This window comes from Pseudomonas sp. 1 R 17, assembly GCF_900067035.1.
Classification (GTDB): domain Bacteria; phylum Pseudomonadota; class Gammaproteobacteria; order Pseudomonadales; family Pseudomonadaceae; genus Aquipseudomonas; species Aquipseudomonas marginalis.
This window is the reverse complement of record NZ_FKLB01000021.1, coordinates 226507-283108: the sequence shown is the minus strand read 5'-3', so window position 1 is coordinate 283108 and position 56602 is coordinate 226507. Positions and strand designations below refer to the sequence as shown.

52 protein-coding genes, 1 tRNA gene and 1 pseudogene (2 of these 54 running past the window's edge) are annotated in these 56602 nt (G+C 57.8%); 23 read left to right on the top strand and 31 right to left on the bottom strand.

Features of this window, described 5'->3' with window-relative positions; all coding sequences use genetic code 11:
- Together BFP99_RS06655 and BFP99_RS06650 are read left to right on the top strand one after the other, a co-directional pair.
- Positions 1–913: the 3' portion of an alpha-E domain-containing protein gene (locus tag BFP99_RS06655; RefSeq protein WP_027603640.1), read on the top strand. 38 nt of this gene lie to the left of the window's left edge; only the last 913 of its 951 coding nucleotides appear in the window; the start codon falls outside the window, past its left edge; it ends in the stop codon at positions 911–913.
- A complete protein-coding gene (locus BFP99_RS06650; RefSeq protein WP_027603641.1) occupies positions 910–1713 on the top strand; it encodes a transglutaminase family protein in 804 nt (267 codons plus the stop codon). The genes BFP99_RS06655 and BFP99_RS06650 overlap by 4 nt, the downstream gene beginning before the upstream one ends.
- A 28-nt stretch (positions 1714–1741) precedes the next feature.
- On the opposite strand, the gene BFP99_RS06645 is transcribed toward BFP99_RS06650, so the two are convergent.
- Positions 1742–2548 carry a c-type cytochrome gene (locus BFP99_RS06645; protein WP_065924812.1) on the bottom strand — a complete coding sequence of 269 codons (807 nt, stop codon included), beginning with the start codon at positions 2546–2548 and terminating at the stop codon, positions 1742–1744.
- 639 nt (positions 2549–3187) lie between these two features.
- Here BFP99_RS06645 and BFP99_RS06640 point away from each other — a divergent pair.
- From BFP99_RS06640 to BFP99_RS06630, 3 genes are all read left to right on the top strand, one after another.
- Complete coding sequence (locus BFP99_RS06640) at positions 3188–4393, top strand: acetyl-CoA C-acetyltransferase (RefSeq protein ID WP_065924811.1); 1206 nt, start codon at positions 3188–3190, stop codon at positions 4391–4393.
- A gap of 15 nt (positions 4394–4408) precedes the next feature.
- A complete protein-coding gene (locus BFP99_RS06635; RefSeq protein ID WP_065946912.1) occupies positions 4409–6553 on the top strand; it encodes a 3-hydroxyacyl-CoA dehydrogenase NAD-binding domain-containing protein in 2145 nt (714 codons plus the stop codon).
- A 94-nt stretch (positions 6554–6647) separates the two neighbouring features.
- Entirely contained in the window at positions 6648–7373 is a 726-nt protein-coding gene (locus BFP99_RS06630; RefSeq protein WP_027603645.1) for an amidotransferase, read from the top strand.
- Here BFP99_RS06630 and BFP99_RS06625 read toward each other — a convergent pair.
- From BFP99_RS06625 to BFP99_RS06615, 3 genes are all read right to left on the bottom strand, one after another.
- Positions 7370–8341: a magnesium and cobalt transport protein CorA gene (locus tag BFP99_RS06625; RefSeq protein ID WP_027603646.1), complete on the bottom strand. Its 972-nt coding sequence runs from the start codon at positions 8339–8341 to the stop codon at positions 7370–7372. The genes BFP99_RS06630 and BFP99_RS06625 overlap by 4 nt on opposite strands.
- Before the next feature lie 143 nt (positions 8342–8484).
- Positions 8485–9207: a lysophospholipid acyltransferase family protein gene (locus BFP99_RS06620; protein ID WP_065946911.1), complete on the bottom strand. Its 723-nt coding sequence runs from the start codon at positions 9205–9207 to the stop codon at positions 8485–8487.
- Positions 9208–9419: 212 nt separating this feature from the next.
- On the bottom strand, positions 9420–10112 hold the full coding sequence (locus tag BFP99_RS06615) for a crotonase/enoyl-CoA hydratase family protein (RefSeq protein WP_065924808.1): 693 nt from the start codon (positions 10110–10112) through the stop codon (positions 9420–9422).
- 336 nt (positions 10113–10448) lie between these two features.
- Here BFP99_RS06615 and BFP99_RS06610 point away from each other — a divergent pair.
- Both BFP99_RS06610 and BFP99_RS06605 read left to right on the top strand, forming a co-directional pair.
- A tRNA-Ser gene (locus tag BFP99_RS06610) sits at positions 10449–10538 on the top strand.
- A 526-nt stretch (positions 10539–11064) separates the two neighbouring features.
- On the top strand, positions 11065–11565 hold the full coding sequence (locus tag BFP99_RS06605; protein ID WP_065946910.1) for a type III toxin-antitoxin system ToxN/AbiQ family toxin: 501 nt from the start codon (positions 11065–11067) through the stop codon (positions 11563–11565).
- A 107-nt stretch (positions 11566–11672) separates the two neighbouring features.
- Here the strand turns inward: BFP99_RS06605 and BFP99_RS31775 are convergent, their stop codons facing one another.
- Positions 11673–12668, bottom strand: coding sequence for a replication initiation protein (locus tag BFP99_RS31775; RefSeq protein WP_083221145.1), 996 nt, complete (start codon positions 12666–12668; stop codon positions 11673–11675).
- A gap of 222 nt (positions 12669–12890) precedes the next feature.
- On the opposite strand from BFP99_RS31775, the gene BFP99_RS06600 reads away from it, so the two are divergent.
- Positions 12891–13418, top strand: a complete 528-nt coding sequence (locus BFP99_RS06600; protein ID WP_065946909.1) for a hypothetical protein — start codon at positions 12891–12893, stop codon at positions 13416–13418.
- Between the two features lie 541 nt (positions 13419–13959).
- Here BFP99_RS06600 and BFP99_RS06595 read toward each other — a convergent pair.
- Entirely contained in the window at positions 13960–14274 is a 315-nt protein-coding gene (locus BFP99_RS06595) for a helix-turn-helix domain-containing protein (RefSeq protein ID WP_065946908.1), read from the bottom strand.
- Between the two features lie 164 nt (positions 14275–14438).
- On the opposite strand from BFP99_RS06595, the gene BFP99_RS06590 reads away from it, so the two are divergent.
- The 3 genes from BFP99_RS06590 to BFP99_RS06580 are packed head-to-tail and all read left to right on the top strand — an operon-like array spanning position 14439 to position 15762.
- Entirely contained in the window at positions 14439–14741 is a 303-nt protein-coding gene (locus tag BFP99_RS06590; protein WP_065946907.1) for a hypothetical protein, read from the top strand.
- Positions 14742–14797: 56 nt separating this feature from the next.
- A complete protein-coding gene (locus BFP99_RS06585) occupies positions 14798–15340 on the top strand; it encodes a hypothetical protein (protein ID WP_065946906.1) in 543 nt (180 codons plus the stop codon).
- Positions 15337–15762, top strand: a complete 426-nt coding sequence (locus tag BFP99_RS06580; protein ID WP_065946905.1) for a hypothetical protein — start codon at positions 15337–15339, stop codon at positions 15760–15762. The genes BFP99_RS06585 and BFP99_RS06580 overlap by 4 nt, the downstream gene beginning before the upstream one ends.
- Before the next feature lie 160 nt (positions 15763–15922).
- Here the strand turns inward: BFP99_RS06580 and BFP99_RS06575 are convergent, their stop codons facing one another.
- The 9 genes and pseudogenes from BFP99_RS06575 to BFP99_RS31765 form a co-directional block, all read right to left on the bottom strand.
- A complete protein-coding gene (locus BFP99_RS06575) occupies positions 15923–17641 on the bottom strand; it encodes a hypothetical protein (RefSeq protein ID WP_141690756.1) in 1719 nt (572 codons plus the stop codon).
- Between the two features lie 717 nt (positions 17642–18358).
- On the bottom strand, positions 18359–19912 hold the full coding sequence (locus BFP99_RS06565) for a tyrosine-type recombinase/integrase (protein ID WP_065946902.1): 1554 nt from the start codon (positions 19910–19912) through the stop codon (positions 18359–18361).
- Between the two features lie 241 nt (positions 19913–20153).
- A complete protein-coding gene (locus BFP99_RS06560) occupies positions 20154–20423 on the bottom strand; it encodes a short-chain dehydrogenase (RefSeq protein ID WP_065924801.1) in 270 nt (89 codons plus the stop codon).
- A 338-nt stretch (positions 20424–20761) separates the two neighbouring features.
- Positions 20762–21802 (bottom strand): DMT family transporter, encoded by a 1041-nt coding sequence (locus BFP99_RS06555; RefSeq protein WP_065946901.1) that lies wholly within the window; start codon positions 21800–21802, stop codon positions 20762–20764.
- A gap of 62 nt (positions 21803–21864) precedes the next feature.
- Complete coding sequence (locus tag BFP99_RS06550; RefSeq protein WP_032887540.1) at positions 21865–22200, bottom strand: hypothetical protein; 336 nt, start codon at positions 22198–22200, stop codon at positions 21865–21867.
- Between the two features lie 91 nt (positions 22201–22291).
- A complete protein-coding gene (locus BFP99_RS06545) occupies positions 22292–22870 on the bottom strand; it encodes a DUF4337 domain-containing protein (protein WP_065924799.1) in 579 nt (192 codons plus the stop codon).
- A gap of 54 nt (positions 22871–22924) precedes the next feature.
- Complete coding sequence (locus tag BFP99_RS06540; protein WP_065924798.1) at positions 22925–23290, bottom strand: DUF2784 domain-containing protein; 366 nt, start codon at positions 23288–23290, stop codon at positions 22925–22927.
- A 50-nt stretch (positions 23291–23340) separates the two neighbouring features.
- Positions 23341–23667 (bottom strand): helix-turn-helix domain-containing protein, encoded by a 327-nt coding sequence (locus BFP99_RS06535; protein WP_065946900.1) that lies wholly within the window; start codon positions 23665–23667, stop codon positions 23341–23343.
- Positions 23651–23902 (bottom strand): annotated as a pseudogene (locus BFP99_RS31765) (type II toxin-antitoxin system RelE/ParE family toxin); the annotation flags it as partial. The gene BFP99_RS06535 and the pseudogene BFP99_RS31765, both read right to left, overlap by 17 nt.
- 259 nt (positions 23903–24161) lie before the next feature.
- On the opposite strand from BFP99_RS31765, the gene BFP99_RS06530 reads away from it, so the two are divergent.
- On the top strand, positions 24162–24851 hold the full coding sequence (locus BFP99_RS06530; protein WP_053132697.1) for an HAD-IA family hydrolase: 690 nt from the start codon (positions 24162–24164) through the stop codon (positions 24849–24851).
- 48 nt (positions 24852–24899) lie between these two features.
- Here the strand turns inward: BFP99_RS06530 and BFP99_RS06525 are convergent, their stop codons facing one another.
- Positions 24900–25646 carry a 3-oxoacyl-ACP reductase family protein gene (locus BFP99_RS06525; RefSeq protein WP_027603657.1) on the bottom strand — a complete coding sequence of 249 codons (747 nt, stop codon included), beginning with the start codon at positions 25644–25646 and terminating at the stop codon, positions 24900–24902.
- Between the two features lie 126 nt (positions 25647–25772).
- On the opposite strand from BFP99_RS06525, the gene BFP99_RS06520 reads away from it, so the two are divergent.
- Positions 25773–26696, top strand: a complete 924-nt coding sequence (locus BFP99_RS06520; protein ID WP_065924796.1) for a LysR family transcriptional regulator — start codon at positions 25773–25775, stop codon at positions 26694–26696.
- Between the two features lie 13 nt (positions 26697–26709).
- Here the strand turns inward: BFP99_RS06520 and BFP99_RS06515 are convergent, their stop codons facing one another.
- From BFP99_RS06515 to BFP99_RS06505, 3 genes are all read right to left on the bottom strand, one after another.
- Positions 26710–27438 carry an aspartate/glutamate racemase family protein gene (locus BFP99_RS06515; RefSeq protein WP_027603659.1) on the bottom strand — a complete coding sequence of 243 codons (729 nt, stop codon included), beginning with the start codon at positions 27436–27438 and terminating at the stop codon, positions 26710–26712.
- A gap of 13 nt (positions 27439–27451) precedes the next feature.
- Positions 27452–28981 (bottom strand): NCS1 family nucleobase:cation symporter-1, encoded by a 1530-nt coding sequence (locus BFP99_RS06510; RefSeq protein WP_065946899.1) that lies wholly within the window; start codon positions 28979–28981, stop codon positions 27452–27454.
- Positions 28982–29555: 574 nt separating this feature from the next.
- Positions 29556–30290, bottom strand: a complete 735-nt coding sequence (locus BFP99_RS06505; RefSeq protein WP_027603661.1) for a phosphoadenylyl-sulfate reductase — start codon at positions 30288–30290, stop codon at positions 29556–29558.
- Positions 30291–30441: 151 nt separating this feature from the next.
- On the opposite strand from BFP99_RS06505, the gene thrH reads away from it, so the two are divergent.
- Entirely contained in the window at positions 30442–31059 is a 618-nt protein-coding gene (thrH, locus tag BFP99_RS06500; protein WP_065924794.1) for a bifunctional phosphoserine phosphatase/homoserine phosphotransferase ThrH, read from the top strand.
- A 77-nt stretch (positions 31060–31136) separates the two neighbouring features.
- Here the strand turns inward: thrH and BFP99_RS06495 are convergent, their stop codons facing one another.
- From BFP99_RS06495 to BFP99_RS06470, 6 genes are all read right to left on the bottom strand, one after another.
- Positions 31137–31493: a helix-turn-helix domain-containing protein gene (locus BFP99_RS06495; RefSeq protein WP_065946898.1), complete on the bottom strand. Its 357-nt coding sequence runs from the start codon at positions 31491–31493 to the stop codon at positions 31137–31139.
- Positions 31493–31795, bottom strand: a complete 303-nt coding sequence (locus BFP99_RS06490) for a type II toxin-antitoxin system HigB family toxin (protein WP_065924792.1) — start codon at positions 31793–31795, stop codon at positions 31493–31495. Before BFP99_RS06490 ends, BFP99_RS06495 begins: the two co-directional genes overlap by 1 nt.
- A 229-nt stretch (positions 31796–32024) precedes the next feature.
- Entirely contained in the window at positions 32025–33368 is a 1344-nt protein-coding gene (gene pabB, locus BFP99_RS06485) for an aminodeoxychorismate synthase component I (RefSeq protein WP_065946897.1), read from the bottom strand.
- A gap of 102 nt (positions 33369–33470) precedes the next feature.
- On the bottom strand, positions 33471–34457 hold the full coding sequence (locus BFP99_RS06480) for an alpha-L-glutamate ligase-like protein (protein ID WP_053132723.1): 987 nt from the start codon (positions 34455–34457) through the stop codon (positions 33471–33473).
- Entirely contained in the window at positions 34457–35989 is a 1533-nt protein-coding gene (locus BFP99_RS06475; protein ID WP_027603667.1) for an osmotic stress tolerance membrane protein RloB, read from the bottom strand. The genes BFP99_RS06480 and BFP99_RS06475 overlap by 1 nt, the downstream gene beginning before the upstream one ends.
- A 5-nt stretch (positions 35990–35994) precedes the next feature.
- Entirely contained in the window at positions 35995–36531 is a 537-nt protein-coding gene (locus BFP99_RS06470; RefSeq protein WP_065924789.1) for a retropepsin-like aspartic peptidase RloA, read from the bottom strand.
- Positions 36532–36804: 273 nt separating this feature from the next.
- Here BFP99_RS06470 and BFP99_RS06465 point away from each other — a divergent pair, with 273 nt between their 5' ends.
- From BFP99_RS06465 to prpD, 6 genes are all read left to right on the top strand, one after another.
- Complete coding sequence (locus tag BFP99_RS06465; RefSeq protein ID WP_027603669.1) at positions 36805–37515, top strand: GntR family transcriptional regulator; 711 nt, start codon at positions 36805–36807, stop codon at positions 37513–37515.
- Complete coding sequence (gene prpB, locus BFP99_RS06460; RefSeq protein ID WP_027603670.1) at positions 37512–38405, top strand: methylisocitrate lyase; 894 nt, start codon at positions 37512–37514, stop codon at positions 38403–38405. The genes BFP99_RS06465 and prpB overlap by 4 nt, the downstream gene beginning before the upstream one ends.
- A 42-nt stretch (positions 38406–38447) precedes the next feature.
- On the top strand, positions 38448–39575 hold the full coding sequence (prpC, locus tag BFP99_RS06455; protein WP_065924788.1) for a bifunctional 2-methylcitrate synthase/citrate synthase: 1128 nt from the start codon (positions 38448–38450) through the stop codon (positions 39573–39575).
- Between the two features lie 215 nt (positions 39576–39790).
- Positions 39791–42385, top strand: coding sequence for a Fe/S-dependent 2-methylisocitrate dehydratase AcnD (gene acnD, locus BFP99_RS06450; RefSeq protein WP_065946896.1), 2595 nt, complete (start codon positions 39791–39793; stop codon positions 42383–42385).
- Positions 42386–42396: 11 nt separating this feature from the next.
- Complete coding sequence (prpF, locus tag BFP99_RS06445) at positions 42397–43587, top strand: 2-methylaconitate cis-trans isomerase PrpF (protein ID WP_065924824.1); 1191 nt, start codon at positions 42397–42399, stop codon at positions 43585–43587.
- 268 nt (positions 43588–43855) lie between these two features.
- Complete coding sequence (prpD, locus tag BFP99_RS06440) at positions 43856–45340, top strand: 2-methylcitrate dehydratase (protein ID WP_065924786.1); 1485 nt, start codon at positions 43856–43858, stop codon at positions 45338–45340.
- Positions 45341–45398: 58 nt separating this feature from the next.
- On the opposite strand, the gene BFP99_RS06435 is transcribed toward prpD, so the two are convergent.
- From BFP99_RS06435 to BFP99_RS06415, 5 genes are read right to left on the bottom strand one after another with little or no spacing between them, the layout of a single operon-like run.
- A complete protein-coding gene (locus BFP99_RS06435; protein WP_027603675.1) occupies positions 45399–46127 on the bottom strand; it encodes an alanyl-tRNA editing protein in 729 nt (242 codons plus the stop codon).
- Positions 46128–46129: 2 nt separating this feature from the next.
- Positions 46130–47122: a serine O-acetyltransferase gene (locus tag BFP99_RS06430; RefSeq protein ID WP_065924785.1), complete on the bottom strand. Its 993-nt coding sequence runs from the start codon at positions 47120–47122 to the stop codon at positions 46130–46132.
- A gap of 37 nt (positions 47123–47159) precedes the next feature.
- Positions 47160–48074, bottom strand: a complete 915-nt coding sequence (locus BFP99_RS06425) for a PLP-dependent cysteine synthase family protein (RefSeq protein WP_065946895.1) — start codon at positions 48072–48074, stop codon at positions 47160–47162.
- A 15-nt stretch (positions 48075–48089) separates the two neighbouring features.
- Positions 48090–49952 (bottom strand): molybdopterin-synthase adenylyltransferase MoeB, encoded by a 1863-nt coding sequence (moeB, locus tag BFP99_RS06420; protein WP_065924783.1) that lies wholly within the window; start codon positions 49950–49952, stop codon positions 48090–48092.
- Between the two features lie 23 nt (positions 49953–49975).
- The gene (locus tag BFP99_RS06415; RefSeq protein WP_161985727.1) at positions 49976–50869 is read right to left on the bottom strand and encodes a DMT family transporter; all 894 of its coding nucleotides are present in this window, start codon (positions 50867–50869) and stop codon (positions 49976–49978) included.
- Between the two features lie 160 nt (positions 50870–51029).
- On the opposite strand from BFP99_RS06415, the gene BFP99_RS06410 reads away from it, so the two are divergent.
- A complete protein-coding gene (locus tag BFP99_RS06410; protein ID WP_065946894.1) occupies positions 51030–52454 on the top strand; it encodes an aminotransferase-like domain-containing protein in 1425 nt (474 codons plus the stop codon).
- A 202-nt stretch (positions 52455–52656) separates the two neighbouring features.
- On the opposite strand, the gene BFP99_RS06405 is transcribed toward BFP99_RS06410, so the two are convergent.
- Positions 52657–53475, bottom strand: a complete 819-nt coding sequence (locus tag BFP99_RS06405) for a posphoenolpyruvate synthetase regulatory kinase/phosphorylase PpsR (protein ID WP_027603681.1) — start codon at positions 53473–53475, stop codon at positions 52657–52659.
- A gap of 177 nt (positions 53476–53652) precedes the next feature.
- Between BFP99_RS06405 and ppsA the strand changes: the two genes are divergently transcribed.
- Together ppsA and BFP99_RS06395 are read left to right on the top strand one after the other, a co-directional pair.
- The gene (ppsA, locus tag BFP99_RS06400; RefSeq protein WP_065924780.1) at positions 53653–56028 is read left to right on the top strand and encodes a phosphoenolpyruvate synthase; all 2376 of its coding nucleotides are present in this window, start codon (positions 53653–53655) and stop codon (positions 56026–56028) included.
- Between the two features lie 104 nt (positions 56029–56132).
- Positions 56133–56602, top strand: partial view of an alpha/beta fold hydrolase gene (locus BFP99_RS06395; RefSeq protein WP_065924779.1) — the 5' portion only. 520 nt of this gene lie beyond the right edge of the window; 470 of the gene's 990 nt are visible here — the first part of the coding sequence; it begins with the start codon at positions 56133–56135; the stop codon falls past the right edge of the window.

Here is a 56602-nt window from a genome sequence, read left to right as displayed (position 1 = left end):
GCGCTACCTGGAACGCGCGGAAAACCTCGCGCGCATGCTCGATGTCAGCTATTCGCTGTCGCTCATGCCCCAGGATGGGCGCGGTGATGGCCTGCATGAACTGGCCATGCCGCTGTTGATCACCGGCACGCTGGATGATTACCGCGAGCGCCACGGCGAATTGCACGCCGAACGCCTGTTGCATTTCTTCGCATTGGATGCGGCCAACCCGGCCAGCATCTACAGTTGTCTCGGTGCCGCGCGGGCCAGCGCCCATGCTGTGCGTGGGCGAATTACTGCCGACATGTGGGAAAACATCAACGCAACCTGGCTGGAGATTCGCGAAATCTCACAGCAGGGCCTCAGCCGCTACGGCATGAGCCGGTTCTGCGAGTGGGTCAAGGAGCGTTCCCATCTGTTCCGGGGGGCGACCTACGGCACCATTATGCGCAATGACGCCTTTCGTTTTATTCGGCTGGGTACGTTTATCGAGCGCGCCGACAACACCCTGCGGCTGCTGGATGCGCGCTATGAAATGGCCGGCGACCAGGCCGAAGCCGTTACCGATGGCACCGCCCACGCCTACTATCAATGGAGTGCCTTGCTGCGCGCGTTATCGTCGTTCGAGGCCTACACCGAGATCTACCGCGACGCCCCAGGTGCCCGGCAAGTCGCGGAGCTGTTGCTGTTGCGCGCCGATGTACCGCGCTCCCTGCGGGCCTGCAGCGAAGAGATCGACCAGATCCTCGCCAGCCTGCCCGGCATCAACGGCCGTCCGGCCCAGCGCCTGGCTGCCGAGATGGACGCGCGCCTGCGGTTTACCGCGATCGATGAAATCCTCGAGGAAGGCCTGCACGCCTGGCTGACCGACTTTATCCCCTTGGTCCGCCAGTTGGGCGACGCCATCTACAGTTCCTACCTGGAGGCCGCATGAGACTCTCCATCAGCCACGAAACCACCTACCACTACGAAGACCAGGTACGCGCCAGCATCCAGTACCTGCGCCTCACGCCCCACGACAGCGAGCGCCAGCATGTGCTCAGTTGGCAACTGGACCTGCCCCGCCCGGTGCGCGCGCAGATCGACCCGTTCGGCAACATCCTGCACGTGCTGACCCTGGACGAACCCCACGACGCCATCATCATTGGCGCCCGTGGCCAGGTGGATATCGATGAGCTGCGTGAGGCTGAACACGAGAGCCAGTCAGCCTTTCCGTTCCTGCGCTGCACCCGCCTGACCGAGCCCGACGACGCCCTGCGCGCCTTTGCGCAACAGCATTGCCACCAGCGTCGTGATCGCACGGCCCTGATCGACCTGATGCACGCCCTCAACCAGTCGATGGTCTACACGCCCGGCGCCACCGAAGTCGACACCTGCGCCGCCCAGGCCTTCGCAGGGCGGGCGGGGGTATGCCAGGACCATACCCATGCGTTCCTGGCCTGCGCGCGCAGCCTGGGCATTCCTGCGCGGTATGTGTCTGGGTATTTGTACACGGAAGACAGCACTCACCTGGCCAGCCACGCCTGGGCCGAAGCCTGGCTGGATGACGCCTGGTACAGCTTTGACGTGACCAACCAACTGGCCCGGCCGGAGCGGCATTTGAAACTGGCCGTGGGCCTGGACTACCTCGACGCTTGCCCGGTACGCGGCATGCGCCGTGGCGGAGGGCATGAGCAGATGCATGCCAAGGTGTTCGTGGCGCCGACGCCGGTGGTCCTGGTCCAGCAGCAATAACCCGCTCGCCACCGAGATCAGGCTGGGTTCAGGGGTGTTGTTTACGCCCCGCCATATGCTTCAAGTACCCCACCAGCAATTCCAGCTCGCTGTCAGGCAACACGCTGGCGGCGAACGCTGGCATCTTTGCCTGCGGCCAGTGCCTCAGGCTCTGCGGGTCGCGGATATAGCGCTTGAGGAAGTCGCCGCTGAAATATTCCGTAGGGTTGTAGGGAACATTCAGGTCCGGCCCCACCTGTGCGTCGCCGGCGCCATTGAGGCGGTGGCAGGCCAGGCAGTTCTTCTGGAACAGCGCAAAGCCCTGGTTGACCGGATCATTCGCAGCCAGCGTCGGGTCGGGCAGCAGCGCCGGAAAACGTTCGGCCACCGTCTTCAACTGCTTGATCGCGCAGATCTGGAACGGCCACTGCTCCGGGCTGATATGCCCGGCCTGCGGATCGGTCCACACCAGGTAGAACGGCCCGGCACTCGGCTTGCCGTCTGCCAATGGGGGCCATGGGTGGGCCGGGTCTTCCACGGCCAGCCAGGCGCGGGCACCGTTTTTTTGCAGCAACGGTGCAGCCGTCAGTTCGGCGGCGAAGCCATCCAGGGCAACGGCTTGCAGATGATTATCGGGCTGTAGGCCCGGCAGGAGCACTGCCAGCGGTACTGCGCGATAGGTCATGTTGCGCTTGTAGGAAACGTCATCGACGACCTGCACTGTCTGCGCGTCCGGATGCTTGAGCAGGTCGGCGGTCTGCCAGGTCTTGCGGCTGTGATCCAGCTCGACGGTCAATTGCGCCGCCGAAGCGGGCAGGGCGAGCAACAAGGCAAGGAATGCGAAGATCGGTTTCAAGACGGCGGCCCCGTATTAAGTGGCGATAGGGCCCACGATAGCGGAAAAGTGCAGATAAAAAGGCAGCCCCTGCAACAGGATCGCTATGCACGAAGTCCCGGCAGGTGCTGCCAAAAGCGGTAATCCTGAGGTAAGAACAGGCTCAAGAAGAGGTCACCCAATGACCTTGGTCAAGTTGGGCAAGATCAGAATCAATGTGGTGGCGAACAGAATAAGTCCTGCCTGACGTACTTTCGAATGTTTAAACATGGCTGACTGCCTTTTGTTGTTATTCCTGAGCGTCAAATGCGTGCCGTTGAATATGAGTATCGCAATGTGACGTGTCGCTTTTCTTACAGCTGCTCCAGCAAAACCCGGCAGCAACTTCTTACTGATTGAACCTTAGAGCCCTCGTTCTGCGCGGCTTAGACCCATTTCATATCACCTAATCAGCATTTCAGCTTAAAAAGGCATGAGGCATAACGCCATCTTGGCGCCAATGCCTTGGCTAGACAGCTAAAACGATTAATCCAGCAATTACCTTAGGTGCCTACCGTTCGTCCGAGCGTGGCGGTCAAAAGCAATGAGCGCATCCGTCATTGAAACCGTGTCAATCGGGCCTAAGGTAAGGGCATTACTGCGCAATGGTTCGAGGACGTCATGACCCAAGCTTTGATCTTTGATGCGATACGCACGCCCCGCGGCAAAGGCAAGGCCGACGGCGCCCTGCACAGCGTCAAGCCGGTAAACCTGGTGGCCGGCCTGCTCACCGCGCTGGGGCAACGCAACGACCTCGACACCCAACAGGTGGATGACATCGTGCTCGGCTGTGTCACCCCGGTGGGCGACCAGGGCGCCGACATCGCCAAGACCGCCGCCCTGGTGGCGGACTGGGCCGTCAGCGTCGCCGGTGTACAGATCAACCGCTTCTGCGCCTCGGGCCTGGAGGCGGTTAACCTCGGCGCGATGAAAGTGCGTTCCGGCTTTGAGGACCTGGTGGTGGTCGGCGGTGTGGAGTCCATGTCCCGCGTGCCCATGGGCAGCGATGGCGGGGCCTGGGTGCTCGACCCGCAGACCAACATGCACAGTCACTTCACGCCCCAGGGCATTGGCGCCGACCTGATTGCCACCCTGGAAGGTTTCACCCGCGAGGATGTCGATACCTTTGCCCTACAGTCCCAGCAGAAAGCCGCCAGGGCGCGTGCAGACGGTTCCTTCAACAAGTCGTTGATCGCGGTGCAGGACCAGAACGGCATCGTGCTGCTGGACCATGATGAATTCATTCGCGCCGATTCCACCCTCGAAGGCCTGGGCAAGCTCAAGCCCAGCTTCGAAATGATGGGGCAGATGGGCTTCGACGCCACCGCGTTGCGGGTCTACAGCCATGTGGAACGCATCCACCATGTCCACACACCAGGCAACAGCTCCGGCATTGTCGACGGTGCCGCATTGATGTTGATCGGCTCCGAAGCGAAGGGCCGCGAGCTGGGCCTGCAACCGCGGGCACGCATCGTTGCCACGGCGGTCACCGGTACCGACCCGACCATCATGCTGACCGGGCCGGCGCCGGCCACGCGCAAGGCCCTGGCAAAGGCAGGTTTGCACGTGGAGGACATCGACCTGTTCGAGGTCAACGAGGCCTTTGCCTCGGTGGTGCTCAAGTTCATCAAGGACATGGGCATCGACGCCGCGCGCGTCAACGTCAACGGCGGCTCCATCGCCATGGGCCACCCGCTGGGCGCCACGGGCTGCGCGATCCTCGGCACCCTGCTCGACGAACTGGAGGTGCGCCAGCAGCGCTACGGCCTGGCCACCCTGTGTGTTGGCGGCGGTATGGGCATCGCCACCGTTATCGAACGCCTCTGAGCCAAGGAAGTTGTCATGACCGATGCCATTCGTTACGAAAAAGGCCAGGACCAGATCGTGGTGCTGACCCTCGACATGCCCGGCCAGAGCGCCAACACCATGAACGCCGCGTACCGTGAGGCAATGGCGGCCACCGTCGCACGCCTGCAGGCGGAAAAGGACGACATTGCCGGCGTGGTTATCACCTCGGCGAAGAAGACCTTTTTCGCCGGCGGCGACCTCAATGAACTGATCAAGGTCGACAAGGCCCACGCCCAGGATTTCTACGACAGCGTCCTGGTGTTGAAGGCGCAACTGCGCAGCCTGGAAACCCTCGGCAGGCCGGTGGTGGCCGCCGTCAATGGCGCAGCCCTCGGCGGCGGTTTGGAGATCTGCCTGGCGTGTCACTACCGCGTCGTGCTGGATGACAAGTCGGTGCAACTCGGTTTGCCGGAGGTCACCCTTGGCCTGCTGCCAGGCGGCGGTGGCGTGGTGAGGATGGTGCGCATGCTTGGGCTGGAAAAGGCCTTGCCGTATTTGCTCGAAGGCAAGAAAGTCCGGCCCCAGCAAGCGCTGCAAGCCGGGTTGATCGATGAGCTGGCGGCGGATCGCACTGAGCTGCTGGCCAAATCCCGCGCATGGATTCTTGCCAATCCGCAGGCCAGGCAGCCGTGGGACAACAAGGCCTATCAGATTCCCGGTGGTACGCCGTCTCACCCGAAAGTGGCGCAAATGCTCGCCATCGCACCGTCGATTTTGCGCAGCAAAACCCATGGCTGCTTCCCGGCCCCGGAGAAAATTCTCTGCGCCGCCGTGGAAGGCGCGCAGGTGGATTTCGATACCGCACATGTGATTGAAACCCGCTACTTCACCGAATTGGTCACCGGGCAGGTGGCGAAAAACATGATGGGCACCTTCTGGTTCCAACTCAATGAAATCAACGCCGGCAGCTCGCGGCCTCAGGGCTTTGCACCTTACGTGACGCGTAAGGTCGGGGTGCTCGGCGCCGGGATGATGGGCGCAGGCATCGCCTATGTCAGTGCCTGCGCCGGTATCGATGTGGTGCTCAAGGACATCAATCAGGCGGCCGCCGAGAAGGGCAAGGCGCATTCGACGGCGCTGTTGGACAAGAAGGTCAGCCGTGGGCAATTGACCTCTGAGCAGCGCGAAACCACCCTCGCGCGGATTCATCCTACGGCTTCGGATGCTGATCTGGCCGGCTGTGACCTGATCATCGAGGCCGTGTTCGAAGACCGTGAACTCAAGGCCAAGGTCTCGGCTGCCGCACACAATGTGGTCGGCGCCGACGCGGTGATCGCCTCCAACACGTCTACCTTGCCCATCAGCGGCCTGGCCACGGCGGTGCCGGATCAAGGCAAGTTCATCGGCCTGCATTTCTTCAGCCCGGTGGACAAGATGCCCCTGGTGGAAATCATCAAGGGCGCCCGCACTTCGGACGAAACCCTGGCCCGGGGGTTCGATTTCGTCCTGCAAATCAAGAAAACTCCGATCGTGGTCAACGACAGTCGCGGGTTCTTCACCTCGCGGGTGTTCGGCACCTTCACCCATGAAGGCATCGCCATGCTCGGCGAAGGCGTGGCTGCGCCGATGATCGAGACCGAGGCGCGCAAGGCGGGTATGCCGGTGGGGCCGCTGGCGGTGTCCGATGAAGTGTCCCTCAGCCTGATGAGCCATATCCGACAACAGGCTGCCAAGGATCTGCAGGTTGAAGGTAAAACAGTCCCAAGCCATCCGGCCACGGTGGTAATTGATCTGTTGGTGAACGAGTACAAACGCGCGGGCAAGGCGGCGGGGGGAGGTTTCTACGAGTACCCGGCGGGCGGGCAGAAGCATTTGTGGCCTGAATTGAAAGCGCGCTTTGAGCGAGCCGACCAGCGCATTTCAGCGCAGGATGTGCGCGACCGTTTGCTGTTTATCCAGGCCATCGAGACCGTGCGCTGCGTGGAGGAGGGCGTGTTGATGTCCACCGCGGATGCCAACGTGGGGTCGATCTTCGGGATCGGTTTTGCCGCCTGGAGTGGTGGCGCGTTGCAGTTTATCAACCAGTACGGCCTCAATGACTTCATCGCCCGCGCCCGCTACCTGGCCGAACAGTATGGGGAGCGGTTCTCACCGCCGGCGTTGTTGCTCGACAAAGCTGCGCAGAACACGACCTTCTGACGGTTTTGGGCATGTACGGGGCTTGCCTTGTCAGGGTATTTCAAGGCAGGCTCTGGGGTGTGCATTATTCCCATCACCGTGTCAGGTATTTTTTATGTCGCTACGCGTCTGTATCCTGGAAACCGATATCCTGCGTCCAGGCTTGATCGATCAATACCAAGGCTACGGGCAGATGTTCAAGCGCCTGTTCTCCAAGCAGCCGATTGCCGCCGAATTCGTTGTGTACAACGTGGTGCAGGGCGAATACCCGTCGGACGACGAAGTGTTCGACGCCTACCTGGTGACCGGCAGCAAGGCCGATTCCTTCGGCACCGACCCCTGGATCCAGACCCTCAAGACCTACCTGCTCGAACGCTATGAGCGCGGCGACAAGTTGCTGGGCATCTGCTTCGGCCATCAATTGCTCGCGCTGCTGCTGGGCGGCAAGGCCGAGCGCGCCGGCCAGGGCTGGGGCATGGGCATTCACGATTACAAACTGGATACCAAGGCGCCGTGGATGAGCCCTGAAGTGCCAGAGCTGACGCTATTGATCAGCCACCAGGACCAGGTCACCACCTTGCCGGACAATGCCACGGTCATCGCCTCCAGCGAGTTTTGCCCGTTCGCCGCCTATCACATCGGCGACCAGGTGCTGTGCTTCCAGGGGCACCCGGAATTTATCCATGATTATTCCCGCGAGTTGCTGGAGATTCTTCAGACGACCCTGGGTGAAAAAGTCTACACAAACGGCGTCGCCAGCCTGGCGCGCGACCACCACGGCGTGACCGTGGCGGAATGGATGATGCGCTTCGTGGCGCACAAGCCTGAGGCCCGGGTTTAAAGCCAGCCCGAGCGCTTGAAACTGGCCCACAAGCCCGTGCAACCGAACGCAATAAACCCGAGCACTGCAAAATAGCCGTAGTGCCATTGCAGCTCGGGCATGTTCTGGAAGTTCATCCCATAAATCCCCGCCACCGCGGTGGGGAACGCCAGGATTGCCGCCCACGCGGCAAACTTGCGCTGCACCACGCTCTGGCGCGACGCTTCGAGCAATACACCGATCTCGATGGTCTGGCTGGCGATATCGCGCAGGGTGGTGAGGTCTTCCATCTGCCGCGTGACGTGGATCTGCACGTCACGGAAATACGGGCGCATGTTCTTGTCGATAAACGGGAAGCTCAGCTTCTGCAGTTCCTGGCTGATCTCCACCATCGGCGCCACATAGCGCTTGAGCCGCAGTACATCGCGGCGCAGGCCATGGATCTTCTGGATATCGCGCTCGCTCAGCGAGCTGCACAGCACGTTGTGCTCCAGTTCATCGATCTCGGCGTGGATCGCCTCGCTGACCGGCTGGTAGTTCTCGGTGACAAAATCCAGCAGGGCATAGAGTACGAAATCTTCCCCATGCTCCAGCAATAGCGGCCGCGCCTCACAGCGTTGCCGAACAAAGCCGTAGGACGCCGAATGGCCGTTACGCGCAGTGATGATGTAGCCGTTGCCGGCGAAGATATGGGTCTCGATAAACTCCAGCTTGCCGTTCTCGCGCACCGGTGAATAGGTGACGATAAACAGTGCGTCGCCGAAGGTTTCCAGCTTGGGGCGGCTGTGTTTTTCCAGGGCATCTTCGATGGCCAGTTCATGCAGGTTGAACTGGCGTTGCAGGTTGGCCAGCTCCTGCGCGTTGGGCTCTTCCAGGCCGATCCACACAAAATGCCCGGGTTTGGCGGCCCAGGCCGCGCCTTCGTCGAGGGTGATATCAGTGACTTTCTTTCCGGCGCTGTACACGGCGGCCGCAACAACTCTACCCATGGTGCTGATCACTTCTTATTAGGAGGACAGGTGTTGGGCAGCTTAGCTTGAATGGCGTTCCATTGTTGCTGTTGCAGGCATGTGCTTTTTGTGGCGAGCACGCCTGTTTGCGTCGGCGCACGAAGCACCCGTAAACAAGGGGTTCAGGCAGATTGCACGTCGCGATCCATCGCAGCGATGCATTCATTCATCTGCGCCTGACAGGTCTGCATCAACTGCGGGATGTCATCCGAAGTCAGGCCCACAGTGGGAATCGGCGGCAACGAACGTATGAGCACATCACCGCTGTTCCAGCGATTGAGCTTCATATGGGTGACGTAATTGCTGACACACACCGGCACGATGGGCACGCCAGCGGCGATGGCCATATGAAACGCGCCTTTCTTGAACGGCAACAGGCCTTTGCCCAGGTTGCGCGTGCCTTCCGGAAACACCCAGATCGACGTGTCCTGATGCTGCAACGTATGAGTGGTGGTGAGCATCGCGCGACGTGCCTTGTGCGCATTGCCGCGGTCGATCAGCACATTGCCCGCCAGCCAGAACAACTGGCCGAACAGCGGTACCCATTTCAGGCTCTTTTTGGCGATACACACAGTGCGATGGGGCACCACGGTGCCCAGCACAAACAGGTCATAGTTGGACTGGTGGTTGGCGATGATCACACACGTACCAGGCTTGTTGCGCAGGGAGTCTACATCGGTCTTCACCTTCAGCCGCAGGATCCACATGGCCGGCAGCGCATAGAGACGCGCACACAAGCGGCTGTTGTCCGGGTTGAACGGCCGGCAGGCCCCGAGCAGCACGCCCAGTACACCGGCCACCATAAAGTGCAGGCCCATCAATAACATGCGTAACAGAAAAAGCATCGACACGGCCCATCGGGATAAAAGGTGGCGCAGTGTACGGATGTGCACTGAATTCGGCAATTACCCGTAAAGAGGTAGGAGATAGGCGATGTTTAAGCACATGTTTCAACATGTGCCGATATAGGCAGGCTAGAGTGGCTAAAGATGTTTCGGATTCATTTGTACGAAAAAGCCCGACGCAAGGTCGGGCTTCGATGTTTCGGTTGTAGGGCTTAACTCAGGATATGCCCCTGATCCTGGATGATTGCCTCATCCAACGCCTCCAGCAGCGCCTTACGCACCTTCAGCTTGGTGTGCTTATGGGCGTTCATATTCAGCTTCTTCAACTGACGTGCCGCTTCCAGCGCCGCCGCCTGCAGCTCTTCAGGTGCCACCACCTTGTCGAGGAAACCGGCCTGCAATGCGCCTTGCGGGTCAAACATCTCGGCATTGATCACCGACCGATGAAACGCCGACTTACGCAGACGGTCCCGCGCCAGCTCGATACCGGCGTGGTGCATGGTCATGCCGATCGCCACCTCATTCAGGCCAATGCTGAACGGGCCTTCCACCCCAATCCGATAATCCGCCGACAACAACAGGAACGCACCCTTGGCCACCGCATGCCCAGGGCACGCCACAATCACCGGGAACGGGTGGGACAACAGGCGACGCGCCAACGTCGAACCCGACGTCACCAGGCCGATGGCTTCTTTAGGGCCGGCTGTCATTACCTTCAAGTCATAACCACCCGACAGGATCCCCGGCGTGCCGGTGATGATCACCACCGCCCGATCTTTCTCGGCCTGGTCCAGCGCTGTATTAAACGCACTGACCACATCCGGAGAAATGGCATTCACCTTGCCGTTGCTCAGGGTCAGGGTCGCGATACCGTCTTCGAGGTGGTAAGCAATCAACTCACTCATGACGCGGTTCCTTGTAGGATTTGTTATAGAGAGGCTGTTTATAGCGGCGCATGCGCAGACGTTACCCACCACGCCCGCCCCGGTAAAGCGCCGTGACTGACTACCCAGTCAGACTTTCCCCGCAGGGAGAGCACTGGAAGGCCTGGGGCAGGGCGCAACACCGACCCCAGACCCAGGCCGCCCATGCCCAAGAATGGCAGAATCACCACCCCTTGTCGGGCGACTACCGGCATAGCCGTCTAACCGCATGAAAATTCTGAAAAAAACCTTTGCCATCAGAAAGGCTTTCGACTACATTAGCGCGCCTCGACAGACTGAACTGGTTTGACGAGATACGGTGAAGTGTCCGAGTGGCTTAAGGAGCACGCCTGGAAAGTGTGTATACAAGAAATTGTATCGAGAGTTCGAATCTCTCCTTCACCGCCAAATTAAAAAAATCCTTATAAATCAAAAATTTAAAGGGTTTTGAAAATAGCGATTTGTAGCAGGATTTTGTAGCAAAATTTTTAGCATAAAATTTTGCTCCTGCTGTAAGTCGCTTTTTTTTGCCTGAAAAAAGCTGAATGGCTTCGTTTCCGTCCCTACACCATCCCGCCACCTATTTTTCTGCATTTCTCTGGTGGCAATCACTGGATGATTTGGTATTGTGGACTCTTAAGCTTTGCGGTTTACAGCCCGATATCAGCAGCTTTCGAAGTTGGTAAGGTTGACAGTGGAATGATTTTGTTGTAGATTGAACTCAAATGCCTTAAAAGCATTTTAAAAAAGGTGATTCGCTACCCTAAATGCGAAAGTGAAAAAAAGGCGATTCGCTGCCCTAAATGCGGACTGAAAAAACAGGTGATTCGCTACCCTGAATGCGAGCTTAAAAAAATACCATTAACGTGGTAGGAAAAAAGTGGCTTAAAAGCCACTTTTTTTTGCCTGAAAAAAGTCGAAAGGACTGGCATGGATGAAGCTTTATACTGTAACTGATGCTTACATTGCTTATCTAAAAGGAATTGATTCAAAGGTTCTAAACAATTACGGCGGAATACGCCCTTATGTTGGGATTATCATCGAAATAGGTGGGCATAAATATCTTGCGCCACTCACATCTTACAAAGCCAAACAAGAAAAGCTAAATAATAATCTCCCTACTATTTTCAAGGTTCATGAAAAAGGAGATCCGTCAAATAAGCTGGGACTGATTCAATTGAATAACATGATCCCTGTTCTTGAATCAGAAATAATCCTCATCGACCTCCCTGCACAGGAAGAAAAATATAAGAAGCTTCTCGAGTTTCAAATTGCATACATAAAAAGCGAGCAAGACACGTTAAAGAAGCGAGCGGAAAAGCTATATGAGTTGGTTTCGATAAAAAATCATGCTCATTACTCAGCTCTTAGCTGTGATTTTAACTTGCTTGAGGCTAAATATAGAAAGTTTCCGCCAGCAAATAGTGGAGTTTAAAAATTAGCGGAATTTATACCGGAGTAAAAGAAATGCCTCCGCCACGTTGCTCCCCCTACGGGGCTATTATCCTTGATATAGTAAAACTCCAACTTTTCGTCCGAGCCTCATAAATGTGATGGTTTTCCAAGCTCATACCATTTAGTCCTGCCGATACCTAATTTCTGCCATGGCTTATCATTTGCCAAAATTACCCGTTCTTTTTTCTTTGCTCTATAATAGTAAGTTGATTCAGGTATCCCTTCTTCTTCCCAAGGCTTACCATCGACATAGATTAGATTTGCGGAGCTTTTCTGTCTTGATTGCTTGGCTCTCGCACTTTTCAACTCGTTAAGCCTCTCTGTGGAGAAATGACGATTAATAAAGCGATATACGCTGTCTACGATTGTTTCAACTTCTCTTGTGCCTAACTGGCACTCAAATGTATTGAATAGCATTGCTTGTTCAAGAATGTTTGAGCGTAGTTCTGTTGGGTTGCAACTGTGCCAGTTTGAATATGCCCACAAGCGCAGATTTTCAAATAGCGTGCAATTTCTTCCCGAGGCGAACCCGTCTTCAATTTTCTTTTTCTTTTTTTCGTCTCTCTGTTTTTTAACCAGGTCTTTATCAACAAACTCATTAAGATAATCGAGATCATAAGGAGTGCATTCGTAGGAAAAGATTTTGTAGGAGGATGACTTGAATGGGTTTTTGGTTAAAAGTCCATTGTAATTCATATCGGCTCCAATCCTGACTGCAAGCCCATGCTCAACATCGGAAAAATATTTGATAGGCTTTTGGAGTCCCGTTACGTCGTTTTTGATGGATGTTTTTAGTATGTAGGTCATGTGAGAGCGACCATTATCCAAATTCCTCACAATCAGGTGTGGTGCTGGCAATCCTTTGTCTGCCCAGTCTAATACACTTAAATCACCATCTAAATCGAATATCATAAAATATTTATGAGTTAATGAGTTTGGTTGAATATGGTTTGATTTTAGGGCTGTATCTAATGCGCCTATCTTCTTGCCGAAGTAGTAATCGTTAGTGTGGTAAGGCTTTGGGGGAAGTTTTGACTTGTATTGTTCAAGCGTGTTTTCAAGTCTTAATTGAGCATTATTCATTTTCTCCTCTAATTATTTTAATTGTTTAGGAGAAAAATCAGAGACTGGCTCTTGCTACTTCAACTTGAAATGGTATATTTAATATACAAAGCGTTGAACGTAGAAATTAATAGGTTGGACGCCCCCAATTTCTACTCCTTGTATTAACTTAACATTTACCCCTTAAAGTGCAAATTTTAGGGGGTTTGTTTTTGGCAGCACTAAACGAGCAGAAAGGTAATTATGAAAGATCATTATTTGGATAGCGGCGATTATATAAAATTGGCGTGTGAGTTCGCCGAGGTGGCGATTGGGCGATATGAGGGGCTTGGTATTTACACCGGCGATTACAAGTTAAATGTAGCCCTGACCAACGCGGCAATATCAGCTGAGCTTTTTTTCAAATCAGGCTTAGCTGTTAGAGAATATCAGAACGAAGTCATAGAAACCGGTCGTGAGGATGTGGTTGTTACCATTCATCACAGCACTATAGATTTACCCAAAGTTCAGCGTTCTCATGATCTTATGATTTTATTTAATATGCTACCAAAAAATGAACAGTCATGGATAGTTGGTGCCGTGGTCGGAAAAATAAATCGTATTAGCACAGTAGTTGAGTTTAATAGTTTTCTGAGTGGGGTGAGCAAGCTATTTGTGAGTAGGCGCTATCCAACTGATGGAGTTTCATTTGGCTCCAATGACTATTTACAAGCTGAGTCTTTCATCTCATTCGTGAAAATACTGATGTCACTATATCGCGAAAAAATTTGAATTGCTTAATGGATAAGATATTCTATTAAGAATAACTGTAATACTTGATGAAAAGATCAAAGAAAATTAAAGAAGCGATATTTAAATACGCTCCAGAGATCAATATGTTGATAGTCTCTTTCGCTTTACTCTCAATGGGCATCGTTCATTTTTGGACTAAATAATTTGTTATGGTGGCACAGGCTACGAGAAGAGACATTCCGATTTGAATTGTATTTTTTATACGATTTTTAACCTTTTTCGCTTCATTAGAGTCTTGGTCCCGCGGATTCATGGCGACCGATATTATGGTTAGTGCGACTCCGATTAAGGATGCACCAATTACTGGGAAAAATTGTTTAGGTTGAACAAATACGATTGTTCCTATCGCCAACATTATTGAGATAAATGTTGTTACCGCCAAGGTTCGGATTGAATGGCCCTTTCGCGCGTGGAAGATGTAAAACGCAGGAATGGCTACACAAAGTATACAAATCACAATAGTAATCATAAAACACACCTCCATAAAGGCTTACGCCTCGTAATATCTGACTATCCTGTCTTATTGAACCCTATCAATTATGGCTTTTAGCTTTTTAAGCTTGGTCTTATCAGCCTGACAGATGACGTTGAGCAGATGAGCACGCAGTTCTTCGTCGCTTGGTTCCGCTTTTGTCTCCACGAAAAAATCACGTACGTTGATCTTCAACACCAGGGCAAAGGTGTCGAGAGCGTCAAGGCTTGGTGTACGGTCGCCAGTCTCCAGCCGACTGATCGTCTTTGGGTCAAAGCCTGTCAGCTCTCCGAACTGGGCTTGTGTAAGCCCAGCCTGCCTTCTGTGGTGGCGCAATGCTTTGCCAATCTCTGTACGTGTCATGAGGAATCCTGCGAAGAATCAATCACTTAACGACATTGCAGTCCTTCATAGAACCCCCTTAAACGTCACCTAATTATTATTCTTCTTTTAATAAAGTGACCTTTTAGGTAGATTTATGAGCGCCCGTCGGTCGGCGACGGACTTCATGAATTGGAGAAAAGCCTATGAAACAGGCAGTTATGGCAGTGGTGCTGGGATTTGGCGTGGCAGGAATGACGGGTTGCGCAGAGCTTCAACAGCAAGCAGGGGCGTTCCTTCCTCAACAGCAGCAAGCAGTCGGTACGGAAGGTGGTCAGACCGTCAAAACGCTGGGGGCGCCGCAATCGAACCAAGGATCGGCGCAGAACACTGTTGCGCAAGAAGGTTCGTCTGTTGTGTCAGACATGACCAAAGAAGCATCAAGCACGCTGAAAAATGAGGTCAGTTCGTCCATTCGCTCCGCTATTCGTGGCGCGTTCAGCCGATAAACGAATGGCAATGAGAAGCCCCTTGCGGGGCTTTTTACCAGTGCAGGGAGTGGAGCATGAAACGGTATTTATTTTTGGCGGCAGTCAGCTTGTTACTTATGGAGCAGGTAAATGCAGCGTGTAACGACAGATATTACTACTACCGCCCGACGCTGACTGTAACGTCAGTTAAGAAATGGCAGATTTACGAAGATAGAGGTCTTATTGGTAGTAAAGAATTAGCTGATATACGACAAATGGTGAAATCTTGCGGGCCACCTATCGCAGATAGAAAATATAATATCCTTACGCAGGTCAATATTATTGTTCCCGCAAATTTTTATAAGTTAAGCAAGCCGTTGTACAGTCAAGCCAATATCCGCTTGCCTAACGGCGTGGACGGAGGGAAAGGCGCGTATATTGACATTCCTAAAGCTTCTGCGTCTGCAAGCGAACAGGCTCAATATACGGGTGAAATATCAGTCGATGGAAACGTCGGGTTAGTTCTCGTTTATCTGGTCAGAGATGGCTTGGACGAATTGAGGACGCCAGAGCGGCATTATAAGAAAAATCAATATCTCCAACGCGACGGTTATTCATATACCGAGTATAAGAAATGAGAAAAGTCAAAAAAACGGAAAGCATGGTCGAACCGTATTATCAAGATGATGAAAAAAAATGGAAAGATACGGCAGGAAATAGTAGCTACACAGAGAAAGACGCAAAGCTTGCAATGGAGCGTGAAGTTTTAGAACGTGAAGATAGAGGAATAAATACTCTCCGACCTGCTGATGGCATTGCTATTATCATCGCGATATTTGGATTGTTCATTCTTGGTGGGATGGCCACTCTTGGGTTGAACAGGAATCCATTATTAGCTATCACATGTGGAATAGGGTTTGTTGTTGGCATGTATGTCTTTTTCAAATTCTTCATGCATACCATGCCTTCTTTCCGAACCAAGGTTTATCTCGCACTTATCGCACTTCTGCTGATTTCTAATTTCGTACTCTCCAAATACTTCGGGATTCACATTTTATAAGGTAATATGAAATTTACTATGCTTTTGTTTTCAGCTTCCCAGTTTCTCGAGTGGTGCTTTTTTAGTAGTGTTTGGCAGGGGGTAAATGCAAGATGCATGTTATGATGTGAGGACTCAATATTGTATTGTTATTTAAATGAGCCACCTTTCGGTGGCTTATTTATGGCTTGATGACTCTGCGTCTGACATCCTTCGCCTCGGGCAGGTCAGGAAAAGTATCATTATACTTGTCTAATATTTCTAACTGTTGGTCAACTTCTGATTCTGCTTTTTTAGTGTAAGATTTAGTTGCTGTCCTGTCGTTCTCTCTAACCCGTTCAAACGCCTGTCTCGCCTGCTCTAAAAATTTATCCTGAATATCTTGGCGTCTTGCGGAGAAAACCTCATCTATCCAACTAATTATGCCATCTAGTAAGTTGGAAAGATTTGTCTTGTATAGTTTTAACTCTGCTCGTGATGATGCTATCTCTGCCTGAATCTTATCGTGTTCGACGGCTCTGCTTGCAATGGTCAGCTGATATGAGTCAGCGCTACGGCGGTATGAGGCTGCTTGTTCGTGTTCATCGGCTGTGGCTTCCTCTGCAAGCCTCTGGCGCTCTATTGCGTCCTCTGCCTTGGTCATCTGCGCTTTAACGTATCGTTTAGCCTGCTGGGTGTATGCTTGTGCTTTATGGGCGTTTTGTTCTGCCTGCGCCGCACTCAACTGTGCAAACTCGGCTTTTCTATCCGCCTCGTCCCGTTTTTCCTTGGCAAGCGTATAGAGATTAAAGGCACGTTCTGATTTTGGCTTTTTAGCTTCTCCATTGATGTAGCGGAGCGTGTTCATGTGGCCTTCGGTCTTTTCGTGTTTCTTGGCAAAATAAGGCGTATTTTTTAGGAGCCTGTTGTTTGTATAGGCGTAAAACATATCCTGTAAATACCCGAACAATAATTGAGACTCCAAAAAATCAGGTGTTTCACCGATTAGTTCTGTTCCAGGGCGATGCTTTTTCAGGTAGGAATTAATTTTATTGATCTGCGTTTTACGCAGGTCATAACGCCCGGTTTTACTGTTCTTTGTTGAAATGAATAAGTGCGGATGGTCGCTATGGTCTTTTAGGTCAACGTCTTCATCGCCATGCAAAACAATGAAGTGAATAGGGTATTCAGGAAACACCTGCTGGTAAAAACCTTTGATTAGGTCAATTCGATCTTCTGCGCTAACCCCTGAAACTTCATTTTTAGATGGGAATTTGAAAAACGCTTCTTGGATGACTGCTTGGTTTTTTCTTATGAGAGGCTTTGGACCATTTTCAATCTCGTTATGACACTCAAGAAATTTTCGTGCTGTATCGAGTTTCTGGTTTTTTCGTTGTATGTCGAACAAAGCAAGGTCAGATAAAAGCTGTTTAATATCGGCAATGCCTTTGACGTTGAGTATGTTTTGAAAAGCGAGGATGCTTCCATCATCAGTTTCTTTTTTGCTTGCGTTCTTGACTTTGTTTTTTAGTTTTGTACGTTCTTCTAGTCGTTCTGCTCTGTTGTTCTTAACGACAGTTGGCGCTTCTGCCTCATCGATAATTTTTGCAAGTAGTGCTTCTCTCTGTTCTTTCGGGTAATCGTCAAGCCTAGTTGTGTCAGTTCCAGGAAGCCAGATTAGGTTAAGATGAGATTGCTCATCAAACCATTCCAGTTTTTTTGGCTGACTTGCTGGTATGCGAAGTGAGTGACGCAGACTCTTGAATAACTGACGGCGACCACCGTGTCCATTTGTTGATTTTTTCTTAATCTCATTTGTATAGTTCAAAGTCTTGAATATCATTGACGTTATTTTTTTACCATTCATTTTATCCTCATGTTGATTGTTATATTGGAGCAGAGCGCTTTTTGCTTCTGCCATTCCGGCAAGGAACCCGTGCTTACTACCACAAGCGAAGCGTCTTTGCGTAAGCAAAGTGTGGTGGTAAGCCCAACGGGTTAATCCTATGCGGACTTAAACAGTTTAACATTTCAAAAATGGATTTCGGTCTGCTTTTGCTTTTAGCCGGATTTGTCCGGCTGGACCTGATTTGTCAGGCCTGCTTTTCGCTGGATTTGTCCAGCGACTCGGACTTGTCCGAGGCTTTGGCTTTTAGGCTGAATTTGTTCAGCCTGCCCGAATTTATTCGGACTGGTTGCAAGATGGTGGACTTGGGAAAGTCCACCATCGTTTAAGCATCAATCATCGGTTGCTTGCACCAAGAGTTTCCAAGTGTTGGCGCCTTTCTTCGCAGAGCAGTTAGAGCAAGGTGGGAATTTCTCACATTCCCGATTAATCACGTCCTCATATCCACAGCTCTGGCACTTATAGATGCCGGGATAAGCTGGAATTGAACCAATCTTATGAACGTCCTTGAAAACTGATGGAGTATCAGTCTTCTCCAATACATCAGTTACAAAATAGTATTTAGCCATTTAAAAGCCCTTTGGTGATTTTATGTTAAGCCATTATTTGGCCACTATATAATATTGGGCTGTTTTTCGAATTTTCAAGGGGGTATATTGATTTTTTCAAAGCCCTAAAAGGTGCCCAATCTTGATTGGGTGCGTTTTAGGGCTGGACATTCAGATTTGAGGATTAGGGTAAATTGAATTTTAATCGCTCGAGTGCTTTTTGTTTTTGCTTGAGACTGGGACCTTCGGAGTAAATATCGAAAGTAATGGTGCCTGTCTCATGCCCTACAATTGAAGCAATGGTGATGCCCTCAACTCCGGCTCTTTGGAGTTGAGTAATCACAGTTTTTCTTATACTATGAAATACATAATTCTTATCATAGCCTAACTCTAATTTAAAGCGCCCAAAAGCCTTGGAGTAGAGGTCGGACAGGATGCCATATTTATTTTTACTTTTACTTGGTATAAGCATTCCGTTAGTGGATTCCTTTTTTAACCTGTCGATTGTTGGAAGAAGAGAGGTGTGGATTGGTATTTTTCTGATGCCTGCTGGGCTTTTAGCATCTTCAATGGATAAGCATAAAATGTTATTTTCTTTGATGATGCTTTTTTCTATGGTTAATTGGCAAATCTCTTCTATTCGACAGCCTGTATAGGCCGCGATGCATATCAAGTCTTTTAGGTGTTTGTTTTTATGCTCTAACGCTCCGATATAGAGTTTTGAAATGTCTTCCGGGCTGAATGCTTTGCGGCTATTGTCTCGTTTACCCTTTTTATTGATAGGGAATTCATGGTTGAGGAAGGGGCAAGGTGTGTTTTTATAAGTCTCTTTGAATTTCGAGTCATATTTGTTGGCCCATTTCCAAAAGGCATTACCAGCGAATAAATATTGCTTTTTGGTCAGCGGATGGGTGGCTTTTAGGCTATCCATGTATTTTGCTACTGAATCGAATTCAAGTTCTAGGCGGTATTCTTCAAGGTAGTCTCTCAAACGTTTAAGTCGAGATATTTGCATGTCCACGCTTTTTGGTATTACCCCACGAGTAACCTTCTGATGGCTTTCAAAGGTTTCCAATCGACCATTAGTTATAGGCGTTTTTGGTCTGTACAAGGTAGGATCTTTCAGTAGCGCAATTGCTTCTTCATGACCATTCTTGCTTATAATCTGTTTTGTGGTCAGTTGATGATATGCAAAATTCCTATGGAAGTCGGTTAGCTCGGAATAGCATTGGATTTTTTGTTCAAGTGTTAAGGAGAGGGTATTAGGCTCTGAATTGTAGATGGCTGACCATTTATTGTGCCACTGGTCAAGGATGTTTTCCATATCCTCCATTTGAGTTCTGTCAAACAGCCCTTTTTTCTGACGTGAGGCAAGAAAATTTATCATTTGCTCATAAAAAGCTGTAATTCCTTTCTGGCTGACCTTTTCCAGAAAGTCAGCTTCGTTCAGCGCCAATCCTGTAACCCCATCTCGGAATTTTTCTGTTATGGAAAGCGAGCGCCGCCAAGTCTTTTCCTTCCAGTCCTCTCCGTTGCCAGCAATTTTGGACCTTGCTTCGTCTATCTGGTCCTGCCAAGTGAAAAGGACAGGAAATTTTTTCCGCTGGGCCTCGGTCTTGTTTCCGGTTTTAAGCGATGCTGTGAACTCTCGTCTATTGAGGATGTGTCGAACGTCAGACGGGATGACCATTCGTGCGTGCCAAGTGCCGCCACGGAGAACAAGATTGTCGCTTGCCATTAGGGATGGTTTTCCAGAATGTTCCAGCCGATGAGACTACCCTTTTTTTTGCCATTTTGTAGCAGTATTTTGTAGCAAAACGGTGGTTGATAGCCTGTAAGCCCTGTGTTTATTGGCTTTAATGTTGCTCTGTGGAAAGTCTCTCCTTCACCGCCAAATTCGATGTAAACAAAACCCCTGGTTTCGAGAGAAACCAGGGGTTTTGTGATTTCTGGGGTTTGAAACACTAACCTAATTCAAATTATTCGCTTGGCGTATCCATCCTTCGCCCTATGACGTCCAGCAAGTCACACCCATCGCGTAACGGGATTGAGCACAGTAAGGCAAAATCGCTGAGTACGACCGCATCGCTATTTATTTCACCGCGCAGCGCAAGGTTCTCTAGGACCTGTGTCACGGCACGCAGTCGATAGGTCGCGGCGTCGAGGAGGATTTCCAGTGGTGCGGTTGTATCGACAAAAAGCGCAGGTGTGGCACTGTCATTGCTGGTTAGGGCCATGTATTGGTTCATATGTGGAGCTCCGGTTGTCGAAGGGTAGCAACCACACATTTGTCGCCAAACAAAAGGGTGGCAGCTGTACGCAGGTTGGCGAACCGGGACAATCGGAAAAACCGGCAGACCCGAAGGTCTCCCACGCACAGCTACCATCGAGCAGCTTATTGCGCGCAGAAGCATCCCGCAAATCGCCGGGAGGCATCTGTCGATTTATCCTCGAGTCGCCAAACCCGATCGCCATGTCAGCGACCGAGGGACTATAGGTTGGGCGGTTTTGAAGTGGGAGAGTGGCGCTTCTGAGAGCTTTGTAGGAAGTTGCTCAAATCTATTGCTGCTGCGCAATACATCTCCCTTCAATGCCTATGCCGATGATGCACATCCGGAAAATGCGCATGGCTGTGCCTCAGCGGACTGTGCACATGCACATGGCTATGGGGTTCCGCCGGATCCCACGCAAACCCGTGCTCATGCTGATGGTGTTCATCATGTACATGCCGATGCCCGTGTTCCGTCGCGTCATGCTGATGTTCATGGGCATGCCGTTCCGTCAGGTGCAGCCAAACCCCCACGGCCATCAGCGCTGAGGCAATCCAGAACGCCAGCGTCACTGACTCACCCAACAACAGCACCGCAATCGCAGCACCCAGGAACGGCGCGGTGGAAAAATAGGCTCCCGTGCGAGCGCTGCCCAGTCCGCGCAACGCCAGCACGAACATCACCAGGCTGATGCCATAGCCCAGAAAACCCACCAGCAAGATAGGCGCAAGCTGCGCCATGCCCGGGATCTGCGCCCCGAGATAAAGCGCCAACCCGCCATTCACCAGCCCCGCAATCAACCCCTTGGCCCCGGCGATAAACAGCGCGTCCGACGCAGACACCTTGCGTGTCAGATTGTTATCAATCCCCCAGCACAGGCACGCCACGGCAACTGCCAGCGGCCCCGTCCAGTCATGGCTTGTGCCACCGCCGTCGGCCCCCGACAACAGCACGCCGCCCAGCACGATGGCGATCATCCCCAGGACGATGCGACGGTCGGCGTTTTCCCTGAACACGACCCAGGCGATAACGGCGGTCAGCACCGATTCCAGGTTGAGCATCAGGGAGGCGGTGGCGCCAGCGGTGCGGGCCAGGCCGAACATCAACGCGACGGGCCCGAGGATGCCGCCGAATGCGATGGCGCCGAGCAGCCAGGGCCATTCCGAAGGGGTTAGCCCGGAGGGTTTCCAGCCGCGATCACGAATAACGCGCACACCAGCGAGGCCGACGCCACTGCCAAGATAGAGCAGGCCGGCGAGCAGCACGGGCGAGAGGCCCAGGCCGAGGTGTTTGGCGAGCGGGGTGCTGGCGCCGAACAGGGCGGCGGCGGCGAGTGCATAGAGGATACTGAGGTTCATGGGCCATCCTCGAAAGGTTGGCCCATGATACGTCGCGGGCTCAGTTGAAAGCCCGAGCGATTTTACTGCGCGGTTTTCAGCTTGATCACATCACCGGAAATCTTGGTGGTGTAACCGCTGAGCACCCAGGCCCAGAACCAGTTTTCCTGCACTTGGGTGTTGATCAGCGCATCGCCGCCTTTTGCCTTGATGGCGGCGTCCTGGGCGCGCACGAAACGGCTGTTCTGGCCGATCGGGATCACGCCGAACAGCATGATGCCGGTGGCGCTGGCTTCGCTGTGACCCAGCACGGTGTACTGGCTGCTGTCGTATTGCGGGGATTTGATGGCGGTGCCGGTGCAACCTGCGAGGGTGAAACCGAGAACGGCTGCTGCAACCACTTTACTGATGTACTTCACTGGGAAACTCCATGGACTAAAGCCCGAGATTCAATTCTCGGGGGCTGCACTTTAATCGCCCCGGCAAGGGATTGAAATCAATCTTCCCCTGTCAGATATGCAACCACGCCAGGCTACCTAACACCACCGCCACACCCGCCGCCGCATAGGACATGCGCTTCAACCATTCCCTTCTCGTCAACAACGTAATCGCCGCCAGCGAAATCGCGATCTGAATCGCGGTCATCGCCTGGGCCCAACGATGGTGCTGGTGCAGGGCCTGCTCGGATTTTTCATCCCATTCCTTTGAGGTCGCCTCTAGTTTCTCCGCTTGCTTGCGTACCTCTTCCTTCTGGCTTTTGTAGCGCTCGATCTCATCCTTGTAATGGGCGGCATCCACACCGGGAATATGGGTCGCGAGTTCCGCCAGGTTCTGCCGGCTGGACTTGGCCTGGTAGTAGTTCCACTGGTTGGCGGCTTCGGTCTTGATGATGGCCGCGTTGTTCTTGTCCATCGCCGCTTCGCTCTCGGTGGAGCCGGCCTGGTAGCTGAGCATGGCGCCAAGGGTGGCCATCAGTGCGGTCATGACGGCGATGCGACTGGCGAAACTGTCGCCGTGGGCGTGGGCGTGTTCGGTGGTGTGTTCGAGGTGTTTTTCGTGGGGGCTGGGGACTTCGAAGGCTTCGGACATGGTGGCGCCGGTGAAGGGACTGAGGGAGTCTGATTCTTCACCAGTGAAGCTGTCTCAAGCCTGTACGTAACGCCGGATCAAGCGCACATACACCGCAATATTGATCGCCAGCACCAATGCGCCCAGGCCCAGCTGGATCTGTGGCGTCAGCCCGGCCGGGTAGATCAACGTAAGGATGTAATGCTCGATAAACCCACCGCCATAACCGTCCTGCCCGGCGAGGTGGCGGAACAGGTTTTCCCAGCGGGTCAGCGGGCAGGGCAGGTGGAACACTTCGACCGCCACGCCCCACGCAGCGGCGGGCAAGTGCAGCCAGATAACCGGGCGCCATTTCAGCGCCAGCAGCCCACCAAACAGTACGAACAGGATGAAGCACAGGTGGAACAGCACGAGGCTGTCTGCGGCTAGACGATAGAGCATGTTTGGTTTCGCTTTTAGGTGACTGAAGGCGCGGACTGTCCCGTTTGAGGCTATAGCTCCAGTTGAACGGCGTTGATGCCAAATGCCTTGGCAATCTTTTCCCGCGTCGTCCGGCGAGGTTTGTTCACCGCCTCTTGCTGGGCAAATGCGGATTGAGAAATGCCCAGGCGTTGGGCGACTTCTTCCTGGGTCAGGTTCAGGTGTTCGCGCCAGGCTCGGATCGGAGTGGCTCCATCTACCAGGCGGCTGACCACCGCGTGGGGAATGAGGTTTGGATCGTTCTGCCGGGCCAGATAGTGTTCATAAGGGATCACCACGAAGGCTGGCTTGCCCTCCGTATTGTGGATGATCTGTATGGCAGTAGGTTCGCTCGTCACGTTTCTTGACCTCTTGAATGCTGACTACCTGGATATTGCCGTCCCAGTCGAAAAGGACTCGGTAATGACCCACCCTTAATCGGTAACCGTGGGGGTGGTTGACCAACGCCTTGACGTTGACTGCCTCGGGCATGCGTTCAAGCGAGAAGACGGCATCGCTTACTTGTTGCTGATGATACGAATGCAATCGAAGCAATTGCTTGACGGCTTTTCGGGTCCAGTGGATTGAGTTCATCAGAGGTTAATAAGTCTTTTATAAGGTTTGCAAGGGGTATTTTTCAAAGGAGAGCTATCGGCCGAACGCTCTGTTCCTACAAACCCTAGACGGCCGCATCGCAGGCGGGCGGGTAAAACTGTTGCCCGGTATGAATCACTGATCGCACACAGACTGCAGTCCTGTGCCGACTCAATACCTGGCCGCGAAGGTTGCTTGCAGGTAACCCAGGCCGTTATTGTGCTGAATCCATTTAGTCCTTCTTCCAGGGTTTGTAGTGATGAATGCACCGCGTACCGCAGTCGGTCCGATCAAGGCCGTGATTTTCGATATGGACGGGTTATTGCTGGATACGGAAGGCATCTACACCGAAGTCACGCAGATCATCGCTGAACGCTACGGCCGAACCTACGACTGGGGCATCAAGCAGCACATCATCGGGCGCGGCGCCCAGGATTTGGCCGACTATGTGGTCAAGGCGCTGGACCTGCCGATTACCCCGGCTGAATTCCTCGAAATTCGCGAACCGCTGATGAGCGAGCGCTTTCCCAAGGCCTTGGGCATGCCTGGCGCGGAAGCTCTGGTGCGGCACTTGAAGGCGCACAACATTCCGATTGCCGTGGGCACCAGTTCGTCGCGCAATTCGTTTGGCCACAAAACCACCTTGCACCGCGAGTGGTTTGGTTTGTTCGACACCATCGTCACCGCTGACGACCCGGAAGTCGGTGCCGCCAAGCCGGCGCCGGACATCTTCCTCACCGCTGCACGCCGCTTGGGCGTTGCCCCGGAGGATTGCCTGGTGTTCGAGGATTCGCCGTTTGGTGTAACGGCGGCGAAGGCCGCCCATATGACCGCCATCGCCGTCCCCGATGAAGCCATGGCCGACAGCAAGTACCAGCATGCCGACCAGATCATCCGCAAGCTTGCGGACTTCGACCTGGCGGCCTATGGCCTGCCCCCCATCTCCTGAACCAACAAGGTCAACAGGTGGGAGGGGGCAAGCCGCTCCCACATTGGGTTATGCGCTGAAGCCACCATCGATAGTCAGGCTGGCACCGGTGATATACCCCGCTTCCGGCCCGGCCAGATATGCCACGAAACTGGCAATCTCTTCCACGTGCCCGTAACGGCCCACCGCCATCAACCCGATCAGGCTCTCGGCAAAATCACTGTTTGCCGGGTTCATATCGGTGTCCACCGGCCCAGGTTGCACGTTGTTGATGGTGATGCCGCGCGGCCCCAGGTCCCGCGCCAAACCCTTGGTCAAACCGACCAGCGCCGCCTTGCTCATTGCGTACGGGCCACCACCGCCAAACGGCATGCGCTCGGCATTGGTGCTGCCGATGTTGATCACCCGGCCACCTTCACCCATATGCCTGGCGGCTTCCTGGGTGGCGATAAACACGCTGCGCACGTTGATCGCCAGGGTCTGGTCGAAGTCTTCCAGCTTGAAGTCTTCCAGCGGTGCAATGGCCAGCACGCCGGCGTTATTCACCAGGATGTCCAGGCGGCCGAAGGCTTCCACGGTGGCGTTGACCGCGTTGCGGATCGCTGTGGCATCGGCGCTGTCGGCGTGGATCGCCAGGGCTTTGCCGCCTTCGCTGATCACGCTGTGCTGCAGGGCTTCAGCCTTGGCGGCCGAGCTGACGTAGGTAAAGGCAACGGCTGCACCCTGTGCTGCCAGGCGCTTGACGATGGCGGCGCCGATACCGCGGGAACCGCCTTGGATCAAGGCGACTTTGCCGCTGAGGTTGTGTGTGGTCATGTCGATCTCCTGGTCATTCAAGGCGCAATGCCCTGTTGTTGGAGCCGAGTATCGACCTCGCTCGCCGCTGCCGGTAGACCGTGATTGCTATAGTCTGTGTAAACCAAAAGTTTAGAGTGTGGCGTTATGGAAAGCTTTGGCAGTATCGAATGCTTTGTGCGCAGCGCCGAAGGCGGCAGCTTTGCCGAGGCGGCCCGGCACCTGAGCCTGACCCCGGCGGCGGTCGGCAAAAGCGTCGCCAAGCTGGAGGTGCGCCTCGGCGTGCGGCTGTTCCAGCGCAGCACCCGGCGTCTGGCCCTGACCGAAGCCGGCAAGTTGTTCCTGGCCGAAGTCAGCGGCAGCCTCACCACCATCCAGAATGCCGTGGCTAACCTGGCCAGCGCCGAAGGCCGGCCGGTGGGCACGCTCAAGGTCAGCATGGGCACCGTGTTTGGCAATCGCTACGTGGTGCCGTTGCTGGGGGCGTTCATGGCGCGCTTTCCGGATATCAGCCCGGACTGGCATTTCGACAACCGCCAGGTGGACCTGATCGGCCAGGGCTTCGATGCCGCCATCGGTGGCGGTTTTGAGCTGCCCCAAGGGGTGGTGGCGCGCAAGCTGGCGCCGGCGCATCGGGTGTTGGTGGCCTCGCCGGATTACCTGGCGCAGCGCCCGCCGGTGCGCGAGCCCGAAGACTTGTCGCGCTGCAAGGGCATTCTGATCCGCTCGCCGCAAACCGGGCGTATCCGGTCCTGGCAATTGACCAGTGTCGCGCGCGAACACCGCCCGCTGGTGCTCAAGCCCGGCATGACCATGAGCGACTCCGAAGCCGCCTGCTGTGCCAGCGCCCAGGGCCTGGGGATTGCGCTGGTGAGCATGCCCATGGCCGTGCCGTTCCTTGACAGTGGCGCGGTGGTGCGCGTGTTGCCCGGCTGGTGTGTCGACGACGGCAATATTTCCATCTACTACGCGGAGCACAAACTGCTGCCCGGCAAGACCCGGGCGTTTGTGGATTTCATCATCGAGCAGTTTGCCGAGAAGAAGCTGGGCCAGAGGTTCAGCGCAATCTGAAACCAGGTGCCGGTCAGCGGCCGAACCGAGTCGGCCAGCCAATCACCTGCTTCGGCCGTGGCGTCGCGTAAGTGCGGATCTTCGACGTCGACAACCCTAGTCGCACCAGGGATTCGGCAATGGTCACCGCCGCCGTCACCCCATCCACCACCGGCACGCCGGTGCGCTGGCGAATCTGCTCATCCAGCCCGGCCATGCCGCCGCAACCCAGGCAGATCACTTCGGCCTTGTCCTCGCGGATGGCCAGTTCCGCCTGGCGCACGATGGCTTCCATGGCGGCCAGCGGGTCTTCCTCCAGTTCCAGCACCGCCATGCCGCTGGCGCGCACCGAGGCGCAGCGCTGGTACAGGCCGGCGAGTTTCAGGCGGTCTTCGATCAGCGGCACGGTGCGGTCCAGGGTGGTGACCACGGAGTAGGCGTGGCCCAGGAACATTGCGGTGCTGGCCGCCGCTTCGGTGATGTCCACCACCGGCACATTCAGCAACTCCTGCAAGCCTTCCCGGCCGTGCTCGCCGTAGCCGGCCTGGATCACCGCATCGAACGGTTGGTCGTAGGCCATCACCCGGTCCATCACGGCGATGGCGGCCAGGTAGCTTTCAAAGTTGCCCTCCACCGATTCCGCGCCGAAGTAGGGCGTGAGCCCGACAATCTCGGTGCCCGGCGAGGCCACGGACCGCGCCTGTTGAGCGATGGTTTCAGTGATGGATTCGGTGGTGTTGACGTTGACCACGAGGATACGCATGGAAGGTCCTTACTCAGTGACTGACGTTATCGACGGCAATGCTTTCGCCGCTGACATCGGCGTAGAACGGCTGGCGCTTGGCGATCAGCAGGTACAGCAACCCTGCAATACCGGCGCCAAACAACCAGGAAAACGGCGAGACGCTGGCAAATCCCGGCAACAGCGCCAGCAGGATGGCGATCACGGCTGCAGGAATAAACGCCGCCACTGCACGCATATTCACCCCACGGCTGTAGTAATAAACGCCATTCGGGTTTTCGCTATACAGCTGCGGTACGTCCACCTGGCTTTTACGAATCAGCCAGTAATCGACCATGATCACCCCGTACAGCGGCCCCAGCAGCGCGCCCAGGCCGGAGAGGAAATACACGATCACCAGTGGGCTGTTGTAGAGGTTCCACGGCAGGATCAGCACGGCCACGGTGGCGCTGATCAAGCCGGCTCGGCGGAAGTTCAGGTACTTGGGCGCCAGGTTGCTCAGCACAAAGGCCGGCGCGACGAAGTTGGCCATGATGTTCACCGCCACGGTCACGATCAGGAACGCCAGGCAGCCCAGCACGAGAAAGAAGGTATTGGGGATGGCTGCAATGATTTCAGTCGGGCTTTCGATCACTCGGCCATTGAGTTGGAATTGCCCGCCGCACAGCAGCACGGTGATGGCGGCAAACACCAGGATATTCACCGGCAGGCCCCAGAAGTTGCCGACGAGGATGGTCTTGCGGCACGGCGAAGAGCGCGCGAAGTCGCAAAAGTTGAGGATCAACGTGCCATAGATCGCCAGCCACAACGCGCCACCGGCAAAGATATTGCGCCACATCTCGCCGCCGCTCAGCGGTTCGCGGATCGACCAGGCAATGTGGCCGCCGGCCTGGAAGTACATCCAACCGGCCAGCGCCGCCACCGTCAGCAAAATCACCGGCCCGGCGAAGCCTTCATAGCGGCGCACCATCTCCATGCCATAAGCGAGGATCACCAGTTGCACGAACCAGATCGCCACGAAACAGGCCCAACCCAGGGTCGATAGTCCCAGGATCGAGTTGTGGTCATAGTCGGCAAAGCCCGGATGAATCGCAGTCAGCAGTACGCGGAAAACCACCGACGCCAGGTACGTCTGGATACCAAACCAGGCAATCGCTATCACGGCGCGGATCAACGACGGGATCTGCGCGCCGTGAATGCCGAAACTGATGCGGCTGATCACCGGAAACGGCACGCCGGTCTTCTGGCCCATATACCCCGACAAGTTCATGAAGAAGTACACCAGCGCCGCGCCGATGCCCAGGGACAACAGGATCTGCCAGCCGCCCAGGCCCAGCGCGTAGAGGCCGATGGCGAACGAATAGTTGGCGATGTTGTGCACGTCATTGGTCCAGAGCGCGAAGATGCTGTAGCGCCCCCAGCGTCGGCCTTCGACCTTGGTGGGCGCCAGGTCCTTGTTGTGCAGGCGCGGGCTGAGCACCAGGGGGCCGGGGCTTGCGGCGTCCGGGTTCAGGGTGGAGGAGGGCAGATCCAGTGCGATGTTATTCGAGAGGCTTGTACGCATTCCGGCAGGCTCCGGCACATCTGCCGAGGCGCTGCAGATGGCAAAGTGTATGTAGGTTTTGTATTTATTGTATACAAGGCGTATTTCACCTTAAGCCACATGCGTGCCAGCTTTGGATCTATGAAAGTCCTGGGTAATTTCGTTTTTATAGGTTAGTTAAATAACTGGCTGAATTTGAAGAGATATAAATTGACCGATTGAACAGCTATTTATTTTTGCGTTGTCAGCCTGTGAATCACCAGGCCAACCGAGGGGAGGGGGGAGGTGTTACGTTATGGTGCGGCTGAAGAAAAATTGCACACATAAATGGCACCGATGGTTACATCTATGTGTACATCTCTAACACTCAACCCAAAACAAAATGAGGGAGGGGGCTTGCCCTAATACCAGTCAGTTAAGCGTACATCGCCTCCTGTAGGAGCGAGCTTGCTCGCGAAAAACGTCAACGATAACGCGTGCTTCCTGAATGAACGCGGCGCCTGTGAGTTTTTCGCGAGCAAGCTCGCTCCTACAAAAAGCCTCAACTGACTAGCATCAGGGCAAGCTCCCTCCCACATTTTTTACAGCATCAACTTCAAGCCTTGCTGATGATATTCCCGGCATGCAGCCCGCATTCCTTCTGCGTGGCTTCTTCCCACCACCAGCGTCCTTCGCGCTCGTGCTGGTTCGGCAGCACAGGACGGGTGCACGGCTCACAGCCGATGCTGATAAAGCCGCGCTCATGCAGGCTGTTGTACGGCAGCTCCAGCATGCGGATGTAACCCCAGATCTCCTCGCTGGTCATCTGCGCCAGCGGGTTGAACTTGTACAGGGTACGTTCCGGGGTGGAGAAGGCGGTGTCGATTTCCAGCGCCGCCACCTGGCTGCGGGTGCCGGGGCTCTGGTCGCGGCGTTGGCCGGTGGCCCAGGCGCTGACGCCGGAAAGCTTGCGGCGCAGTGGCTCGATCTTGCGGACGCCGCAGCATTCGCCATGGCCGTCCTTGTAGAAGCTGAACAGGCCTTTCTCCTTGACGAAGGGTTCCAGCTTGCTCTGGTCTGGCGAGATCAGTTCGATGTCGATCTTGTAGAAGTCGCGCACCTGCTCGATAAACCGGTAGGTCTCCGGGTGCAGGCGACCGGTGTCGAGGCTGAACACCTTGACGTTCTTGTTCAGCTTCCAGGCCATGTCCACCAGCACCACATCCTCGGCGCCGCTGAAGGAAATCCACAGGTCATCACCGAACTGGCTGAACGCCAGCTTGAGAATGTCCTGGGCAGACTTGTTGGCATAAGTCGTGGCGAGTTCAACGACGTCGAAGGCTTGGTTCATCAGGACGGTTCCTACAGGTCAATGGCGCTGAGCGCTCTATAGGGGAGCGATGGTATCAAAATCCGCCCTGCGTTGCGGCGGCGGGCTTGAATCGCTAGAGTTCGGCAGTCCTTTTGCTCGCTCAACTAACAACATCTAATGGGAGTGTCTTGTGGAAATTGCCTGTCTCGACCTGGAAGGGGTGCTGGTGCCGGAAATCTGGATCGCCTTCGCCGAAAAAACCGGTATTGAATCCCTGCGGGCCACCACCCGTGACATTCCCGACTACGACGTGCTGATGAAGCAGCGCCTGCGCATCCTCGACGAACACGGGCTCAAGCTCGCCGACATCCAGGAAGTGATCGCCACCCTCAAGCCGCTGGACGGTGCCATCGAGTTCGTCAACTGGCTGCGCGAGCGCTTCCAGGTGGTGATCCTGTCCGACACCTTCTACGAATTCTCCCAGCCGCTGATGCGCCAGCTGGGTTTCCCGACCTTGTTGTGCCACCGTCTCATCACCGACGAAAACGACCGCGTGGTCAGCTACCAACTGCGCCAGAAAGACCCCAAGCGCCAGTCGGTATTGGCGTTCAAGACCCTCTACTACCGCGTGATCGCTGCGGGCGACTCCTACAACGACACCACCATGTTGGGCGAGGCCGACCGCGGGATTCTGTTCCATGCGCCGGACAATGTGATCCGCGAATTCCCGCAATTCCCGGCGGTGCATACGTTTGAAGATTTGAAGAAAGAGTTCATCAGGGCGTCGAATCGGCCGTTGAGCCTGTAATTTCTTTCGGTTCGGCTGATGGCCCTATCGGGGGCTTGCTCCCGATGGGGAAAGTAGCGCCACTACCCATGTTTCTGTCAGCTCCCTGCAAGCAACCGCTCATAAGGAATACTCAAGCCTTCATGCAGCCGCTTGATCATCGACAGGCTCAGCTTGCGCTTGTGGTTCAGCACTTCGGATACACGTCCGCTGGTGCCGATAAATGGCTCCAGGTCGCGGGCAGTCATGCCCAGTTGCTCCATGCGAAATTTAATGGCTTCCACCGGATCAGAAGGTGGTATTGGGTAATGTTCGGCTTCGTACTTCTCAATGAGTACTGCAAGAATTTCCAGCTCATCGCCTTCAGTCGAGCCGATGTCCGCTCCCCAGAGCTGCTGTACCCGCGCGAGTGCAGCAGTGAGGTCTTCCTGGGAGTGTATGGGTTTGATGTTCATTACACGGTCTCCGCGTTGATCTGGTCGTACTGCGCATGAGTCCCTACGAACCGTATGAACCCAAGCTGTCGCTGGTAATCGATCGCCATGATCACTCGATATTTGTTGCCGCCCACGTTGAATACAACCCTGCCACCTTTGAGAATGCTCGCGGTCCTGAGCGCTGCCTTGAGTGCTTGTGGCGTCGGGTAAATGGCCTTTTCCATATGCCGATACAGTTCAATAAGCGGTGCCTTTGCATCGATATAGGCGGGTTGGTTTTCCCAGAATATTCGTAAGGTCGATAGAGCGATTATCCGCATCGCTGCAACCTCCCAATTTGGGAGATGATAGGCGCGGTTGAGAGGGGGCGCAATCTCGGAAATATTTCCTGACGGGTAGGCAGTCGCTTCATGTGATCCTTCACAGACGGCGGGCGGACGGTTGAAGCCGGACGCTATCCTCCGACGTTCAACTGCGTCTACTGTGGGTCTGATTCAGGTTTTTTCTACTGCTTGGCTCTGCGTCTGAGAGCCAGGAAGGCACTGCGCGCTACAGGTTTTCCAGCGTTTGTAACAACACCCGTACCTTCGTCAGTGACTCCTGATACTCCGCTTCCCACTGCGAATCCGCCACGATCCCACCGCCGCCCCAGCAACACACCTGGCCATCCTTGACCAGCAAACTGCGGATGGCGATGGAGCTGTCCATCTCGCCGCGCACATCCAGGTACACCAACGAACCGCAGTACAGCCCGCGTCGGGTCGGCTCGAGTTCGTCGATGATCTGCATCGCGCGGATTTTCGGGGCACCGGTGATCGAACCGCCGGGGAAGCTGCCGGCGATCAGGTCGAGGGCGTCTTTGTCGTCGGCCAATGTGCCGGTCACGCTACTGACCAGGTGATGCACGTTGGGGTAGCTTTCCAGGCTGAACAGTTCCGGCACGTTTACCGAGCCAGTGCGGCAGGTGCGGCCGAGGTCGTTGCGCAGCAGGTCGACGATCATCAGGTTCTCGGCGCGGTCCTTGGGGCTGGCCAGCAGTTCGGCGGCATTCGCCGCGTCTTCTTCCGGCGTAAGGCCGCGGGGGCGGGTGCCTTTGATCGGGCGGGTCTCGACGTGGCGCTCGCTGATGCGCACGAAACGCTCCGGCGACAGGCTCAGCACCGCGCCGTCGTCCGGCAGGCTCTGGAATCCGGAAAATGGCGTCGGGCAGGCTTCGCGCAACGCGCAGTAGGCGGCCCAGGGATCGCCCAGGCACGGCGCGCGGAAACGCTGGGCGAAGTTGACCTGGTAGCAGTCGCCCGCCTGGATGTAATCCTGGATCCGCACGATGGCTTGGCGGTAGGCCTCGGCGCTGAGGTCGGGGGCCATCGGGCCCTGGAGTTTGAACGTCGCAGAGGTGTCGACCGCCCCATGGCTGAACAACGCGATCAGCCGTTGCCGTTCGCTGTCTGCCAGCGAGGGATGAAACACCAGCTGGCTGGCCTGCGCCTGGTGGTCACTGATCAGCGCCCAGGCGTACAGCCCGAAGCGCGCGTCCGGCAGGTGCAGGTCATCCACCGCCAGGTGCGGCATGGGCTCCAGGTGCCGACCGAAGTCGTAGCTCAGGTAGCCGATCAAGCCACCGGCGAACGGCAACTGCAAACCGGCAGGAATTGCGGCTTCACCCAATCGCGTCAGGTTTTCCCGTAAGCGATGCAGGAAAGCAGCGCCGCTTTCGTCAGGCGCTACCGTCAAGGTTGCTTCGGGCCAGGCGCTGAGCAAGTCGTAACGCCCACGCTCGGCCGCTGGGCGGCCGCTGTCGAGCAGCACCGCGCCAGGAGCATGGCGAATCGCCGCAAAATACTCGGCGGGGTTGGCCCGGTAGGGCAATGGGTGTACGGAGCAGGTCAACATGCGGGGTTGGATCAGCTAATGGCGCGGGAGGAGGGGGATTGTAGTCCCCTGTAGGATTTGCTCCTAGAGGGGATGTCGGGGATAGACAGCTCGAAGACCGGATCAGCCTTCCACGGGCGGAATATGCCCGAACATCTCCTGCACAAACTTCACCCGCTCTTCCGGGGTTTCCGTCACGCCGGCGGCTTTCAGGTCTTCCAGTCGCGCCTCCACCGCATGGGTGCGCAGGGTCAGGCCGCAGTCGTTGGCGATCTGGATATTGAGCCCCGGCCGCGCATTCAGCTCCAGGATCAGCGGGCCCTTTTCCTGGTCGAGCACCATGTCCACGCCGATATACCCCAGCCCGCACAGCTCGTAGCAGCCGGCCGCGAGCTTCATGAACCCGTCCCAGTTGGGCAGTTGCACGCCATCCACCGCGTTGGTGGTGTCGGGGTGCTTGGTGATGATGTTGTTCAGCCAGGTCCCGCGCAGGGTCAGGCCGGTGGCGAGGTCGACGCCCACACCGATCGCGCCCTGGTGCAGGTTGGCCTTGCCGCCCGACTGGCGGGTCGGCAAGCGCAGCATCGCCATCACCGGGTAGCCCATCAGCACGATGATGCGGATATCCGGTACGCCTTCGTAGCTGATGCTCTTGAAGATCTGGTCAGGCACCACGCGGTACTCGATCAGCGCACGGTCGCGGTGGCCACCCAGGGAGTACAGGCCGGTGAGGATGCTGGAAATCTGGTGCTCGATCTCTTCATGGCTGATGATCTTGCCCGACACCGTGCGATAGCGCCCCTCAAAACGGTCCGCCACCACCAGGATGCCGTCGCCGCCGGCGCCCTGGGCCGGCTTGATCACGAAGTCGCTGCGCCCGCCAATGATCTCGTCGAGCTTGTCGATTTCCTTCTCGGTGGAGATCACCCCGTACATTTCCGGCACATGGATGCCCGCAGCGATGGCCCGCTCCTTGGTGATGATCTTGTCATCCACAATCGGATACAGGCTGCGCTTGTTGTACTTGAGCACGTAGTCCGCATTGCGCCGGTTGATGCCCATGATCCCCCGAGCTTCCAGGGCCTTCCAGGTCTTCCAGAAGCCGAACATTACGAGTCAGCCTTGAGGAAGGCCTTGAATCGCACCAGCTCGGTCAGGCGGTAGCCGCGATAGCGACCCATTGCCAGCATGAAGCCCACCAGGATCAGCAGGATCGCCGGGAAGGTGAATACGAAATAGATCAGCTCCGGCACGCTCATGATGATGTGCGCCAGGGACGCGGCGAACAGCGTACCAATCGCGACTTTCATGGCATGGCTGGCGCCGCGCTCTTCCCAGGTGATCGACAGGCGTTCGATGGTCATGGTCAAAATCACCATCGGGAACAGCGCCACCGACAGCCCGCGCTCCAGCCCCAGCTTGTGGCTGAACAGGCTGATGGCGGCGATCAGCACCACCACGAAGGTCAGCACCACCGACAACCTCGGCAGCATCTGCAGCTTCAGGTGTTCCAGGTACGACCTGAGGGACAGGCCCAGCGCCGTGATAATCGTGAACAGCACAATCCCGAAGCCCAGCTGCGTCTCTCGGAACGCCAGGGCAATCAGCACCGGGGTAAAGGTGCCCAGGGTCTGCAGGCCGATCAGGTTGCGCAGGATCAGGATCACCAGCACCCCAATCGGGATCATCACCATGATCATGAAGGTCTGCTGGGTTTGCAGCGGCAGGCCGTACAGCGAGTATTCGAGGAAGTTGGCGTCGGTGTTCTCGTCGGTCAGCTTGGCCAGGCGAATCGCGTTCATTTCGCTGTTATTGAGGCTGAAGGTGACCATGGCTTTCTTGCCGCCATCGACGGTGATCAGGTTCTCATCGCCGGTCCACCACAGCAGGCGGTCGGCGGGCAGGCCCTGTTCGCCGGTTTCCGGGTTGAAGTACAGCCAGTCGTTGCCATTGAAGCTGCGCAGCCACAGTTCCGGGGTTTGCGGCTGGTCGGCCACCAGGCGGATGGTGTGGACCTTTTCCACCGGCACGTGGGCAATGGACAGCAGCAGCTCGACGATCTTGGCCTTGTGCGGCGTCGACGGGTCGCCGGCCAGCAACAGCTTCACGTTGTCGTCGTTGAGGTTGTTGGTGCGCTTGATGGCTTCGGTGATGAAGGTCTCGACGTCGGCCGAATGCTGGCGGATCGGCGCCAGCAGGGCTTCGGCGGCGATTTTTTCCGGGCCTTCCACGGCAATGCTGTCGCGGAAGGTCGGGCCCTTGATCTTGGTTTTTTCGCCGCTGTAGCGCTTGGTCAGCACCAGGCGGTAATACAGGGTCTGGTTGCCCTTGGCGCGGCGTGCCGACCAGGTAACCTTGCGGTTGCCGTCGATGCGGTTGACGCTCACCCCGTAGTTATTCGAGATAAAGCTCTCATTAAGGCTGACGAAGTCGCGGCTCAAGGGCGGCACGAACATCTGGATCTTCACCGGGTCCTTGGGGTTGGCGACGAACTCGACCTTGGCGTCGATGTTCCACAGGTCGTCGGTGGCGTCCTCGGTGACGGGAATGCCCAGCACGAAGATCTGGTAGGCGGTGACCGAAATACCCAACACCACCAGGATGGCGATCAGGATTCTCAGGTGCAGGGTTAGAGCGCGCATTCGGTTTACTCGGCGGTATGAGCGTCGGCGGCGCAGGCGGGTTTGCCTGCTGCGTATTTAAGACTGGGGTCGACCAGCGCATCAAAGCGTTTGAGCGCTTCGGAGCCGATCAGCAGCGGGTATTGGAAAGCGCTGCGGTCAGTCAAGTTCACTTCGATGCTGCGTAAAGCGGTGCCCATGCAGATATCCAGGGCAATCACAGGACGGGCGGTGTAGTTCTTGTCCTCATCGGGGTCGTAGTCGCCGGCGCGCCGCTTGATCTTGCTGACGCGGGCCAGGGGGCGTTCGATGGGATGGGAATGGGCGGTGTCGATGGCCAGGTAGAAGCGCACCCAGGATTCGCCGTTGCGCTTGAAACGCTTGATGTCACGGGCGCTGAGGGAGGCGGTCTTGGCGCCGGTGTCGAGCTTGGCGGCTACTTCCAGGTCGATGCCGGCCAATTGCGCGTATTCATTGAGGCCATACACGGTCTTCTCGGCGGCAGCGCCAAGGCTCGGCATGGACAATAGGCAAAACAACAGGGGGAAGGGCTTGAGTCTCATAGATCCTGAGGCGGTGCAGTGCGATGTTCAATTCAAGGCGACTGGCATTGCTGCGCAAGCTCCCTTCGTGCGCCGTTTCATCAAGTGATGTCAGGCAAATGCGGCGGGCATTCTAACATGATGCTTTTCTGGCGCCAGCGCTGGCAGCCGGCCATGCCCTGAGCGAGTGCAGCCCGGATTATTAGACGATTGTCGACAATATCGATTTATTCTTTGACTGGTAGCGGTTTATTGGCTAGTTTTTGCCACATTGCTTTCCAAGGTGTCGACAATATGCTGGGTCAATCAGAAGCTCCGATAATGGCGTCGGACGAATCCCAAACGATGTCCGAGAACGTCTTCCGACGCATCCAGGCCGCCATCGTCAAGGGTGAGATCGCTCCCGGCAGCAAGATTTCCGAGCCGGAACTGGCCCGCACCTACGGCATCAGCCGTGGCCCGCTGCGCGAGGCGATCCACCGCCTCGAAGGCCAGCGCCTGCTGGTGCGCGTGCCCCATGTGGGCGCCCGGGTCGTGTCCTTGAGCCACGCCGAGCTGGTTGAACTGTATGAAATCCGCGAGTCCCTGGAAGGCATGGCCTGTCGCCTGGCCGCCGAGCGCATGACCGACGCGGAAATCGAAGAATTGCGCCAGGTGTTGCACACCCACGAGCGCGACGCCGCGTTCCAGGCGGGTGTCGGCTACTACCAGCAGGAAGGCGACTTCGATTTTCATTACCGGATCATTCAAGGTGCGGGTAACCGCACCCTCACCCAAATGCTCTGCGGCGAGCTGTACCAACTGGTGCGCATGTACCGCATCCAGTTCTCCGCCACCCCCAATCGTCCACGCCAGGCCTTTGCCGAGCATCACCGCATTCTTGATGCGATTGCCGATCGCGACGGTGAACTGGCCGAGTTGTTGATGCGCCGGCATATCGGTGCTTCCAAACGCAATATTGCCCGTCATTTCCCAGGCGGCGCCCCTGATAGAGGTGAGTCATGAGTTCGAACAACAAAAGCACCCCCGGCCAGCGTTTCCGTGACGCAGTCGCCAGCGAGCACCCCTTGCAGGTGGTCGGTGCGATCAACGCCAACCATGCGCTGCTGGCCAAGCGCGCCGGCTTCAAGGCGATCTACCTGTCGGGTGGCGGCGTGGCGGCCGGTTCCCTCGGCGTGCCGGACCTGGGCATCACCGGCCTGGATGACGTACTCACCGACGTGCGCCGTATCACCGACGTCTGTGACCTGCCGCTGCTGGTGGACGTGGACACCGGCTTCGGCTCCTCGGCGTTCAACGTCGCGCGCACGGTCAAATCAATGATCAAGTTCGGCGCCGCCGCCATCCATATCGAAGACCAGGTCGGCGCCAAGCGCTGCGGCCATCGTCCTAACAAAGAGATCGTGTCCCAGCAGGAAATGGTCGACCGCATCAAGGCCGCCGTGGACGCGCGCACCGATGATAGCTTCGTGATCATGGCGCGCACCGACGCGTTGGCCGTGGAAGGCCTGGAGTCTGCCCTGGAGCGTGCCGCCGCCTGCATCGAGGCCGGCGCCGACATGGTGTTCCCGGAAGCCATCACTGAACTGGAAATGTACAAACTGTTCGCCGCCCGTGTGAAGGCGCCGATCCTGGCCAACATCACCGAGTTCGGCGCGACGCCGCTGTACACCACCGAACAGTTGAAATCTGCCGATGTTTCCATCGTGCTGTACCCGCTGTCGGCCTTCCGCGCCATGAACAAGGCCGCCGAGAACGTCTACACCGCGATCCGTCGCGACGGCACGCAACAGAACGTGATCGACACCATGCAAACCCGCATGGAGCTTTACGATCGCATCGACTACCACACCTTCGAGCAGAAGCTTGACGCGCTGTTCGCCGCGAAAAAGTGACGAACACGCCTCCCTGAATAACGACAAGATTGGAGAAAAACCATGGCTGAAGCAAAAGTACTGAGTGGCGCCGGCCTGCGTGGCCAGGTCGCCGGGCAAACCGCACTGTCCACCGTGGGCCAGGCCGGAGCCGGCCTGACTTACCGTGGCTACGACGTGCGCGAACTGGCTGCCGATGCACAGTTTGAAGAGGTCGCTTATCTGCTGCTGTACGGCGAACTGCCGACCCAGGCCGAACTGGCCGCCTACAGCGCCAGGCTGAGCACGCTGCGTGACCTGCCGCAAGCGCTGAAAGAAGTGCTTGAACGCATCCCCGCCGACGCCCACCCGATGGACGTGATGCGCACCGGTTGCTCCTTCCTCGGTAACATCGAGCCGGAAAAAGACTTCAGCGTGCAACGCGACGTGACCGACCGCCTGCTCGCCGCGTTCCCGGCGATCATGTGCTACTGGTACCGCTTCAGCCATGACGGCAAGCGCATCGACTGCGTGACCGACGAGCCGAGTATCGGCGGCCACTTCCTGCACCTGCTGCATGGCAAGAAGCCGAGCGAGCTGCATGAGAAGGTCATGAATGTGTCGTTGATCCTCTACGCCGAGCACGAGTTCAACGCCTCGACCTTCACCGCGCGGGTGTGTGCCTCGACCCTGTCCGACCTGTACTCCTGCATCACCGCCGCCATCGGTTCCCTGCGCGGCCCGCTGCACGGCGGCGCCAACGAAGCGGCGATGGAAATGATCGAGCGTTTCGGTTCGGCAGAGGAAGCCGTCGAAGGCACCCTCGGCATGCTGGCTCGCAAGGACAAGATCATGGGCTTCGGCCACGCGATCTACAAAGACAACGACCCGCGTAATGAAGTGATCAAGGGTTGGTCGAAAAAGCTCGCCGACGAAGTGGGCGACACCGTGCTGTTCCCGGTCTCCGAAGCCATCGACAAGACCATGTGGGAGCAGAAGAAACTGTTCCCCAACGCCGATTTCTACCATGCCTCGGCGTACCACTTCATGGGCATCCCGACCAAGCTGTTCACGCCGATCTTCGTCTGCTCGCGGCTGACCGGCTGGGCCGCGCATGTGTTCGAACAGCGCGCCAACAATCGCATCATCCGTCCAAGCGCCGAGTACATCGGCGTTGAACAGCGCAAGTTCGTGCCAATCGAACGTCGCTGAATGGGAACACCGACGATCCCGAAGTGGAAACCGGACCAAGTGTGGGAGGGGGCTTGCCCCCGATGGCGGTTTATCAGTTGCCATAGGTGTTGAATGACACACCGCTATCGGGGGCAAGTCGAATCGTCGCACCGCCCCTCCCACATTTGGATCGCATTTCAATTCCGGATCGGCCCAGGTCTTCCTTTTGCAATCACCGTGACCGAGTCCTGACGATGAACACTGAATTTCGCAAACCGCTCCCCGGCAGCCGCCTGGATTACTTCGACGCCCGCGCGGCCGTCGATGCAATCAGCCCTGGCGCCTACGCTACCTTGCCCTACACCTCTCGCGTGCTTGCCGAGAACCTGGTGCGCCGCTGCGACCCGGCCACCCTCAATGCATCCCTGAGCCAGCTGATCGAGCGCAAACGCGACCTCGACTTCCCCTGGTTTCCGGCCCGCGTGGTGTGCCACGACATTCTCGGCCAGACCGCGCTGGTCGACCTCGCCGGCCTGCGAGATGCCATCGCCCTGCAAGGCGGCGACCCGGCCCAGGTCAACCCGGTGGTCCCCACCCAGTTGATCGTCGACCATTCCCTGGCTGTCGAAGCCGGTGGTTTCGACCCGGACGCGTTCGAGAAAAACCGCGCCATCGAAGACCGTCGCAACGAAGACCGCTTCCACTTTATCGAGTGGACCAAAAAGGCTTTCAAGAATGTCGACGTGATCCCGCCGGGCAACGGCATCATGCACCAGATCAACCTGGAGAAAATGTCCCCGGTGGTCCAGGTGCGTGACGGTGTGGCCTTCCCGGATACCTGCGTCGGCACCGACAGCCATACCCCCCACGTCGATGCGTTGGGCGTGATCGCCATTGGCGTCGGCGGCCTTGAAGCCGAAAGCGTCATGCTTGGCCGCGCCTCGTGGATGCGCCTGCCGGAAAGCGTCGGTGTCGAATTGACCGGCCAGTTGCTGCCGGGCATCACCGCCACCGATATGGTGCTGGCTCTGACCGAGTTCCTGCGCCAACAGAAAGTGGTCGGCGCCTGGCTGGAATTCTTCGGTGAAGGCGCGTCCAAACTGACCCTCGGCGACCGCGCGACCATCTCCAACATGGCCCCGGAATACGGCGCCACGGCGGCCATGTTTTATATCGACCAGCAGACCATCGCCTACCTGAAACTCACCGGCCGCGAAGACGAGCAAGTCGCCCTGGTCGAGCAATACGCCCGCCACACCGGCCTGTGGGCAGACGATCTCAAAGGCGCGCAATACGAGCGTGGCCTCACCTTCGACCTGTCCAGTGTGGTGCGCAACATGGCAGGCCCGAGCAACCCGCACGCCCGAGTCGCCACCCGCGACCTGGCCGCCAAGGGCATCTCCGGCCAGTGGGATGAAGTGCCGGGGCAAATGCCCGACGGCGCGGTGATCATTGCCGCCATCACCAGTTGCACCAACACCAGTAACCCGCGCAACGTGATCGCCGCCGGGCTGCTGGCGCGCAACGCCAACAGGCTTGGGCTGACGCGCAAACCTTGGGTCAAGTCGTCCCTGGCACCGGGTTCGAAAACCGTGGCCATGTACCTGGAAGAAGCCGGCCTGGGCCATGAGCTGGAAAAGCTCGGCTTTGGCGTGGTGGCGTTTGCCTGCACCACCTGCAACGGCATGTCCGGCGCGCTCGACCCGGTGATCCAGCAAGAGATCATCGACCGCGACCTGTACGCCACCGCCGTGCTCTCGGGTAACCGTAACTTCGACGGGCGTATCCACCCGTACGCCAAGCAGGCGTTCCTGGCTTCGCCGCCGCTGGTGGTGGCCTATGCGATTGCCGGCACCATCCGTTTCGACATCGAGAAGGACGTGCTCGGCCTCGACGCCGACGGCAAGGAAATCCGCCTGCAGGACATCTGGCCGAGCGACGAAGAGATCGACGCGGTGGTCAAGGCCTCGGTCAAGCCGGAGCAGTTTCGCGCGGTGTATATCCCGATGTTCGCGATCCACGAAGACACCGGCCCGAAAGTCGCGCCGCTGTACGACTGGCGCCCGCAGAGCACCTATATCCGCCGCCCACCGTACTGGGAAGGCGCGCTGGCCGGTGCGCGGCCGCTCAAGGGCATGCGCCCGCTGGCGGTGCTGCCGGACAACATCACCACCGATCACCTGTCGCCGTCCAACGCGATCATGCTCGACAGCGCCGCCGGCGAATACCTGGCGAAAATGGGCCTGCCGGAAGTCGACTTCAACTCCTACGCCACCCACCGTGGCGACCACCTGACCGCCCAGCGCGCGACGTTCGCCAACCCGAAACTGTTCAACGAAATGGTGCGGGAGAACGGCAAGGTCAAGCAGGGTTCCCTGGCGCGGATCGAGCCGGAAGGCCAGGTCACGCGGATGTGGGAAGCCATCGAAACCTACATGGAGCGCAAGCAGCCGCTGATCATCATTGCCGGCGCCGACTACGGCCAGGGCTCGTCCCGCGACTGGGCCGCCAAGGGCGTGCGCCTGGCGGGTGTGGAAGCGATTGCCGCCGAGGGTTTCGAGCGCATCCACCGCACCAACCTGGTGGGCATGGGCGTGCTGCCCCTGGAGTTCCTGCCGGGCACCGACCGTCACACCTTGCAGATTGATGGCAGCGAAACCTACGACGTGATCGGCCAACGCACCCCGCGTGCGCAGTTGACGCTGGTGATCAATCGCAAGGATGGCGAACGTGTCGAGGTGCCGGTGACGTGCCGCCTGGACACCGCCGAAGAAGTGTCGATCTACGAAGCCGGCGGCGTATTGCAACGGTTTGCCCAGGATTTCCTGGAATCGGCGACCACTGCCTGAAGAGGATGACCATGGCACACGCAGCGCAAATCAAGATCCCCGCCACCTATATGCGTGGCGGCACCAGCAAGGGCGTATTTTTCCGCCTCCAGGACCTGCCCGAGTCGGCGCAGGTGCCGGGAGCGGCGCGGGATGCCTTGCTGCTACGGGTGATCGGCAGCCCCGATCCCTACGACAAGCAAATCGACGGCATGGGCGGCGCCACATCGAGCACCAGCAAAACCGTGATCCTCGCCAAAAGCACCCGCGCCGATCATGACGTCGACTATCTGTTTGGCCAGGTCTCCATCGACAAGCCCTTTGTCGACTGGAGTGGTAACTGCGGCAACCTGTCGGCGGCGGTGGGTTCGTTCGCCATCAGCGCCGGGCTGGTCGATGCGGCCCGCGTGCCCCATAGCGGCGTGGCCGTGGTGCGGGTGTGGCAGGCCAATATCGGCAAGACCATCATCGCCCACGTGCCGATCACCGACGGGGCGGTGCAGGAAACCGGCGACTTCGAGCTGGACGGCGTGACCTTCCCGGCGGCCGAAGTGCAGCTGGAATTCATGGACCCGGCGGCGGAAGAAGAGGGCGGCGGCGGCTCGATGTTCCCCACCGGCAACCTGGTCGACGACCTGGAAGTGCCCGGCGTCGGCACCTTCAAGGCCACGCTGATCAACGCCGGCATCCCGACGATTTTCATCAACGCCGAAGACCTCGGCTACACCGGCACCGAGCTGCAAGGCGCGATCAACAGCGACCCCAAGGCCCTGGCGATGTTCGAGACCGTACGGGCCTATGGCGCGTTGCGCATGGGGCTGATCAAGCACCTCGACGAAGCGGCCCAGCGCCAGCACACGCCGAAGGTGGCGTTTGTGGCCAAGCCTGCCGACTACGTAGCGTCCAGTGGCAAGGCGATCAAGGCCGGCGATGTGGATTTGCTGGTGCGCGCCCTCTCCATGGGCAAGCTGCACCACGCGATGATGGGCACGGCGGCGGTGGCGATCGGCACGGCGGCGGCGATTTCGGGGACCTTGGTCAACCTCGCAGCGGGCGGTATTGAACGTAATGCCGTGCGCTTCGGGCATCCCTCCGGCACCTTGCGCGTGGGGGCTGAAGCCACCCAGGTGGACGGTGAGTGGGTGGTGAAGAAAGCCATCATGAGCCGCAGTGCACGGGTGTTGATGGAAGGTTTCGTCCGCGTACCCGGCGACGCCTTCTAAAACCCTGCACAGATCCAATGTGGGAGGAGGCTTTTTGTAGGAGCGAGCTTGCTCGCGAAAAACTCACAGGCGCCGCGTTCATTCAGGAAGCACGCGTTATCGTTGACGTTTTTCGTGAGCAAGCTCGCTCCTACAGGAGGCGATGTGAACTGGCATTAGGATAAGCCCCTCCCACAGAGGATTTCTATTCCTAAAGGCAGGCATCCAAGATCTGCTTCCAGTAACCGTTAGCCCGAGGATTGACCCCACCCATTTTTGGAGATCTGCCATGAGCACCAACGTCGACCAGAACAACCGCCCCGACTACGACCAGGTTTTGCAGGACATCGCCGACTATGTCCTCAACTACCGGATCGAGTCCCAGGCCGCCTTGGACACCGCCCGCAACTGCCTGATGGACACCCTCGGTTGCGGCCTGCTGGCCCTGCGTTTTCCCGAGTGCACCAAGCACCTGGGGCCGATGGTTGAAGGCACGGTGGTACCGTTTGGCGCGCGGGTGCCGGGCACCTCGTTTCGCCTGGACCCGGTCAAGGCGGCCTGGGACATTGGCTGCATCGTGCGCTGGCTCGACTACAACGACACTTGGCTCGCCGCCGAGTGGGGGCATCCCTCGGATAACCTCGGTGGCATCCTTGCCGTGGCGGATCACCTGTCGCAACAGCGCGTGGCCAATGGCGACGCACCGCTGACCGTGCGCGCGGTGCTGGATGCGATGATCATGGCCCACGAAATCCAGGGTGTGATTGCCCTGGAAAACTCGTTCAACCGTGTCGGCCTCGACCATGTGCTGTTGGTGAAAGTCGCCTCCACGGCGGTCACCGCCCAGCTGATGGGCGCCAACCGCGAACAGCTGCTGTCGGCACTGTCTCACGCCTTCGTCGATGGCCAGGCCTTGCGCACTTACCGGCATGCGCCGAATGCCGGCTCGCGCAAATCCTGGGCGGCGGGGGATGCGTCGAGTCGCGGCGTACGCCTGGCGGACATCGCCCTGCGCGGCGAAATGGGCATCCCCGGTGTGCTGAGCGCGCCGCAATGGGGCTTCTACGACGTGCTGTTCAGCCACACCAACAAAGACCTGGCGCTCAAGCCCGAGGACAAGCGTGCGTTCAGCCTGTCCCAGCCGTATGGCACCTACGTGATGGAAAACGTGCTGTTCAAGATCAGCTTCCCCGCCGAGTTCCACGCGCAGACCGCCTGTGAAGCCGCGGTGACCTTGCATCCGTTGGTCAAGGATCGCCTGCACGACGTCGAGCGCATCGTGATCACCACCCATGAGTCGGCGATTCGCATCATCTCCAAGGTCGGGCCACTGGCCAACGCCGCCGACCGCGACCATTGCCTGCAATACATGACCGCCGTGCCCCTGGCATTCGGCAATCTGGTGGCCGAGCACTACGAGGATGCATTCCACGCCGCTCACCCGATCATTGATCAGTTGCGCGACAAGATGGTTATCGTCGAAGACCCACGCTACAGCCGTGAATACCTGGAAGCCGACAAGCGTTCCATCGCCAATGCCGTGCAGGTGTTCTTCAAGGATGGCTCCAGCACCGAGCAAGTGGCGGTGGAATACCCGATCGGCCATCGCCGTCGTCGAGTGGAGGGCATTGCGTTGCTGGAAGACAAGTTCAAGGCCAACCTGGCCACGCGCTTTACCGCCCAGCGCAGTGCCGAGATCTTTGCGTTGTGCACGGACCAGGCTAAGCTCGAGGCCACGCCGGTCAACCGCTTCGTGGACCTGTTCGTCATCTAGCAGGCGCCGCAAAAGCAAAAATGTGGGAGAGGCAAGCCCCCTCCCACAGTTGTTGCGTTCACTCAAACCGCAGGATCACCCGGCGGTTGTGCTTGCTCTTCTTCTCGATCTTCTCGCAGAACACCCGGCCGATTTCCTCGGTGTTGAGCACATGGGTACCGCCGCACGGCTGGATATCGATCCCGCCGATTTCAATCACCCGTACCGAGCCCTGGATCACCGGCGGCGCAACCGCCTGGGTGCGGGTGATCTGCAGCAGGGTGGCGTACTCCGAAGCCGGCATCGACAGGGTCTTCACCTCGTGGGCCTGTTCGATCAGCGCATTGAGGTCACGGGTGATGCTGTCCTTGTCGAGGGTCATTTCCGGCAGGTCGAAATCCAGGCGGCCTTTGTCGGCACTGATGCTGCAACCGGTCACCGGTGCGTCGATGAGCGAGCACAGCAGGTGCAGGCAGGTGTGCATTTTCATGTGCTGGTAGCGCCGCTCCCAATCCAGACCGGCGTCCACCAGCACGCCGGCGATCAACTGCTCCGGGCAGTGTTCCACCTGGTGCCAGATGATCGAACGCAGCACCGGGTCGCGCACCGTGCCGGTCACGTCGACCCGGGTACCGTCCGCCAGGGTCAGGTGGCCGGTATCGCCGGGTTGGCCGCCGCCGGTGGGGTAGAACAGGGTGTGCTCCAGGGCGATGCCGTGTTCGCTGACGGCAATCACCCGGGCGCTGAATGCGTTCTGGTAGGGCGCGCTGTCAAACAGCGCCAGGGTTTCCATGGTGTGCACGGACATGTTCAACCTCCGACGATCAGTGGGCTGGCTTGCAGCAGGTGGCGCACCATCGCGCTCAAGCCAGGGGGGGAGAGCAGGGTGATTTCGAATTCCGGCCCGCAGACTTTCAGGTTCAGCGGCAGGCGCGGCAGGTGGTTGCCGGATTCGAGGCGGTGCAGCCTGAATTGCAGGTGGTGACGTTCCTTCACCGTTGGCTCCAGCATCAGGCCTGGCAACGGATGAAAGTCGGCGTCCAGCACCGTGACCTTGTGGCTGGCATTGACCTCGCCGACCACGTGCAGGCGCTCATCCAGGGCGAAGGCCCCGAGGTAGTTGCTGTGGTCCGATTCATCGTTTTTTTGCAGTTGGATCTGGTTCACCACCTTCACCTTGGTGCCGGCGGGTACGTCCTGGGTGATCACACAGGAGGGGCTGATAAACACGTTGTCGCCGATCAGCACATAGCCCAGCACCCGGGCCCCGGAGCCGACCTCGACGTTGTTGCCCAGGCGCGGATGGCGCTTGCCATCGGGATTGTTGGCGATGCCGCGGGCACCCAGGGTCACGCCGCAGAGGATGTAGCAATCGTTGCCGATCTCGCAGGTCTCGCCGATTACCGTGCCGTAGCCGTGGTCGAGCACGAAGCGCCGGCCGATACGCGCCGCCGGGTGGATTTCGGCCCCGGACAGGACCTTGCCCTGGTTGCTCAGCTTGAGGGCGATGCGTGAAAACACGCCGTTGGTCTGGTCGGGGAAATTCCACACCAGGTGCGCAAGCCGGTAATAGAGCACGGCCTTGAACGAGGCGTAGGACTCCAGGATCAGTTCGCCGCGCCCACGGGATGCCGGGTCGCGATAGGCGTAGGCGATCAAGTCCTCGGCCACCGCCTGGGCGGCATTCTGGATCAGTGGCGCGAGGTGCGGCTCCAGCTGTTTCATCTGCATGGGGGTGAGGGTCTTGATGAGCTGGGTGAGCAACTCATCGTGCAACTGTTGCATGTCGATAAAGCCGCCCATGGAGGCACCCCCGCATTCTGGCTGGTTGGAAGACCCGTTATTCGAAACTGGGCAGGTAGCTGTCGGCATTGTCGTAGACCATGGTCAACACCACCGTTTCGGGCGGCAATTCGGGGGCGAGCCTGGCGATGGCCACCATGTTGGCGGCGGAGGACAGGCCCAGGCTGATGGCATCGGTGCGCATGATGCGTTTGATCATGTCGATGCAGTCCTGGCGCGAGACCTTGAGCATGCCGTCGATCACATCCAGGTTGAGGATGCTCGGGATCAGGCCGATCGACAGGCCCTGGATATGATGCGGCGCGTGCTGGTTCTTCAGCAGGTCGCATTCTTCGGGCTCCACGCCCATCACGCGCAGGGCTGGCCAGGCGGCCTTGAGGGTTTCGCCGATACCGGTGATATGGCCGCCGGTGCCGATGCCGCTGACAAAATAATCCACGCGGCGATCACCGAAGGCGCGGAGGATTTCCGGCGCTGTGGTGTCACGGTGGGTTTGCGGGTTGGCGCCGTTGCGTTGCTGGTTGAGCATCACGTAGCTGGGGTTTTCCAGCTGCAACTCCATGCATTTTTCACCGTGGGAATTGTTGCCGAGGCGGCTGTCGGAGAGCACCACCTTGGCGCCGTACAGGCGCAGCAGCTTCTGTTTTTCGGGGCTGTAGTTGTCCGGGATCACCAGCAGCACCTTGTAGCCCAGCACGTTGCCGGCCATCACCAGGCCGATACCGGTATTGCCACCGCTGGGTTCGATGATGGTTTGCCCGGAGTCACGGATCAGCACGCCGCGCCGCTCGGCGTCGAGGATCATGCCCAGGGCGATGCGCGCCTTGTGGCTGCCCCCCGGGTTGAGGGATTCGAGCTTGGCGTAGACCTCGATGCCGAGGTCTTCGGAAAACTGCGCCAGGCGGACGATCGGCGTATGGCCGATGGCGTCGAGGATAGAGTTATGCAACATCGGTCAGCCCCCAGGTCAGTACAACGGCATGTCGGGTTCGACGTCGCGAACCCAGTGTTTCATGCCGCCTTGCAGGACTTTGGTGTTGGCGAAACCCGCCGCCAACAGGGTGCTGGCCGCTTGCTCGGCGCGGGTGCCGGCGTAGCAGATCAGGTAATGGGTGTTGTCGCGGCTGAGGCGCCCGAGCTGGCCATCCAGCTCGGCCAGGGGGATATGCACCACCCCCGGTAATTTGCACACCTCCAGTTCGCTGGCGTCGCGCACATCCAGCAGGACGTCGGCGCTGCTGGGGTGTTCGAGTACCTGCTTGAGTACGCGCGGCTTGATGTAGCGCTCTTCTGCCAGGGACGGTTGGCTGGGCACGGCGTCCGCACAGACGGCTGGCGCCAGGGTTTCGCTGGGGCGCAGGTCGGAGCAGCACGGGCAGTCGGCACGGCGCTTGAAACGGATTTCGCTGAACTTCATCGCCAGTGCATCGAAGCGCATCAGGCGGCCGGACAGGGGCTCGCCAATGCCGATCAACAGTTTGATCGCCTCGGTGGCCTGGATCATCCCGACCACCCCGGGAAGCACGCCGATCACCCCTCCGGCGCTGCAATTGGGTGCCAGTTCCGCGGGCGGTGCGCTGGGGAACAGGCAGCGGTAGCACGGCCCGCCTTGGTAGTTGAGCACGCTGATCTGCCCGTCGAAGCGGTAGATGGCGCCGTACACCAGGGGTTTGCCCAGTTGCACGCAGGCGTCGTTGACCAGGTAGCGGGTGTCGAAATTGTCGGTGCCGTCGATGACCAGGTCATAGGCGCCCACCAGTTCCAGGGCGTTGTCGGCGTTCAGGGCGGTGTCGTGGGCGTTGATCTGGATATGGCGGTTGAGGTCCTGCAAGCGCTGCTTGGCCGAGTCGACCTTGGGCATGCCCAGGGTGCTGTTGCCGTGGACGATCTGGCGTTGCAGGTTGCTGCTTTCCACCACGTCGAAATCCACCAGCCCCAGGGTACCGACGCCGGCCGCTGCCAGGTACAGGCTGATGGGCGAGCCCAGGCCGCCGGTGCCGATAATCAGGACCTTGGCTTTCTTGAGGTTCAACTGGCCTTCGCGGCCGACGCCGGGCAGGGTGATATGGCGCACATAACGTTGCACTTCCTCGTTGCTGAGGCTGTCGACGTCCATACCGCCGGAGGTGGCGAGCAGCACTTCGATGCGGGCTTTTTCCGGCAGCCGGTCATCGGCGCCAATCAGCTCTTCCTCGGCGGTGAACAGGAAGTGTTCCTTGAGCTGGTTGTTCTTTTCGTGAAACAGATGGGCGCGCAACTGCGGGTGGCTGCTGCAGAGGTTTTCAATGACTTCGCGCAATGTCGATCCGGCGCCCTCGAGGGTCGATTCCGGCAGCTTGGCCACGCGAACCAGAATGTCGGGGAAAGAGACAGCGTTCATGGACAACTCCGTGTGCAGGTCGTTGAAGGGGTTAAGGGTGAAATGCTCGCCATCCCAGGCAAACAGTTTTGAACCCAGGGCCTGGCCCTGGCGAACGTCGACCACCAGGTAACTGACGGGGTAGATCGGCTCGCCCATGAACAGGGCCTTGTCCTGGTCTTCATCGCTGAAATAGGCGCCGACATCCGGGTGGGAGTGGTAGATCACCACCACCGGGTTGTCGCTGCGAAACGCCTTGTTCATCAGCAGGGTGTCGGCCACCGAGAAGGTGTAGCCATTGGCCGCGCTGCGCGGGTACATCTCGGGGTTTTTGCGGTGCAGTTCGTTCTGGATGTTGCTGCCCAGGTACACGCTGCCGTCGGCGAAGACAAAGCCGCAGCATTCCTCGGGGTAGCTGCGGCTGGCGTGGGCGTAGATCTGTTCCAGGGCTTTTGGGCGGAGGACGTCCATGTTTCTCTCGCGTTGATGGCGGGTCAATTTTTCTTGGCCAGGAGTTTTTCAATGGGCAACTTGGTGATCGCAAAGCCGGCCAGCAGGATGGCCGAATACAGCATCAGGTCGCGGGAAATCGCCACGCCTTCGTACCAGGCGCCGATGATCACCGCGAACACCGGGAAGATGATGAACACGAACGACAGGATGATCGGGCTCAAGCGCTTGAGCAGCATGAAATACACGATGAACCCACCCACCGAGGCCACCAGCCCCAGGTAGAACAGCGCGCTCCAGGAGCGCAGGGTGATGGCTTCGAAGGTCGGCGTCTCAAACCACAACCCGGCCACGAACAGCATCAGCCCGGCAATGCCGATGGGCAGCGTGTTGTAGGTGATCACGCTGATGGCGCTGCCTTTTTGCTTGGTGATGACGTAGCACAAGGCGTGCATGATCGCGGCCGCCAGGATCGCCAGTACCCCCAGGAACTCGGCGTGGTCCAGGTGCAGGCCCTGGCTCCTGATGATCATGTAGAGGCTGCCGAAGCCGATACCGATGCCGACCACCTGGGAAAAGTAGATGCGCTCGCGCAGGAACAACGCGGAGAAAATCAGGATGAATACCGGCATGCAACTGAACAGCAGGGCGGTAAGACCGGATGACACATGCATCTCGCCGTAGTTGAGCAGGTAGTAGGGCACGCTGAAGTAGGACAGGGTCACGAATACGAAAAACCAGCGACTCTCGCGGGGAAACAGGATGGGCTCGCGGCGCACCTTGGCAAAACACAGGAACAGCGGGAAGGCGATCAGGAAGCGCAGACCGGCGGACGTCAGCGGCGGCACACTCTCCACGGCGATCTTGATCCCCAGCCACGTGGTGCCCCAGCTCAGGCACACGATCAGGAACATCACGCTGGTCACCAGCCCGGCCAGCCACTGCTTTTGCGTTTTGGTTTTGGCGTTGTTTTCGAGAACGGCGGACATTGGCATCGTTTATTGCTTCCCTGAGCCTGAATTGAACTCTATATTGAACTTGTAATGAGTTATGAAATTCGGCGATTGAACCCGTAAAAGCACACTATTAGGGCGAAAGATGGCTGTCAAAACAAATATTGACATGGTGTCAATTATGCGTGAGGGGTTGTCCAACGGGCAGGGCGTGAAGTACAAGCGCCTGTCCGATGTCATGGAACGGGGCATCCTCGAAGGCTTGATTGAGCCGGGACGAAAACTGCCGCCTCATCGGGTGCTTTCCGACAATCTGGGGGTGACCATCGGCACCATCAGCCGGGCCTACGGTGAGCTGGAGCGTCTGGGTTTGGTGGTAGCGCGAGTGGGTGACGGCACTTTCGTCCGCAAGCGTGGGATGGAGCGCCAGCGTGATGAAGGCTTTCGTAACTTCAGCGAGGAGCCGCGCCAGTACTTCGACATGAGCCGCAACATGCATATCCCGGGTCAGGAAACCACCTTCCTGGCACAGAGCTTCCAAACCCTGTCGACCAACGCCAAGTTCCTCCAGGACATCAGCGCCTACACCCCGGATGCCGGCCTGCCGCGTTATCGCGACGCGGGCGCGCAGTGGCTGGTGCAGCGTGATTTTCATCCGATCCCCGAGCAGGTGATCTGCGTCAACGGCGGCCAGCATGGACTGCTGTGCGCGATGATGGCCCTGCTGCGCGCCGGCGATACGGTGGTCACCGAACAATTGACTTATCCGGGGCTGATCACCGCCGCACGCATGCTGGGTATCCGCCTGATCGGCCTGGAGATGGACGAAGAAGGCGTGCTGCCGAGCGTGCTGGATGAAGTCTGTCGTAATCACCGGGTTTCAGCGCTGTATTGCACGCCGACCATCCAGAACCCGACCACGGCGGTGTTATCCGTGGCGCGCCGCGAAGCCTTGGTGAAGGTGTGCCGGGAACATAATCTGCTGATTCTTGAGGACGAAGCCCACGGCGTATTGGTTGAAGACCGTCCACCGCCCCTCAGCCATTTCGCCCCCGAACGTACGATTTTGATCAGCAGCCTGAGCAAGGCCGTGTCTGCCGGGCTGCGTGTGGGCTATGTGCATGCGCCCCCGGCGCTGGTCAGCCGTATCTCGGCGGCCTTGCGCTCCACCTGCTGGATGGCCACGCCGGTGACCCTGGAACTGGCGACGCAGTGGATCGAAAACGGCACGGCGGAATACCTGCTGCGCCAACAGATCAACGAGATCAGCCGCCGCAAGACCCTGGTGCAGGACTTGTTGGCCGGCCTGGCGTACCGCACCCACCTGAACAGCCCGCACTTCTGGATCGAAGTGCCGGAGCCCTGGCGCGCGTCGGAAATCGAGGCGGAGCTCAAGCAGAATAATTACCTGATCGCCACCGCCGAGGCGTTTGCCGTAGGGCAGACGGCGGTGCCGCAGTTCATTCGGGCGAGTATCTGCAATACCTCGGGCGATGATCAGTTGTTGCGGGCGGGGTTTGATGCATTGGCGACGGCGTTGGGGCAAGGGGGAGGGCGGTTTCACCTATAGCGAGTGGACGTCGATGCTGTGAGCAGGCTCGTTGTGGTGAGCGGGCTTGTCGAATCGTCGCACCGCCCGCGCTGGGCTGCGAAGCAGCCCCAATCAAGATAAATGCGGTGTGTCAGCCAGTTCTCGGTGACTGGTTTAGGGCTGCTGCGCAGCCCAGCGCGGGGCAAGCCCGCTCGCCACAGTAAAACAGTGTCTCAAGGCATTATTTGAAGCGCCGCTCCACACCTTTTTCCACCAGAATCTTCGCCGAAATCTCTTCCACCGAAAAATGCGTGGAATTGATGTGCGCAATATTCTCGCGACGGAACAGATTTTCTACTTCGCGCACTTCGAACTCGCACTGGGCATAACTGGAGTAGCGGCTGTTGGGCTTGCGCTCGTTGCGGATGGCGGTGAGACGGTCCGGGTCGATGGTCAGGCCGAACAGCTTGTGCGAATGGGCGCGCAGCGCGGCGGGCAGCGTCAGGTGCTCCATGTCGTCTTCGGTCAGCGGGTAGTTGGCCGCACGGATGCCGAACTGCATGGCCATGTACAGGCAGGTGGGCGTTTTGCCGCAGCGCGACACGCCGACCAGGATCAGGTCGGCCTTATCGTAGTAGTGGGTGCGGGCGCCGTCGTCGTTGTCGAGGGCGAAGTTCACCGCCTCGATACGCTCCATATAATTGGAGTTATGCCCAATGGAATGGGACTTTCCGACCGAATAGGAGGAGTGTTCGCTCAATTCCTGCTCCAGCGGCGCCAGGAACGTCGAGAAAATGTCGATCATGAAACCATTCGACGTTGCGAGAATCTCACGGATGTCTTGATTGACGATGGTGTCGAAAATGATCGGCCGAAAGCCGTCTTTTTCAGCCGCCAGATTGATTTGTTGTACCATGGCCCGCGCTTTATCCACGCTGTCGATATAGGGCCGCGTGAATTTGGCGAAGGTATTGTTTTCGAACTGCGCGAGCAGGCTCTGACCCAGGGTTTCGGCGGTAATGCCGGTGCCGTCGGAGATAAAGAAAGCAGATCGTTTCATTTGAGCCCTGGGCCTTAAGCTGATGACGAATCTTGGATATGATAGGCGCGATTTTGCCGTCCCATAGTGGGCCGCATTCTCACTTATTTTCCAGGTCCAGGCCACAAACGCAGGTAATCGCTCCTACGAGCAGCCGGCGTCCTGAGCTTTTCCAACACAGTTAGTGGAGAGATCACCTTGGTAGAGTACGTAGTTTCCCTCGATAAGCTCGGCGTCCATGATGTAGAGCACGTAGGGGGCAAGAACGCATCCCTCGGCGAGATGATCAGTAATCTTGCAGGCGCAGGTGTGTCGGTGCCGGGTGGTTTCGCCACCACGGCCCAGGCCTACCGCGATTTCCTCGAACTGAGCGGCCTCAACGCTCAGATCCACGCCGCGCTGGATGCCCTGGACGTCGATGACGTCAACGCCCTGGCCAAAACCGGCGCCCAGATCCGCCAATGGATCATGGAAGCCGAGTTCCCCGAGAAGCTCAACGAAGAAATCCGCACCGCCTTCGCCACCCTGTCGGCCGGCAACCCGGACATGGCCGTCGCCGTGCGCTCCTCGGCCACCGCCGAAGACCTGCCTGACGCCTCCTTCGCCGGCCAGCAAGAGACTTTCCTTAACATCCGCGGCGTGGAAAACGTGATCCGCGCCGCCAAGGAAGTGTTTGCCTCGCTGTTCAACGACCGCGCCATTTCCTACCGTGTGCACCAGGGTTTCGACCACAAGCTGGTGGCCCTGTCTGCCGGTGTGCAGCGCATGGTGCGTTCGGAAACCGGCACCGCCGGCGTGATGTTCACCCTCGACACCGAGTCGGGCTTCCGTGACGTGGTGTTTATCACCGGCGCCTACGGCCTGGGCGAAACCGTTGTACAAGGCGCGGTCAACCCCGACGAATTCTACGTGCACAAGCACACCCTTGAAGCCGGCCGTCCGGCCATCCTGCGCCGCAACCTGGGCAGCAAGGCCATCAAGATGATCTACGGCGACGAGGCCAAGGCCGGTCGTTCGGTGAAAACCGTGGACGTCGACAAGGCCGAGCGCGCGCGCTTCTGCCTGAGCGACGCGGAAGTCAGCGAGTTGGCCAAGCAAGCGATGATCATCGAAAAGCACTACAAGTGCCCGATGGACATCGAATGGGCCAAGGACGGTGACGACGGCAAGCTGTACATCGTGCAGGCCCGCCCGGAAACCGTGAAGAGCCGTACCTCGGCCAACGTCATGGAACGCTACCTGCTGAAAGAAACCGGCACCGTGCTGGTGGAAGGCCGTGCCATCGGCCAGCGCATCGGCGCCGGCAAGGTGCGGATCATCAAGGATGTGTCCGAGATGGACAAAGTCCAGCCTGGCGACGTACTGGTTTCCGACATGACCGACCCGGACTGGGAACCGGTGATGAAGCGTGCCAGCGCTATCGTGACCAACCGTGGCGGGCGTACCTGCCATGCGGCGATCATCGCCCGTGAGCTGGGGATTCCTGCGGTGGTCGGTTGCGGCAACGCCACCCAACTGCTCAAGGACGGCCAGGGCGTGACCGTGTCCTGTGCCGAAGGCGACACCGGCTTCATCTTTGAAGGCGAGCTGGGCTTCGACATCAAGCAAAACTCCATCGACGCCATGCCCGACCTGCCGTTCAAGATCATGATGAACGTCGGCAACCCGGACCGTGCCTTCGACTTCGCGCAGTTGCCGAATGCCGGTGTGGGCCTGGCCCGCCTGGAGTTCATCATCAACCGCATGATCGGCGTGCACCCCAAGGCCCTGTTGAACTACGACGGCCTGCCGCTGGACATCAAGGAAAGCGTGGACAAGCGCATCGCCGGCTACGACGACCCGGTGGGCTTCTACGTCGAGAAGCTGGTGGAAGGCATCAGCACCCTGGCGGCGGCGTTCTACCCGAAAAAGGTCATCGTGCGCCTGTCGGACTTCAAGTCCAACGAATACGCCAACCTGATCGGCGGCAAGCTCTACGAGCCCGAAGAAGAAAACCCGATGCTGGGCTTCCGTGGCGCCTCGCGCTACATCAGCGAAGCGTTCCGTGACTGCTTCGAGCTTGAATGCCGCGCCCTCAAGCGTGTGCGCAACGAGATGGGCCTGACCAACGTCGAGATCATGGTGCCGTTCGTGCGCACCCTGGGCGAAGCGAGCCAGGTCGTCGACCTGCTGGCCGAAAATGGCCTGTCCCGCGGCGAAAACGGCCTGCGCGTGATCATGATGTGCGAACTGCCGTCCAACGCCATCCTCGCCGAAGAGTTCCTGGAGTTCTTCGACGGTTTCTCCATCGGTTCCAACGACCTGACCCAGCTCACCCTGGGCCTGGACCGCGATTCCGGGATCATCGCCCACCTGTTCGACGAGCGTAACCCTGCGGTCAAGAAGCTGCTGGCCAATGCCATCCAGGCGTGCAACAAGGCCGGCAAGTACATCGGTATCTGCGGCCAGGGCCCTTCCGATCACCCGGACCTGGCCAAATGGCTGATGGAGCAGGGTATCGAAAGCGTCTCGCTGAACCCTGACTCCGTGCTGGAAACCTGGTTCTTCCTGGCGGAAGGCCAAGCGTCCGCCTGAGGTCGCCATGTCAAAAGTGCCGGTCCCCCGTCAGGGTGACCGGCATTCTTATCTGTACAGGGCGGAATCCTTGCGGACGTCGCCCTTTTTTGTGCAAGAGCATTATGCAAAGCAGCAGCAACCTGTTTCCTGTCGCCCTGATCAGCGCTGAGCGTCGTGGCGACCTGAGTGAAGACGTGTATCGCCTCAAGCCCGGTAACAGCCCCGACGGTACCGTCGAGCTGGCGGTGACCCGTTTGGGCCTGGCCGATGTCCCGGAAAACCGGGGCATCCCGGTTATTTTGTTGCACGGCAGTTTTTCCAACCGGCGTTTCTGGTATTCGCCCAAGGGGATCGGCCTGGGCGCCTACCTGGCCCGCCAGGGGTTCGATGTGTGGATCCCGGAAATGCGCGGTCATGGGCTGTCCCGGCGCAACCAGGACTACGCCAGCAACCGCGTCGCCGACTACGCGCGTTACGATCTGCCGGCCATTGGTGCCTTTGTGCGTGAGCAAAGTGCGCAGATTCCCCATTGGATGGGGCATTCTCTCGGCGCTACAACCCTGGCGGCGGCCCTGGGTGGGCAGTACCTTGG

What these genes read in the sequence shown, in the direction of transcription:
- BFP99_RS06650 (WP_027603641.1), top strand. Translation starts at nt 910, where the DNA reads ATGAGACTCTCCATCAGCCACGAAACCACCTACCACTACGAAGACCAG.
- BFP99_RS06640 (WP_065924811.1), top strand. Translation starts at nt 3,188, where the DNA reads ATGACCCAAGCTTTGATCTTTGATGCGATACGCACGCCCCGCGGCAAA.
- BFP99_RS06635 (WP_065946912.1), top strand. Translation starts at nt 4,409, where the DNA reads ATGACCGATGCCATTCGTTACGAAAAAGGCCAGGACCAGATCGTGGTG.
- BFP99_RS06630 (WP_027603645.1), top strand. Translation starts at nt 6,648, where the DNA reads ATGTCGCTACGCGTCTGTATCCTGGAAACCGATATCCTGCGTCCAGGC.
- BFP99_RS06625 (WP_027603646.1), bottom strand. Translation starts at nt 8,341, where the DNA reads ATGGGTAGAGTTGTTGCGGCCGCCGTGTACAGCGCCGGAAAGAAAGTC.
- BFP99_RS06620 (WP_065946911.1), bottom strand. Translation starts at nt 9,207, where the DNA reads ATGCTTTTTCTGTTACGCATGTTATTGATGGGCCTGCACTTTATGGTG.
- BFP99_RS06615 (WP_065924808.1), bottom strand. Translation starts at nt 10,112, where the DNA reads ATGAGTGAGTTGATTGCTTACCACCTCGAAGACGGTATCGCGACCCTG.
- BFP99_RS06605 (WP_065946910.1), top strand. Translation starts at nt 11,065, where the DNA reads ATGAAGCTTTATACTGTAACTGATGCTTACATTGCTTATCTAAAAGGA.
- BFP99_RS31775 (WP_083221145.1), bottom strand. Translation starts at nt 12,668, where the DNA reads ATGAATAATGCTCAATTAAGACTTGAAAACACGCTTGAACAATACAAG.
- BFP99_RS06600 (WP_065946909.1), top strand. Translation starts at nt 12,891, where the DNA reads ATGAAAGATCATTATTTGGATAGCGGCGATTATATAAAATTGGCGTGT.
- BFP99_RS06595 (WP_065946908.1), bottom strand. Translation starts at nt 14,274, where the DNA reads ATGACACGTACAGAGATTGGCAAAGCATTGCGCCACCACAGAAGGCAG.
- BFP99_RS06590 (WP_065946907.1), top strand. Translation starts at nt 14,439, where the DNA reads ATGAAACAGGCAGTTATGGCAGTGGTGCTGGGATTTGGCGTGGCAGGA.
- BFP99_RS06585 (WP_065946906.1), top strand. Translation starts at nt 14,798, where the DNA reads ATGAAACGGTATTTATTTTTGGCGGCAGTCAGCTTGTTACTTATGGAG.
- BFP99_RS06580 (WP_065946905.1), top strand. Translation starts at nt 15,337, where the DNA reads ATGAGAAAAGTCAAAAAAACGGAAAGCATGGTCGAACCGTATTATCAA.
- BFP99_RS06575 (WP_141690756.1), bottom strand. Translation starts at nt 17,641, where the DNA reads ATGGCAGAAGCAAAAAGCGCTCTGCTCCAATATAACAATCAACATGAG.
- BFP99_RS06565 (WP_065946902.1), bottom strand. Translation starts at nt 19,912, where the DNA reads ATGGCAAGCGACAATCTTGTTCTCCGTGGCGGCACTTGGCACGCACGA.
- BFP99_RS06560 (WP_065924801.1), bottom strand. Translation starts at nt 20,423, where the DNA reads ATGAACCAATACATGGCCCTAACCAGCAATGACAGTGCCACACCTGCG.
- BFP99_RS06555 (WP_065946901.1), bottom strand. Translation starts at nt 21,802, where the DNA reads ATGAACCTCAGTATCCTCTATGCACTCGCCGCCGCCGCCCTGTTCGGC.
- BFP99_RS06545 (WP_065924799.1), bottom strand. Translation starts at nt 22,870, where the DNA reads ATGTCCGAAGCCTTCGAAGTCCCCAGCCCCCACGAAAAACACCTCGAA.
- BFP99_RS06540 (WP_065924798.1), bottom strand. Translation starts at nt 23,290, where the DNA reads ATGCTCTATCGTCTAGCCGCAGACAGCCTCGTGCTGTTCCACCTGTGC.
- BFP99_RS06530 (WP_053132697.1), top strand. Translation starts at nt 24,162, where the DNA reads ATGAATGCACCGCGTACCGCAGTCGGTCCGATCAAGGCCGTGATTTTC.
- BFP99_RS06525 (WP_027603657.1), bottom strand. Translation starts at nt 25,646, where the DNA reads ATGACCACACACAACCTCAGCGGCAAAGTCGCCTTGATCCAAGGCGGT.
- BFP99_RS06520 (WP_065924796.1), top strand. Translation starts at nt 25,773, where the DNA reads ATGGAAAGCTTTGGCAGTATCGAATGCTTTGTGCGCAGCGCCGAAGGC.
- BFP99_RS06515 (WP_027603659.1), bottom strand. Translation starts at nt 27,438, where the DNA reads ATGCGTATCCTCGTGGTCAACGTCAACACCACCGAATCCATCACTGAA.
- BFP99_RS06510 (WP_065946899.1), bottom strand. Translation starts at nt 28,981, where the DNA reads ATGCGTACAAGCCTCTCGAATAACATCGCACTGGATCTGCCCTCCTCC.
- BFP99_RS06505 (WP_027603661.1), bottom strand. Translation starts at nt 30,290, where the DNA reads ATGAACCAAGCCTTCGACGTCGTTGAACTCGCCACGACTTATGCCAAC.
- BFP99_RS06495 (WP_065946898.1), bottom strand. Translation starts at nt 31,493, where the DNA reads ATGAACATCAAACCCATACACTCCCAGGAAGACCTCACTGCTGCACTC.
- BFP99_RS06490 (WP_065924792.1), bottom strand. Translation starts at nt 31,795, where the DNA reads ATGCGGATAATCGCTCTATCGACCTTACGAATATTCTGGGAAAACCAA.
- pabB (WP_065946897.1), bottom strand. Translation starts at nt 33,368, where the DNA reads ATGTTGACCTGCTCCGTACACCCATTGCCCTACCGGGCCAACCCCGCC.
- BFP99_RS06480 (WP_053132723.1), bottom strand. Translation starts at nt 34,457, where the DNA reads ATGTTCGGCTTCTGGAAGACCTGGAAGGCCCTGGAAGCTCGGGGGATC.
- BFP99_RS06475 (WP_027603667.1), bottom strand. Translation starts at nt 35,989, where the DNA reads ATGCGCGCTCTAACCCTGCACCTGAGAATCCTGATCGCCATCCTGGTG.
- BFP99_RS06470 (WP_065924789.1), bottom strand. Translation starts at nt 36,531, where the DNA reads ATGAGACTCAAGCCCTTCCCCCTGTTGTTTTGCCTATTGTCCATGCCG.
- BFP99_RS06465 (WP_027603669.1), top strand. Translation starts at nt 36,805, where the DNA reads ATGCTGGGTCAATCAGAAGCTCCGATAATGGCGTCGGACGAATCCCAA.
- prpB (WP_027603670.1), top strand. Translation starts at nt 37,512, where the DNA reads ATGAGTTCGAACAACAAAAGCACCCCCGGCCAGCGTTTCCGTGACGCA.
- prpC (WP_065924788.1), top strand. Translation starts at nt 38,448, where the DNA reads ATGGCTGAAGCAAAAGTACTGAGTGGCGCCGGCCTGCGTGGCCAGGTC.
- acnD (WP_065946896.1), top strand. Translation starts at nt 39,791, where the DNA reads ATGAACACTGAATTTCGCAAACCGCTCCCCGGCAGCCGCCTGGATTAC.
- prpF (WP_065924824.1), top strand. Translation starts at nt 42,397, where the DNA reads ATGGCACACGCAGCGCAAATCAAGATCCCCGCCACCTATATGCGTGGC.
- prpD (WP_065924786.1), top strand. Translation starts at nt 43,856, where the DNA reads ATGAGCACCAACGTCGACCAGAACAACCGCCCCGACTACGACCAGGTT.
- BFP99_RS06435 (WP_027603675.1), bottom strand. Translation starts at nt 46,127, where the DNA reads ATGTCCGTGCACACCATGGAAACCCTGGCGCTGTTTGACAGCGCGCCC.
- BFP99_RS06430 (WP_065924785.1), bottom strand. Translation starts at nt 47,122, where the DNA reads ATGGGCGGCTTTATCGACATGCAACAGTTGCACGATGAGTTGCTCACC.
- BFP99_RS06425 (WP_065946895.1), bottom strand. Translation starts at nt 48,074, where the DNA reads ATGTTGCATAACTCTATCCTCGACGCCATCGGCCATACGCCGATCGTC.
- moeB (WP_065924783.1), bottom strand. Translation starts at nt 49,952, where the DNA reads ATGGACGTCCTCCGCCCAAAAGCCCTGGAACAGATCTACGCCCACGCC.
- BFP99_RS06410 (WP_065946894.1), top strand. Translation starts at nt 51,030, where the DNA reads ATGGCTGTCAAAACAAATATTGACATGGTGTCAATTATGCGTGAGGGG.
- BFP99_RS06405 (WP_027603681.1), bottom strand. Translation starts at nt 53,475, where the DNA reads ATGAAACGATCTGCTTTCTTTATCTCCGACGGCACCGGCATTACCGCC.